The following is a 54,119-nucleotide window of genomic DNA, read 5'->3' as shown; positions in this document are numbered from 1 at the left end:
GGTTGAACACGTCAGGCGGGGTCTCGCGGAACACTTCCAGCGCCTGCTCCATCCGGCCGCGGAAGTCCGGGGTCAGGATCTCGATGCGGGTCTGCGGGCTGTGCTCGCGGATCTGCTTGATGCAGTCGGCGAAGTGCTGGGCACCGCCGTCGCGCAGATCGTCGCGGTCCACCGAGGTGATCACCACGTATTTCAGCCCCATCTCCTTGATGGTCAGCGCCAGCTTCTTCGGCTCGTCCGGATCGAGCGCCAGCGGGCGGCCGTGGGCCACGTCGCAGAAGGGGCAGCGACGGGTGCAGATGGCGCCCATGATCATGAAGGTGGCGGTGCCGTGGTTGAAGCACTCCGCCAGGTTGGGGCAGGAGGCTTCCTCACACACTGAGTGCAGCTTGTTCTTGCGCAGGGTGCTCTTGATGTGCTCGATCTTCTGGCTCGACGGCGGCAGCTTGATCCGCATCCAGTCCGGCTTGCGCAGCACTTCCTCGTTGGGATCCGGCATGAATTTCACCGGGATCAGGGCCATCTTGTCGCCATCGCGCAGTTTGACGCCCGGCTCCATACGAACGGGTTTGCTCATGATTCACTCTCGGTGTTTGTTATTGTCTGGTTGATAGCCACCAGGGTCATCTCGGTGCCCTCATGGCCAGGCAGCATGGGCTCGCTCATGCCGCCTCTTCGGTATTCGTGATTGTCTCATAGCCGATCAGGCTGGCCAGTTCGGCTACCAGAATAGCTTGCGCCTCGGCCACGCTCTGCGGGCCGCCCAGGGCGCTGGTCTGGGTCATGGCCATGCCCGCATAGCCGCACGGATTGATGCGCAGGAAGGGGGTCATGTCCATGTTGACGTTGAGGGCCAGGCCGTGGAACGAGCAGCCCTTGCGGATGCGCAGGCCGAGCGAGGCCAGTTTGGCTTCTGTCTGCAGCGCGGCGCCGAGCTCGTTTTTCACGTAGACGCCGGGGGCATCGGGTTTGGCATAAGCCTCAATCCCGCTCTTGGCCAGGGTGTTGATGATGGCGGTCTCGAGGCAGGTCACCAGCTCGCGCACCGTCAGCTTGCTGCGGCGCACATCCACCAGCACGTAGAGCACCAGCTGGCCGGGGCCGTGATAGGTCACCTGGCCACCGCGATCGCTCTGCACCACCGGGATGTCGCCGGGGGCAAGCAGATGTTCGGCCTTGCCGGCCTGCCCCTGGGTGTAGACGGGATCGTGCTCCACCACCCAGAACTCGTCCGGGGTATCGGGGGTACGGCTGTCGGTGAAGGCCTTCATGGCATCCCAGACCGGCTGGTAGGGACGGCGGCCCAGCTGTCTGACCAGCAGCCGGGGGGCTGACGATGGTGATTCGGCGGGGGTTTGGAGTGACATCTTTCCTCACTGACAGGCGCTGGGGTCGGCCAGCGCGGCCACGACAGCCGGCTGGCAAATAATCAGTCGCCCCGGTGGCGGGGCGAGAGAGGCGACTTACAGGACGTAGCGAACCAGCTCTATGTTACCGAGTGCGGTATACATGGCTTCGATATGTTCCTTGCTCTGGGCGGTCACAGTGACCCGGACCGAGTGGTAGTTGCCCTTGGAGCTGGGCTGCACGGTCGGGCTGTAGGTACCGGGGGCGTGCTGCTGCAGCACTTCTACCACCATGTCCGGCAGCGCCGGGTCGGCAACGCCGAGCACCTTGAACGGGAACTTGCAGGGGAACTCCAGCAGTTCATCAAACTTGGTATTCATTTACTCACCTTTTGGTGTCGTCACGGGACGACTTCATCGCTTGTGGCTAGTGGCCGATGGCCCATCAGGGCCGCCATCTACCCGTCTGTGGCGGGCACTGCTCAAGTGTATATGGGCATTGCCCAGGCCGGGATCAAGGTCCGGTCTGGCAGACGAGGCATGGAGGTGCTGCTTTTTACCACAAATCGTCAGTCGGCGGAACCTGCAGATTGCAGGGTTATTGACTGGCCCGACCGCAAAAGACAGCAGCGGCGCCTGTTGGCGCCGCTGTTTGGTCAGGTTTGTGCGCAGGTTACTTGAACCAGCTGGAGACCAGCATCACCAGGTAATCCCACAGACGGCTCATCAGGCCACCTTCCTGCACCTCTTCCAGGGCGACCAGCGGAACCTGCTTGATTTCCTTGTCCCCTTGCTTGAGGAACACGGTACCGACCCGTTGGCCCTTGGCCAGCGGTGCCTTCAGCTCGCTTTCAAGCTGGAAGTCGGCCTTGAGGTTGTTGCCCTGGCCACGGGTGACCAGCACGGAGACGTCCTTGTCGACGCCCAGTTTCACTTCAGACTTGTCGCCCATCCAGATCTTCTGGGTCACCAGCTCGGTGCCAGCCTTGTACGGGGTCAGGCTCTGGAAGAAACGGAAGCCGTAGGTGAGCAGTTTCTTGCTCTCGGCGGCGCGGGAGGCTTCGCTGCTGGCACCCAGCACCACGGCGATCAGGCGCATGCCTTCGTTGTTGGTGGCGGAGGAGACCAGGTTGTAGCCGACCTGGCTGACGTGGCCGGTCTTGATGCCGTCAACTTGCAGGGATTGATCCCACAGCAGACGGTTGCGGTTGTGCTGGGTGATGCCGTTGAACACGAAGGACTTCTGGGCGTAGATCTTGTACTCGTCCGGCAGGTCGCGGATCAGGGCCTGGCCCAAGCGCGCCATGTCGTGGGCGGTACTGTAGTGACCTTCCGCATCCAGCCCGTGCGGGTTCATGAAGTGGCTGTCGTTCATGCCGAGCTTGGCGGCCCAGCTGTTCATCAGGCTGGCGAAGGAGTCGGTGCTGCCGGCCAAGAATTCGGCCATGGCGACGCAGGCGTCGTTGCCGGACTGGATGATGATGCCCTTGTTGAGGTCATCGACCGAGACCTGCTTGCCCACCTCGATGAACATCTTGGAGGAGTCGGAGTAGTTCTTGGACCAGGCGTTCTGGCTGATGGTCACCATGTCGGTGCGCTTGATGTTCCCCTTCAGCAGCTCCTGGCCAATGATGTAGGAGGTCATCATCTTGGTCAGACTGGCGGGCGGCAGACGCTCTTCGGCATTCTGCTCGGCCAGCACCTGACCCGAGTAGTAGTCGATCAGAATATGGGCCTTGGCGGAGATCTCCGGCGCGGCGGGAACGACCACGGGGTTGGCGTTCGGGGTCGGTACAGGCGTATTGGCCTGAGCGGTGGCGCTTATCAGGGAGGCCAGAATAACTGAACGGGCAAATTTGGACATCTTGAAATTCCTGGAGCCTGGTTGGGGTAACCCAAGTTAAAAATGCGGGCTTCACTATACCAGAAGCGACCGTCGGTCAAAGCCCGACGTGCCATCTGGCCTGGTTTTTTATCCATCCGTTGCCGCCATCACGCCGGGAAACGACGTGATGGCGGCAACGGATGGCGGTGGTTCATGCTGGCTGAGCCACTCCGCGATCAGGGGACGATGAAGGCTTGCTCCAGCCCCCCCTGACGGATCTGTTCGAGCAGGGCGGTCTGCTGAGCGGCGGGGACCGGTCCCAGCAGGACCCGGAAGATGGCGCCGTGGGCCGCCACCCGGTAGGGCACCCCATGGCGCTGGGTCATCACCTTGCCCATCGCCTCGGCCCGTGCCTGCGAGCCGCTGGCCAGCACCTGGATCATCTTGCCCTCGCCGCTGCTGGCGGGCGCGGCCGCCTTGGCCGCTGCCGGTTTGGCGGGTTTGACGACCGGGGCCTTGACGGGAGCCGGTTCGGCGGCAGCCGGTGTAGCCATGGCCAGTTCGGTGGGCTGACCGACGAAGCCGTCCTGAGCTGCAGGGGCCGCGGCCGCCGGCGTGGTCGGCGTCATCTCGATGGGCTGCATGGGGGCCATGATCACCATCTGGTCCGGGGTGTCGTTGATGAGCTCGACCCGCACCCGTGCCTCGCCCCCTTCCACCATCTCCAGCTGCTTAGCGGCAGCATGGGAGAGATCGATCAGCCGGTCGCTGCCGAAGGGGCCGCGATCGTTGACGCGTACTATGGTCTCCAGCCCGTTGTCCAGGTTGGTGACCCGCACATAGCTTGGCAGCGGCAGGTTGCGGTGGGCGGCGCTGAACAGCTTGCTGTCCTGCACGTCGCCGTTGGCGGTCTTCTGGCCGTCCAGGTCCTGCGCCAGCCAGCTGGCGGTCCCCTCTTCGCTGTAGTGCTTGATGTCGCGCCACACCTCGTTCTTCTGCTTGCCTATCCAGTAATCCCGGTTGCCGCTGGCGCTCAGGGGCTCGGGGCGCGGGATGGCACCGGTGGCCTGCGGGATCTCGATGACCTGGGGTTTTTCCGGCTGGATCGGTTCGGGAGGCGGGGGAAGCTGCTCCGGCTGGCTGCTACAGGCGGCCAGCAACAAGGTCAGGCTGAGCGGGAGAAGTTTGTGGCTGTAATGCATACGCGTCCTGGATTGCTTGACTGAGTTGATGCACCGCCATCGCATAGAGCGGGCTGCGGTTATAGCGGGTGATCACATAAAAATTGTGGCGCGCGACCCAGTATTCCGGTCCATCGGCCTGTTCCAATGCCAGCAGTTTCACCGGCGTGTAGGGTGCCAGCGGGGTGGCGAGTTCAATGCCTGCGGTGGCCAGCTCGGCCCAGGTCTGGGTCAGCTCGGGGGCAGGCCCCAGCAGGGTACCCACTGGCGCCAGCCCGATCAAGGCGGGTTCGACCGGTGACTCCCCCCAGCGCCACTGGTGCTCGGCAAAATAGTGGGCAACGCTGCCGATGGCATCCACCGGATTGGCGAACAGATCGCGCTTGCCGTCGCCGTCGAAATCGACCGCATAGTGGCGATAGCTGGAGGGCATGAACTGGCCCATGCCCATGGCGCCGGCATAGGAGCCCTTCAGGCGGGTGAGTGGCCACTTCTCCTCCCGGGCTAGCAGCACCAGCTGGGCAAACTCCTTGGCGAAGAAATCCGCCCGCTCCGGGTAGTGGAAGCCCAGGGTATAGAGGCTGTCGAGCACCGGATGGCGGCCCATCTGGCGGCCGTAGAAGGTCTCGATGCCGATGATGGCGACGATGAGGGAGGCCGGCACCTGGTAGGTCTGCTCGGCCCGCGCCAGGGTGGCGGCGTGGCGTTGCCAGAAGTCGACGCCATCCCGGATCCGCTCCGGGGTGATGAACAGCGGCCGGTAGCGGTGCCAGGGTTTGGCCTCCCATGGCTTGCTGATGGTATCGAGCACCTCCTGGCGCAAGCTGGCCTGGGCCGCGGCGGCCTGCAGCTCGGCCAGCGGCACCTGTTGCTGCTCGGCGAGCCGGGCGAGCCCCGGGGGCTCGACGGCCGCCGTTGCGGTGAGGGCAACGAGAGAGAGCAGCAAACCGGCCAGTCGCATCAGGCGAGCAGCCTTCTGTGGGTCTGAATGGACATCAGGATGCCGAAGCCAGCCATCAGGGTCACCATGGAGGTGCCGCCATAGCTCACCAGCGGCAGGGGGCCCCTACCACCGGCAGAATATATCCACCTCATCATGCCAGCAGCCTTCTGTGGGTCTGAATGGACATCAGGATGCCGAAGCCGGCCATCAGGGTCACCATGGAGGTGCCGCCGTAGCTCACCAGCGGCAGGGGCACCCCCACCACCGGAAGGATGCCGCTCACCATGCCCATGTTGACGAACACGTAGACGAAGAAGGTGAGGGTCAGGGCACCGCCCAGCAGGCGCTCGAAGCTGTTCTGGGCCTGCATGGAGATAAACAGGCAGCGGCTGATGATGTAGAGGTAGATCACCAGCAGGAGGGCCACGCCCACCAAGCCGAACTCCTCGCTGAATACCGCGAAGATGAAGTCGGTGTGGCGCTCGGGCAGGAACTCGAGCTGGGACTGGGTGCCCTGCAGCCAGCCCTTGCCGAACACGCCGCCGGAGCCGATGGCTATCTTGGACTGGATGATGTGATAGCCGCGACCGAGCGGGTCCTTCTCCGGGTCCAGCAGCATCAGTACCCGTTGGCGCTGGTAGTCGTGCATCAGGAAGAACCAGAGCACCGGCATGAAGGCGCAGATCAGCAGCACCGCCAGCCCGATCAGCCACCAGCTGATCCCCGCCAGGAAGATCACGAAGAAGCCGGAGGCGGCCACCAGGATGGAGGTACCGAGGTCAGGCTGGGCCGCGATCAGCAGGGTGGGCAGCAGCACCATGATGAGACTCAGCACCAGGTGGCTGAATTTGGGCGGCAGCGAGTGGCGGCTGAGCCAGGCGGCCACCATGATGGGCATGGAGAGCTTCATCACCTCGGAGGGCTGAAACTTCATGAAGCCGAGGTCCAGCCAGCGCTGGGCCCCCTTGCCGATATGGCCGAACACGTCCACTGCGACCAGCAGCAGCACCACCACCACGAACAGCGGCACCGACCAGCGGGCATAGAGGGAGGGAGGCAGCTGGGCCATGCCGATCATCAGGGCGAACGCCAGCCCGCCGCGCACCAGCTGGCGCACGATAGAGTCGACGTCCTGGCCGGAGGCGGAGTAGAGCACCACCATGGAGAGGGACATCAGGGTCAGCAGGCCGAGCAGCAGCGGCAAGTCGATGTGCAGCTTGTACCAGATGCTCTGCTGGCGAGCGGAATTACTCATGAGGAGCGACCTCTTCAGATTGGGGCTTCTTGGCCGGCGCCGGCGGCAGTTGCGGCTCCGGTGGCAGCAGGTAGGCATCCAGCATCTGGCGGGCCACCGGAGCGGCCATGCTGCTGCCGCCACCGGCGTTTTCCAGTACCAGGGCGACCACCGCCTTGGGAGCTTCGAACGGAGCGAACGAGACGAACAGGGCGTTGTCGCGGTGCTCCACCTTGGTGGTGGCCGCGTTGTAGACCTGGTTCTCCTTCAGCCCCACCACCTGGGCGGTACCGGACTTGCCTGCCGCCTTGTAGGGGGTATTGGCAAAGGCGCGCCGACCCGTCCCCTCGTGACCGTTGATGACCCGCCACATGCCGTCCTTGGCCACCTGCCAGTAGCTGTCGCTCTTGGTCTGGATGGCCATGTTCGGGTTGATGGGGGCATTGACCACGCCATCGATGGAGGCGGTGCTCTTGAGCAGGTGCGGCGTCACGTCGTGGCCGTTCTGGGTCAGGATGCTGATGGCCTTGGCCAGCTGGATCGGGGTGGCGCTCCAGTAACCCTGGCCGATGCCGATGGAGATGGTGTCACCCTGATACCAGGGCTGGCGCCAGCGGGCCATCTTCCAGTCGCGTGACGGCATCACCCCCTTGGTCTCCTCGTACAGATCGACGCCGCTGTACTGACCGAAGCCGAACTTGGTCATGTAGCTGTTGATCTTGTCGATGCCGACCCGGTAGGCGAGATCGTAGAAGTAGGTATCCGCCGATACTTCGATGGCGCGGTAGACGTCGAGCCAGCCGTGACCCCAGCGGCGCCAGTCGCGAAACTTCTTGGTGGTGCCGGGGATGGAGAAGCTGGGGCCGCCGAAGTAGCGGTAGTTGGGGGTGATGGCCCCCTCGTTGAGCCCCATCACCGCCATCATGGGTTTGACGGTGGAGGCGGGGGCATAGATGCCCTGAGTGGTGCGGTTCACCAGCGGCCTTGCCGGATCGTTGAGCAGCGCCGAGTAGTTGGCGCTGGAGATGCCGGTCACGAACAGGTTGGGGTCGTAGCTCGGGCTCGACTCCATGGCCAGGATGGCGCCGGTATTGGGATCCATCATCACGATGGCGCCCCGGCGACCGGCCAGCAACTCCTGCGCCTTGAGCTGCAGGCGGATGTCGATGTTGAGGTAGATGTCCTTGCCGGGCTCGGGCGGCTGGAACTTGAGGGTACGCACCACCCGGCCGCGGTTGTTGACCTCGACCTCCTGGTAGCCCGCCACGCCGTGCAGCTGATCCTCGTAGTACTTCTCCACCCCCTGCTTGCCGATGTCCTTGGTGGCGGCATAGTTGGCGAGCTTGTCCTCCTTGTCGAGGCGCTCCACGTCGCGGGTGTTGATCTTGGCTACATAGCCCAGCGCATGGGTGAGGGTGTCACCAAACGGATAGTAGCGCTTGAGGTAGGCCTCGATGCTGACCCCGGGGTAGTTGTGCTGGTTGACCGAGAAGAGGGCGACCTGATACTCGGTCAGCTTCTCGAACAGGGCCACCGGCTTGAAGCGGCGCTGGCGCTTGACCTCGGCCAGGAACTTCTCCTTGGTGCCCTCCGGCAGCTTCAGCAGGGCGATCAGCTCGTCGGCGGTCTTCTCCAGATCCTTGGTCTCTTCCGGCACTATCTCCAGGCTGTAGACCGGGCGGTTCTCCGCCAATAGGACGCCGTTGGCGTCATAGATGAGGCCGCGCGGCGGCGCCACCGGCACCACCCGGATGCGGTTGTCGTTGGAGCGGGTCTGGTAGGTGTCGTAAGACTCGACCTGCAGGTAATAGAGGTTGCCCAGCAACACCAGCATCAGCACTATCATGCCGATGTAGGCGACCAGGGTACGTCGGAAGAAGAGGCGACCCTCGGCGCTGTGGTCGCGCATCTCGATGCGATTCTTCAGCATGCCGCTACCTTATGACTGTCGAGCTGGTGAGAAACGGGGTGCAGATGTGCATGCTCACGCTCTGTGATTCTGGTTTGAGAGGGGGATGCTGGAATAGTGCATGGCTCACTCTCTGTGATTCGGGTATGCGAGGGTGATGCTGGAATAACGCATGGCTCACTCTCTGTGATTCGGGTATGTGAGGGTGATGCTGGAATAGCGCATGGTTCACTCTCTGTGATACGGATGATTGGTGGTAATGCTCCAGGCGCGATAGAGGCTCTCGGCTACCAGCACCCGCACCAGCGGGTGGGGCAGGGTCAGCGGCGACAGCGACCAGCTCTGTTCGGCGGCAGCCTTGCACTCGGGCGACAGCCCTTCAGGGCCGCCCACCAGCAGGGCCACATCGCGGCCATCCAGCTTCCAGGCTTCCAGCTGCACGGCGAGCTGCTCGGTGGTCCAGGGTTTGCCGGGAATATCCAGGGTCACGATACGCGAACGACCGGCCGCCGCCAGCATGGCTTCCCCCTCTTTTTGCAGAATGCGGGGGATGTCGGCATTTTTGCCACGTTTGCCGGCGCCGATCTCGACCAGCTCGAACGGCATGTCTTTGGGGAAACGACGACGATACTCTTCGAAGCCATGCTCTACCCAGGCGGGCATCTTGGTGCCCACCGCAATCAACTGGATCTTCATCGTTTATTACACTTGTACTCGGTTATTGCGCGTTCACTTGAGCGGTGCCGCTCCAGAGTTTTTCCAGCTGATAGAAGTCGCGATGCTCATCCTGCATCACGTGCACGATGACCGACCCCAGATCCACCAGTACCCATTCGCCGGTGAGCTGGCCTTCCACGCTCAGCAGATCGAGCCCGGCATGACGGGCTTCGCTGGCCAGATGGTGGGCGATGGCGCTGACGTGACGGCTGGAGTTGCCGGAACAGACGATCATGGTGTCGGTGATGCTGGATTTGCCGCGTACATCGAGGGTGATGATGTCGCGGCCTTTCATGTCATCGATCTTGTCGACGATAAAGGCATGCAATTCTTGACCTTGCAATGAGTCTCTCCTGTATTCCGGCGCGCTTTCACGGCGTGAGGGCGGCGGATTATATCATGGTCACTCCCGTTTCCCAGTGCGGCGAAGGGGAGTGGAACAGGGGCCGTGCCCGCTTGGCAAACTCGCCCCCTGTTGATCACTATAGTGCGCGATCCGTGCCGGACAACCGCCGGCAGCGATCGGGTTCATGCCGGCCGGTACAGCCCCTGCTGGCGGATGTATTGTGCCACCGACGGCGGCAGCAGATAGCGGGGATCCGCGCCCGTCGCCAGCAGCGCCCGCAGGCGGGTGGCCGACAGCTCGACCGGCAGATTGTCCGCCAGCCAGATGCGGCCGTGACGCAGCCGATGCAGATCTGCCACCTGCCGGCTCTGGTGGCGGGCCAGCAGCTCGGCCACCTCGGCCGGGTAGTCCGGCTGCCAGCCGGGGCGGGTACTCACCACCAGGTGGGCGTAATCGAGCAGCTCCTGCCAGCGGTGCCAGCTCGGCAGGCCGAGCAGGGAGTCCATCCCCATCAAAAAGCAGAGTGGAGTATCCGGCAGTTCATGACGCAGCTCGATGAGGGTGTCGATGGTCCAGGAGGGGGTGTCCCGTTTCAGCTCCCGCTCATCCACCACGAAGCCCGGGTTTTCCGCCGCTGCCAGGGCGACCATGGCCAGGCGCTGCTCGCTCGAGCAGAAGGGGCTGGCCCGGTGGGGCGGAATATGGTTCGGCAGCAGGCGCACTTCGGCCAGGCCCAGGGCGTCGCGGGCCTCGATGGCCGGGCGCAGGTGACCGATGTGGATGGGATCGAACGTTCCCCCCAGAATGCCGATGGGCGGCTGCAACATTGGTCCCCCTCCGGTGACGGCCGGGATGTCGACGGGCTGGATCATGCGTCAGATCCCGCCAGCGGCAAGGGGGTGCCATCGCGAAAACCGAGGGCGAGGGTCTGCAGCATCAGCCAGGCCTGCTCGGTATCGAAGCGACGCTGGGCGTCGTCGAACCGGGCCATCAGCTGCCACAACTGCTGCAGCTTGGCGAAGGGCAGCCGGGTCAGTGCCTGTTGAATGAGCTGCTGGCGGCTCTGCCAGATGCGCAGGCGGGAGAAGTGCTCCACCAGCGGCTGACCGGCCCTGGCCGCCAGCGCCAGCTCGGTGAGCTGCTCCAGCTCGCGGCACAAGGCCCAGGCCAGCATGCCGGGTTCGGTGCCCTCGGCGCGCAGGGCCAGCAGGATGCGCTGGGCCCGGTTCACCTTCCCTTCCAGCAGGGTGTCGATGAGCTGGAACGGGGTGAAGTGGGCGTGGCGGATGATGGTCTCCTGCAGATAGGCGACGCTGATGGGCTGGGGCGGCGAGAGCAGGGTCAGCTTCTCGATCTCCTGGCTGGCAGCCAGCAGGTTGCCCTCGTAGGAGTGGCACATGAAGTTGACCGCATCCGGCAGCGCCTTCAGCCCGAAGCGCTGGAAGCGGGCGCTCATCCAGCGCGGGAAGAAACGGGGCTCGGGGTGGTTGACCGGCACATAGGTGCCGCTCTGGCTCAGTTTGTCGAACCAGGCTGCCTTCATCTGGGTCTGGTTGAGGCGATTACCACTCAGCACCAGCAGCAGGTCGGGGTGCAGCTGTTTGCCGATCTCGCTGATGCGGGCCGCCAGATCCTTGTCGACCTTGGCCGGCAGCTCCAACTCGATGATCTGGCGGGCCGAGAACAGGCTCATGGCCTGGCAGGCATCGTAGACCTGATTCCAGTCCAGTCCCTGTTCCACCACGAAGCTGTGACGCTCATCGAAGCCCTGTTTGCGCGCCACCTGGCGCACGGCATCGATGGCTTCCAGCTTGAGCAGGGGCTCGTCCCCAAAAATGAGATAGCAGGGCTTGAGCCCTGCTTTGAGATGGTCCGCGAGTTGTTCAGGGTAAATCCGCATCAGAACCTGGCCTGGTTGAGGGGGAAGGATGCACGGTCGATGGCTTGCTCATTCTTGAACAGGGGAGCGTCCCCAAAAATGAGATAGCAGGGCTTGAGCCCTGCTTTGAGGTGATCCGCAAACTGCTCGGGATAGACTCTCATCAACGTACTCTCATCAAGATACTTGCATCAGAACTTGACCTGGCTGAGCTGGCGGATCACCAGGTTGGCGGCCTGCTCCTGCATCTCCTTGCCAAGCTGCTCCTGCTCGCGGGAGGAGGCGAGCGCCGCGTCCGGTTTGTTGAGGAAGCTGCGGTTGAAGGCGATGGGGAAGACCTGGGTCGGCTTGCCCGGCATGGAGACGGTGAACTGGGTGTTGTAGCCCAGCACGTATTCACGGGCCTGGCCGATGGAGTCGACGGAGGCGACCTGGCTGGTGCTGCCGACGCCGGACAGGGTCAGCACCGGAATGCCCTCCTTGTCGGCGAGCTGCACGCCGGCCGCCTTGAGGCGGGTGGTGACCAGTCGATAGAAATCGCTCTTGTTGTCACCGACCACCTTCATGGTCATCAACTCGGGCGGGATGGCGGTGCCGCGCATCTGAAAACCGCAGGCCTGCAGCAGCAGACCGGTCAGCAGTATGGTCAGCCAGCGAGTGAGGGTGGTGCCCATAGAAAATCCTCTTTGCATGAAGTGAAGAGCGGCGGGCGCAGGGCCCGCCGTTATCATCCGTTTGCTGTTATCGCCTGGCAACCAGACGGTCAGTCTGCATGGCCAGGCGGTATGGCATCAGTTGGCCACGATGTTGAGCAGTTTGCCCGGCACGTAGATCACCTTGCGTACGGTCAGACCGTCGGTGAACTTCTGGACCGAGGCATCGGCCATGGCCAGCTTCTCGACGTCGGCCTGGCTGATCTCGGCCGGCACGGTCAGCTTGCCGCGCATCTTGCCGTTGATCTGTACCACCACCAGCTTCTCGGTCTCGACCATGGCCGCTTCGTCGGCCACCGGCCAGGTGGCGTGATCCACGTCGTCGCCCTTGCCCAGCATCTTCCACAGCTCGAAGCCGATGTGCGGGGTGATGGGGTAGAGCATGACCACCACCGCTTCCAGCGCTTCCTGCATCAGGGCGCGATCCTGCTCGTCGCTGCCCAGCTTGGCCAGGTTGTTCATCAGCTCCATGATGGCGGCGATGGCGGTGTTGAAGGTCTGACGGCGACCCACGTCGTCGCTCACCTTGGCGATGGTCTTGTGCAGCTCGCGGCGCACGGCCTTCTGGTCGCCGCTGAGTGCCGCCACATTCAGTGCGGGAGCTACGCCGGCACTGACATGCTCGAAGGTGATGCGCCACAGACGGCGCAGGAAGCGCTGGGCACCCTCGACACCGGAGTCGGACCACTCCAGGGTCATCTCGGCGGGCGAGGCGAACATCATGAACAGACGCACGGTATCGGCGCCGTAACGCTCCACCATCAGCTGTGGGTCGATGCCGTTGTTCTTGGACTTGGACATCTTGGTCATGCCGGAGTGGATGACTTCACGGCCTTCGTTGTCGACGGCCTTGGTGATGCGACCCTTCTCGTCACGCTCCACCTTGACGTCGGTCGGGCTGACCCAGACGTTGCCGCCCTTCTCGTCTTTGTAGTAGAAGGCGTCGGCCAGCACCATGCCCTGGCAGAGCAGGCGCTTGAACGGCTCGTCGCTGTTCACGAGGCCTGCGTCACGCAGCAGCTTGTGGAAGAAGCGGGCGTAGAGCAGGTGCATACAGGCGTGCTCGATGCCGCCGATGTACTGATCCACCGGCAGCCAGTGGTTGGCAGCCGCCGGATCCAGCATGCCCTTGTCGTAGTCCGGGGAGCAGTAGCGGGCGTAGTACCAGGAGGACTCCATAAAGGTGTCGAAGGTATCGGTCTCGCGGAACGCTTCCTGACCGTTGTAGGTGGTCTTGGCCCACTCTGCGTCGGCCTTGATCGGGCTCTGGATGCCGTCCATCACCACGTCTTCCGGCAGCAGTACCGGCAGTTGATCTTCCGGAGTCGGCACCACGGTGCCGTCGGCCAGGGTCAGCATGGGGATGGGGGCACCCCAGTAGCGCTGACGGGAGACACCCCAGTCACGCAGGCGGAAGTTGACGGTGCGCTTGCCGCAGCCAAGGCTCTCCAGCTTGCTGGCGATGGCATCGAATGCCGGCTGGAACTCGAGGCCGTCGAACTCGCCGGAGTTGAACAGCACGCCCTTGTCGGTGTAGGCGGCGTCGATCACGTTCGGCAGCTCGCCATCGACCGGCTTGATGACCGGCTTGATCTCGAGACCGTACTTGGTGGCGAACTCATGGTCACGCAGGTCGTGGCCAGGTACCGCCATCACGGCGCCGGTGCCATAGTTCATCAGCACGAAGTTGGCGACCCAGACCGGCACCTTGCGGCCATCCAGCGGGTGAATGGCGTAGAGGCCGGTGGCCATGCCCTTCTTCTCCATGGTGGCGAGCTCGGCTTCGGCCACCTTGGTGTTCTTGCACTCTTCGATAAAGGCGGCGAGCTCGGGGTTACTCTCGGCAGCCTGCAGCGCCAGCGGGTGGCCGGCGGCGATACCGACATAGGTCACGCCCATGAAGGTGTCCGGACGGGTGGTGTAGACCTCCAGATGCTCAGCCTGACCCTCGATATTGAAGCTGATGTTGACCCCTTCGGAGCGGCCAATCCAGTTGCGCTGCATGGTCTTGACCATCTCCGGCCAGCCTTCGAGGTTGTCGATATCGTTCAACAGCTCTTCGGCGTAGTCGGTGATCTTGATGAACCACTGGGGGATCTCTTTCTGCTCCACCGGGGTGTCACAGCGCCAGCAGCAGTTGTCGACAACCTGCTCGTTGGCCAGTACGGTCATGTCGTTCGGGCACCAGTTGACGGAGGAGGTCTTCTTGTAGACCAGACCCTTCTCGTAGAGCTTGGTGAAGAACCACTGCTCCCAGCGGTAGTAGTCCGGCTTGCAGGTGGCCAGCTCGCGATCCCAGTCATAACCCAGACCCAGCATCTTCAGCTGGTTCTTCATGTATTCGATGTTTTCGTAGGTCCAGGGCGCCGGTGCCGTGTTGTTCTTGATGGCGGCGTTTTCCGCCGGCAGGCCGAATGCGTCCCAACCGATGGGTTGCAGCACGTTCTTGCCATTGAGGCGTTGATAACGGGAGATCACATCACCTATGGTGTAGTTGCGAACGTGCCCCATGTGTAGACGACCAGACGGATAGGGGAACATGGAGAGGCAGTAGAACTTTTCCTTGTCTACTTTCTCCACCGCCTTGAAGGTTTTCTTGGCATCCCAGTGCTTTTGCACTGCTGGTTCTATGGATTGGGGAACGTATTGCTCTTGCATTGGTGACATCCGGATCTGTGAAATGGATAGATAAATCAGCTGGGAAATCGCAATAGAATACCCATATCCTGCGGCGGCAACAACCGCCAGCGTCCCTCGGGCCTTAAGCCGGGCCTGATCAGGGTTCAGTAGAGGAGTAACGGCCATGGACAAACGTCAAAAAGGGTACGAAGCCTTCATTGCCGAGCTGCAAAAGCAGTGGCAAGAGACAGAACAGTTCCAGGGGGAGCGCCTCAACCGGATGATCGCCAAGGTGCAGGCTTATCTGGAGGCGGCCGGGGATCTGACCCAGGACGAGTTGGCGCTGATCGCCGAGTATGTGAAGCGGGATCTGGGCAACTATGACGAGGGGCGCAAGGATGAGCAGGTGGAGGAGTCCGCCTTCATGCTGGCGCTCAAAGACACCGCCTGGTCCTGGCTGGCGGACGTGACCGACCGCACCCAGGTGGAGTGGCAGGAGCTGGCGGACGAGCTGGAGCACAAGGGCGTCTACCGGGCTGGCGACTGGGTGGGGCTCGGAGTATTGGTGTGCGATCACTGCGAGTGGCGCCATACCGTGCTGCACCCCGAACAGCTCGGCACTTGTCCCGAGTGCGGGGCCGATGAGTATCACCGTGAGCCGCTCTCTCCCTAAGCAGCCATACAGTACCAAGCCATAAAAAGAGGCGCCCAAGGGCGCCTCTCTCATTTATCGGGTTGTACGACTGGGTCAGCCCTTGCGCGCCCAGGGGTGGGCGCGGGGGCGCAGCCCCAGCCCCAGCGCCAGCAGCAGGGCGGCGATGCCATACATGGGCCAGCTGCCAAAGCGCAGGTAGGGGGTCTCGCCGTGGGCGGGACGCACCTCGGTGCGCAGCACGCCAGCCTCGAACTGCGGGATCTGGGCGATGATGCTGCCGTCGATCTCGGTGACGATGGTGATGCCGGTGTTGGTGTCGCGCAGCAGCGGGCGAGCCAGCTCGAGGGCACGCATGCGGGCGATCTCCATGTGCTGCCAGGGACCGATGCTGGTGCCGAACCAGGCGTCGTTGGAGACGGTCAGCAGGAAGTCGGTATCCGGCTGCACGTTGCGGCGCACCTCGTCCGGGAAGATGATCTCGTAGCAGATGGCGGCGGCAAACTTGAGCCCCTTGGCGATCAGGTTCGGCTGCACCTCGTCGCCACGGCTGAAGGAGGACATGGGCAGATTGAAGAAGGGAGCGATGGGACGCAGCAGATCTTCAAGGGGCACGAACTCGCCGATGGGCAGCAGGTGGTATTTGTAGTAACGGTTCTTGTGCTGGTAGTAGTAGGACTCCTTGCCTTCCGCATCCTGCACCCCCATGCCGAGCACGGTATTGAAGAAGCGCTGCTGCTCGAGATCGTAGTGGATGATCCCCGCCAGCAGGCCGGTATCGTTCACCTTCATCGCCTTGTCCAGGCTCTCCAGGTAGTTGCCCATCTCCTTCTCGATGGCCGGGATCGCCGATTCCGGCCAGACGATGATGTCGGCGTCCTGGTTCTCGCGGCTGAGATCCTGATACTTGCGCACGGTCGGCACCAGCGCCTCCGGATCCCACTTGAGGGACTGCTCGATGTTGCCCTGCACCAGCGCCACCTTGACCGGTTCACCGCGGGTCACCCAGTTGAGCTGCATCAGCCCCTGGGCGGCCCCCACCAGGGCCACCGGCACCAACAGCCAGGCCGGCTTGCGGCTCTGCCAGAGCAGCCAGAGGGCGGAGGCGGTCAACAGCAGCGCGAGGGTGATGCCCTGCACGCCGAGGATGGGGGCAAAGCCCTTGAGTGGCCCGTCAATCTGGCTGTAGCCGAACCAGAGCCAGGGGAAGCCGGTCATCACCCAGCCGCGCAGCCAGTCGGCCATCAGCCAGAGCGCCGGGAAGGCGAGCAGCCAGCGGCTCCAGTGGCGACCGCTGAAGAAGCGGGCGAAGGCCCAGCAGGCCAGGGTCGGGTAGAGCGCCAGATAGGCCGACAGCCCGGCCAGCAGCACAAAGGCCACCGGCAGCGGAATGCCGCCGAACATGGTCATGCTGACGTGGATCCACCACAGCCCCGGCAAAAACAGCCCCATGGCGTAGCCAAAGCCGCGCCAGGCCGCCTGCTTGGGGTTGGCCTTGTCCAGCAGGGCGTAGAGACCGAGCAGGGAGGGGATCACCAGCGGCCAGTAGTTGAAGGGCGAGAAGGCGAGCACGGCGATGGCGCCAGAGGCCATGGCAAACAGGCTGGTCAGGAGTTTTGATTTCACGGGCTGTAATTTCACGGGCGATAAGGCTCGGATTGAACTGCAATGGGTTGAGTGGCCGGTATCTTAACCCGTAAAGGCGGTCAACGGCGAGCCTCCCGGCCGACGGCCCGAAGCGAGGGAATAAAAGGGCGATGATGGGCCCAGTTACCGGGGAGAAGCGGATGTTGTGTGCGCTCAAACGAACAGCGCCCCGACGGGCGGGGCGCTGTTGGCAAGGACCTAGGCTTATTGGGCCTCGGACTGGGCCGCGACATGGTTGTCGGGGATCTTCACCTGCAACTGCTGCAGGCGGCGCTTGTCGGCGTGCATCACCTTGAACAGGTAGCCTTCCAGCTCGATCTCCTCGCCCTTCTTGGGCAGGTGGCTGAAGGCGTGCATCACCAGACCGCCCACCGTATCCACCTCTTCATCGCTGAACTGGGTGCCGAAGAAGTCGTTGAAATCTTCGATCTCGGTGAGGGCGCTGACGGCAAACACCCGCTTGCTGATACGGCGGATCTCGTCCGGCTCATCCTCGATGTCGTCGAATTCGTCGTCGATCTCGCCGACGATGAGCTCGAGGATGTCCTCGATGGTGACGAGGCCCGAGACGCCGCCGAACTCGTCCACCACGATGGCCATGTGGTAGCGCTCTTCACGAAACTCTTTGAGCAGACGGTCAACCCGCTTGCTCTCGGGGACGATCACCGTGGGACGCAGGATCTTCTCCAGCTGCAGCGGTTCGCTGGCGTGGTGGCCGCCAAACCCGAACGGCAGCAGATCCTTGGCGAGCAAGATGCCCTCCACGTGATCCTTGTCTTCGTTGATCACCGGAAAGCGGGAGTGACCCGACTCGATGATCACCGGCAGGATCTCGTCCACTGGCTGGGATTTCTCGATGGTCACCATCTGGGAGCGGGGGATCATGATGTCGCGTACGCGCAGCTCGGCAATTTCGAGCACGCCCTCGATCATGTCCTTGGTGTCCTGATCGATGAGATCGCGTTCTTCGGCGTCGGCTATCACTTCCACCAAATCGTTGCGGTCTTTTGGCTCGCCCTGGAAGAGTTGGCTGAGTTTGTCGAGCCAGGTTTTCTTCGGCGAGCCGGTACTAGGGTGATCGTCGGTCATTTTCTCTCTTGGTTACTCGTATGAACACACTTGAAATCGTTGTGGCTATATGAGGATGGGCATCGGCTGTTTCAAGACGATGACCATCCGGTTCTTTACTCTTCGTCGTTCAGATAAGGATCGGCGAAACCGAGCTCCTGCATGATGTCGCGCTCGAGCGCTTCCATCTCTTCGGCCTCGTCATCCTCGATATGGTCATAACCTAGCAGATGCAGACTGCCGTGCACAACCATGTGGGCCCAGTGGGCCATCAGCGGCTTGCCCTGTTCGGCGGCTTCGTGCTCCACCACCTGGCGGCAGATCACCAGATCGCCGAGCAGCGGCAGCTCCAGGCCGGGCGGGGCCTCGAACGGGAAGGAGAGCACGTTGGTGGGCTTGTCCTTGCCGCGATAGGTGAGGTTGAGCTCGTTGCTCTCCGCCTCGTCGACGATGCGCACCGTCACTTCGGCCTCCTGCTGGAAGCCGAGAATGGTGCCGTCGAGCCAGCCCTGCAGCTGGGCCTCGCTCGGCAGGCCGTCGGTGCTGGCACTGGCCAGCTGCAGATCCAGGGTCACGCTCATTGGGCACTCTCTTTGCTGGTGTGGGGGGCGGCTTTGTCGGCCGCCTGTTTGGCATCGAACGCCTCGTAGGCTTGCACGATGCGGGCCACCACCGGGTGGCGCACCACGTCCTTGGATTCGAAGAAGTTGAACGACAGGCCGTCGACATCCTGCAGCACTTCCAGCGCGTGGCGCAGACCCGACTTCTGGTTGCGGGGCAGGTCTACCTGGGTGATGTCGCCGGTCACCACCGCCTTGGAGTTGAAGCCGATGCGGGTCAGGAACATCTTCATCTGCTCGGTGGTGGTGTTCTGGGCCTCGTCCAGGATGATAAAGGCGTCATTCAAGGTTCTGCCTCGCATGTAGGCGAGTGGCGCCACCTCGATGATGTTGCGCTCCATCAGCTTCTCCACCCGCTCAAAGCCCAGCATCTCGAACAGGGCGTCGTAGAGCGGGCGCAGGTAGGGATCCACCTTCTGGGAGAGATCGCCTGGCAGGAAGCCGAGCTTCTCGCCCGCTTCCACCGCCGGGCGGGTCAGCAGAATGCGGCGAATTTCCTGACGCTCCAGCGCGTCCACCGCCGCCGCCACCGCCAGATAGGTCTTGCCGGTCCCGGCCGGGCCAATGCCGAAGCAGATGTCGTGGCGCACGATATTGGCGATGTACTGGGCCTGGTTGGGGCTGCGCGGCTTGATGAGGCCGCGCTTGGTCTTGACCGTCACCTCCTTGCCATAGGGGATGCTCGGCGCCGGCTCGTCATCCTGCTCCAGCACCCGCGACTCCTGAATGGCCAGATGGACCATGTCGGGGGTGATGTCGGTCACCTTGCCGCCCTTGAGCGGCTGGGTTTCCACATAGAGGTGCTTGAGGATGACGGCGGCCGCCTCCACCTGGGCCTGCTTGCCCAGCAGCTGGAAGTGGTTGTCGCGGTAGCTGATCTCGACGCCGAGGCGGCGCTCCAGCTGTTTGACGTTGTCATCGAACGGACCGCACAGACTGGCGAGACGCTGGTTGTCGGCGGGTTCCAGATGCAGATTCAGGGTCGAGATGTGTCGGCTCAAAGTGTCCTCGTCTTGACGCGATCCCATCCGACCGGGGCCGGATGGGGTGAACAGATTAGTGGGGAGTGAAGGCGGCCACGCCCAGCGGGTCCGGTACGTTGTCCGGGCGGCGGGCCAGGATCTCGCTCGGGGCGGTGGCGATGCGCAGGTTCATCTCGTTCTCGCCGCGCAGGAATTTTCCGCGCAGGGAGTTGGGACGCACCTCGGTGATCTCCACGTCGGCAAAGCCGCCGATCAGGGTATGCGGGCCTTCGAAGTTGACCACCCGGTTGTTCTCGGTGCGGCCGCACAGCTGCATGGGATCGAGCTTGGAAGGCCCTTCCACCAGGATGCGCTGGGTAGAGCCCAGCATGGCGCGGCCAATCTGCATCGACTGGTTGTTGATGACGTGCTGCAGGCGGGTCAGGCGGGCTTTCTTCACCTCCATGTCGACGTCATCGGGCAGATCGGCGGCCGGGGTACCGGGGCGCGGGCTGTAGATGAAGCTGAAGCTCATGTCGAAGTTGATCTCTTCGATGAGTTTCATGGTGGCCTCGAAATCCTCGTCCGTCTCGTTCGGGAAGCCGACGATGAAGTCGGAACTGATGGTGATGTCGGGACGGGCGGCGCGCAGGCGACGGATCTTGGACTTGTATTCCAGCACGGTGTGCGGGCGCTTCATCATGGTCAGGATGCGGTCGGAGCCGCTCTGCACCGGCAGGTGCAGGAAGCTGACCACTTCCGGGGTGTCCTTGTAGACCTCGATGATGTCGTCGGTGAACTCGATGGGGTGGCTGGTGGTGTAGCGAATGCGATCGATGCCGTCGATGGCGGCCACCAGCCGCAGCAGCTCGGCGAAGGTGCAGATGCCGTCGTCGAAAGTCGGGCCCCGGTAGGCGTTGACGTTCTGGCCGAGCAGGTTCACTTCGCGCACGCCCTGCTGGGCGAGCTGGGCGATTTCATAGAGCACGTCGTCGAGCGGTCGACTCACCTCCTCGCCGCGGGTGTAGGGCACCACGCAGAAGGAGCAGTATTTGGAGCAGCCTTCCATGATGGACACGAAGGCGGTCGCCCCTTCGGCGCGCGGCTCGGGCAGGCTGTCGAACTTCTCGATCTCCGGGAAGGCGACGTCCACCTGGGCACCGCGCCCTTCCTGCACCTGCTTGATCATGGTGGGCAGGCGATGCAGGGTCTGCGGGCCGAAGACGATGTCCACATAGGGGGCGCGAGTGCGGATGTTGTCCCCCTCCTGGGAGGCGACGCAGCCGCCCACGCCGATCACCAGACCGGGTTTGTTTGCCTTGAGCTTCTTCCAGCGTCCCAGCTGGTGAAACACCTTCTCCTGCGCTTTTTCGCGGATGGAGCAGGTGTTGAGCAGCAAAACGTCTGCCTCTTCGGGCTCTTCGGTAAGCGTGTAGCCATTGCTGGCATCCAATAGGTCGGCCATCTTGGACGAGTCGTACTCGTTCATCTGGCAACCCCAGGTTTTGATGTGAAGTTTTTTGCTCATTGCTTCTCTTGACTTGTTTTGAATGCGGCATGGTCAAAGGACCGGGCATTTTACTCCGCAATCGGGAGACTGCCTAGCGAATATCCAGCCGGCCACGGCCGGAGCGCCGCCGACGGGCTTCCTGTCGGCATCGGCTTTCTCCTTGATTTGGCGCACTAATTCTCCACACCCTTCACTGTTTCCCGGCGCCCCTTGCGGTATCATGTGGTCATTCGGTCCGGCTGCGTTTTCCCCTTGCCCGGGCTCACCCCTTGCAGGAATCAAGTTATGGAACAGTGTGATATCGCCATCGTCGGGGCCGGCATGGTCGGCGCCGCCACCGCCTGTCTGCTGGCGGCGCAGGGTCTCTCGGTGCGGGTCATCGAGACCCGGCTGCCGGAGCAATACGCCCCCGAGCAGCCGCTGGATCTGCGGGTCTCCGCCATCAGTCAGGCTTCGGTGGCGCTGTTGGAGCAGGCCGGCGCCTGGCAGCACCTGCAACAGATGCGGCTGTGCCCCTATCGCCGGCTGGAAACCTGGGAGCTGGACGGTTTTGCCACCCGCTTCAATGCCGCCGACCTCGGCCTGCCCCAGCTCGGTTACATCATCGAGAACCGGCTGGTGCAGCTGGCGTTGCTCAGACGCATGGAAGACTTCCCCAACATCCAGACCCACACCCCGGCGGCGGTGACGAGCCTGCGCCAGAGTGCGGACGAGGCGGTGCTGACCCTGGATGATGGCAGCGAGCTGGCCGCCCGCTGGGTGCTGGCGTGCGATGGCGCCGAATCCCACACCCGCAAGCTGGCCGGCATCGGGGTGTCGCGCTTTGAATACCGTCAGCACTGCATGCTGATCAACATCGACACCGACTTCGAGCAGGAAGACATCACCTGGCAGCAGTTTACCCCGCACGGCCCGCGTGCCTTCCTGCCGCTGCCGGGCCGACACGGCTCCCTGGTCTGGTATGACAGCCCGGCCCGCATCCGGGCGCTGGCCGCCATGAGCAACGAGGGGCTGGCCGCCGAGGTGCGCCGCCACTTCCCGAGTCGGCTCGGCGGGTTTGCCGTGACGGCCAAGGGGAGCTTCCCGCTGGTGCGCCGCCACGCCAACGACTACCACGCCGGCCGGGTGGTGCTGCTGGGCGATGCCGCCCACACCATCAACCCGCTGGCGGGGCAGGGGGTCAACCTCGGCTTCAAGGACGTGGCCTGCTGGGTCGATCTGCTGCAAGGGGCTGGCGCCGACTGGCATCAGCTGGGGCTGGCCGGGCGGTATGAGTGGCGGCGGCGCCCCGACAACCTGTTGATGCAGTCGGGGATGGATCTCTTCTACGGGGTGTTCAGCAACGAAATAGGCCCGCTCAAGCTGGCGCGCAACCTGGCCCTCAATCTGGCGGACAAGGCAGGCCCGCTCAAGGAGATGGCGCTACGCTATGCGCTGGGGCTGGTTTAAGGCGCGCGGCGCCATCATGAGGGAGCAGGCAGCATGAACAAGGCATTGCTGGTGATCGATTTCATCAACGACATCGCCCACCCGGACGGGCACATCGCCGCCTCGGCGGCCCATGTGCTGGAACAGGACGCCATCGCGCACGCCAATCAGGCGCTGGCCCATGCCCGCGCCCATGGCTGGCTGGTGGTGCTGATCAAGGTGGGTTTTGACCCGCACTATCTGCTGCAGCCCAAGGGCTCGCCCATGTTTGGCCGGGCTCACCAGTTCGGGGCGCTCTCGCTTGGCGATGGCGGCACCGATTTTCACGCCGACCTCGACGTGCAGCCAGGCGACTTGGTGCTGACCAAGCCCAGGGTCAGTCCCTTCTACGGCACCGCACTGGAGCCGGCGCTGCGGGCCAATCACATCGAGCACCTCTATCTGTGCGGGGTGAGCACCAGCTGGGCCATTCAGGCGGCGGCGCGGGAGGGGCATGATCGGGATTACGCCATCACCATTCTGGAGGATGCCTGCGCGGCGGCGGATGCCAATGAGCACCATGCCTCGCTACGGATGCTTGGCCGCATCGCCGAGATCTGCAAGGTGGCCCAGCTGGCCTGATCCCGCCCGCAGGCGGAGCTTGCTCACTGTTTTGACATTTTGTCTGCGGCCCCCTGTCGGGCCGCAGCCATTTTGGGCAACATGAAGCGAGCATCGATGGCCACAAGGATGAGGGCATGCGTTATCAGGGACGGATCGTGCGCTGGAACGAGGCGCGCGGCTTTGGTTTTATCGCCCCCGAGCAGGGGGATGGCGAGCCGAAAGGAGCCGAGCTGTTCGTGCATATCTCGGCGCTGCAGTCAGATGGCTCGCTGCCCAAGGCCGGCGAGCGGGTCTCCTATCAGCTTGGCAGTGGCCAGGACGGCAAACCCAGGGCCGAGCAGGTGTTCTTTTTGGATCGGCCGCTGTCGCTGGCAGGCGCCCAACCAGCGCCCTCTGCGGGTAGACAGGCTGTGACCGGGGAGCGCCCTACGCCAGCCAGGGCACGCCCGCGCCCCGTCTATCGGCGCCGCAGCAACTGGCGCGGCAAGCTGATCCCGCTGCTGGTGCTGGCCGGGATCTTCTCCATTTACTCCCGCTTCTCGGCCGAGTCGGTCTCGCCTTCGCCAAGCTCTTCTTTCAGTCAGCAGGCAGCGGACAGCACAGACAGCCCGCAGGCGGCACCCACCTTCGTCCGTCAGTGCGACGGTCGGCAGTATTGCTCCCAGATGACCTCCTGCGAGGAGGCGACCTGGTTTTTGCAAAACTGCCCCAATACCAAGATGGACGGCAGAGGAAGAGGGAACGGGATTCCTTGTGAAAGCCAGTGGTGCGGCCACTAGCGGGGATGGTGCAAGTGGTTGATCATCTATCTTTATCTTGCAGGCCGGGGGCGGGTCATGGCCGCCGATGCCCCTTCGTCATGGACGGAACACCGGCATTACGCTGGTGGTTGCGGCAGGTGCGGTACGTCGTTGTTGGGTGAGGAGCAGGGTCATGGCGGACTATTTTCAGGGATCACTGTTTCACTTCTCCGATCGGGCGCAATACCTGTCTGCATTGCTCAATTCGCTGGAGGAGCAGATCTCGGTGATCGATCGGGATGGCGTCATCCACTACACCAACCTCGCCTGGAATAGTTTCGCCGAACAGAACGGCATGCCGGAGGGGTACGACTGGCTGGGCGTCAACTATCTGAGGGTGTGCGACAACTCGGTGGAGCCGCTGGCCCAGATGGCGGCCGAGGGGATCCGGCGGGTACTGCGCCACGAGCAGCAGCACTTTCATCTGGAGTACCCCTGTCACAGCCCGGATACCCAGCGCTGGTTCATGATGCGGGTCTCCGCCATCCCCGGTATCGAGGTCGAGTTCTACACCATCAGCCACATCAACGTCACCGAGCGCAAGCTGCAGGAGCTGGACATGGCCTACCTCTCCCTGCACGACCCGCTGACCGGTCTGGCGAACCGGCGGCTGTTCAACAGCTTTCTGCACAACGAGTGGCGGCGCAGCATGCGCGAACAGACCCCCATCTCCTTCATCATGCTGGATCTGGACAACTTCAAGCTGTGCAACGACCACTTCGGCCATCAGGTCGGGGACGGTTTCTTGCAGCAGGTGGGTCAGCTGCTAAGCACCTTCTGCCAGCGGGCCACCGATCTGCCGTGCCGCTTCGGCGGCGACGAATTTGCACTGATCCTCGGCAACACCGGGGACGAGGCCGCCTCCCGTATGGGAGAGGCCATTCGCGTCGGCATCGGCGAGCTGCTGATCCCGGGGGCGGATGGGCTTCGACTCAGCGCCAGCGTCGGCATCGCCACCCTGTTGCCGCAGCAGGCCCGCGTCTCGGAAGAGGAGCTGCTGACCGCCGCCGACATGGCGCTCTATCTGGCCAAGCAGGGGGGCAAGAATCGCTGCCACTGCGTCAGCTGCAGCGCGCTGCCTGCCGCCTGATACTCGATTGCCACACCCCCCGTGGCGACACCTCGCCTGCCCCCTGATATCGACTCTCTGAACCGGCCGCATCAGCGATCCGGCAGGGCTGGCTGCGGCGCCGGGTGGGCATCGATGACCAGCTGCACGAAGCGATCGCGGATGGGATCGGCAAATTCCGGGTTCCACACCAGGCTTATCTCCCACTCGGAGCAGGGGCCGGACAAGGGGTAGAGGGTGACGTCCGGGCCGGCGATGAAGCTGACGCTGCGCGGCAGGATGGCGTTGCCGATGCCGGCGGCCACCAGTGCCACCAGGGTCTGGATATCCTCCGCCTCCTGGATCATGCCGGTCAGCCGGTTGGCGCCGAGGAAGCCGGCGATCTGCTGGCTGAGGCCGGGACAGCGGTGGCCGACCATCTGCAGCAAGGGCTGGCTGGCCAGCGCCTGCTCCACATCGAAGGCGGCCGGATCCGGCCGGGTCATCAGGGTCGGCACCGCCAGCACCAGCCGATCGGTCAGCAGTCTGTGCTCCTGCAACTGCGGCGCCTGGGGCCGGCGCATGAAGCCGAGCTGCAGCTGGCCCGACAACAGCCGCTCCTGCTGGATGGCGGAGGTCATGTCCTGCAGATGCACCATCACCTCGGGCACCTGCTGCTTGAAGCTGGCCACCAGTGCCGGTGCCAGCGCGAAGCTCGACAGGCCGAAACCAATCTTGAGGCGCCCGGCGATGCCGCTGGCCAACGCCATGGCATGGCGCTCAAAGCCCTTGCCGTGTTCGACCAGGGCGCTCGCCTGGGTGAGCAGCTGGGCGCCGATGGCGGTCAGCTCGGCGCCGTGGCGACCCCGGTTGAACAGGGTGCTGCCGAGGGTCTGCTCCAGCCCCTGGATCTGCTTGGTGAGGGCCGGCTGGGTGATGAACAGCCGGTTGGCGGCCTCCCGGTAGTTGGCGGTGTCGGCCAGGGTGACGAATGCCTGCAGTTGCTTCAGATCGAATTTCATTCCATATGGTTATCTAAAGTGGCCATTTTGTGATTATAAATTATCTAATCGCCTTGTTCTAATGGTCTGGTAGCGGGCCCCATTGGCCCCATCCGATCCGTCACAAGGAGTCACCTCATGCCTGCCGAACGCTATCTGTTTTTGATCAAGGGAACCCTGGTGCTGGCCCAGCCGCTGGCTGCGCCGGAGACGGGAGAGCTGCTTACCAGCCTGCTGCAGCAGGGCTTTGCGGTCGGCCCCTTGCAAGTCTGGGCGAGCAATGCCGAACAGGCGCTGGCCTGTTATGAACAGGCGGCCCAACGGCGGGCCTTCGGCGACATTCTGGCGGGGAGTGAACCCGGTCTGGCCGGGGTCGGCGCATGAGCCGGCTTGTGCTGCGGGCCAGCGCTCTGCTGCTGGACATGGATGGCACCCTGGTGCACTCCACCGGCGAAGTGGAGACGGTATGGCGGCTCTGGTGCCGCCGCCATCAGCTGGCGCCCGAGCCGGTGCTGGCCATGTGCCACGGGGTGCGCTCGCGAGAGGTGCTCCGAGCACTGGCCCCGCAACTGGATATGGCGCAGGAGGTGGCCCTGCTCGACGAGCTGGAGATCAACCACACCGGTCAGGCGGAGGCCATCACCGGGGCCCGGTCTCTGTTGGCAGGTTTGCCGAGCGATCGCTGGGCGCTGGTGACCTCCGCCAGTCAGCGGGTGGCCCGTCATCGATTGCGCAGCGCCGCTCTGCCGTTGCCCGCCCTGCTGGTGGGGGCCGAGGATGTGATGCATGGCAAGCCGGATCCCGAGCCCTATCTGCTGGCGGCCGAGCGTCTGGGGCTGGCGGCGGCCGATTGCCTGGTGTTCGAGGATGCGCCGGCCGGCATCACCAGTGCGCTGCGGGCGGGTTGCCGTGTGGTGCAGGTGGGAGGCAGGCAGCGGCTAGATCCGGACATCAGTGCCCTGATCCAGGACTGGCGCCAGGTGAGCGTGGTGGAGGAGGCGGCGGGTCTGCAGCTGACGCTGCTGGCCTGACAACAAAAAGCCCCCGTCGAGCGGGGGCTTGGGTGATGGGCGGCGCGCTTATTTGAACACGCGAAAACGCGCGGCGTCGTCCATGAAGGTCTTGTCACCGGCCGGTTGCTTGATGCTGCCAAAGGGCATCTGGGCGCGCAGCAGCCAGCTGGCGGGCAGGTTCCACTCCTTGTGTACCGCCTGGTCGATGAGCGGGTTGTAGTGCTGCAGGGAGGCGCCGATCTTCTCCTGGGCCAGGGTGGTCCAGACCGCGAACTGGGCGATGCCGGTGGCATGTTCCGACCAGATGGGGAAGTTGTCGGCATAGAGGGCGAATTTTTGCTGCAGATCCTGGATGACGTCGGTGTCTTCAAAGAAGAGCACGGTGCCGAAACCTGCGCGGAAGCTACCATCCACCTTGGCTTCACTTTGGGCGTAGGCTTCCGGCGGCACGATCTTTTTCAGCTCGGCTTTGACGATATCCCACAGCTTGTGGTGCTGGGCGCCAAACAGGATGACGGCGCGGGAGCTCTGGGAGTTGAACGAGGAGGGGCTGTGCTTGATGGCATCCTGGATGAGAGTGGTCAGCTGCTCCGGCGTATGGGAAACCTGGTCACCCAGGGCATAGATGGTACGACGTACTTTGATCTGTTCGATAAACGGACTGCTCATAACATCTCCTTTGTTTGACAGGGAATCGTCTTCGGTGGTCCTTGGCAAGGCCATCCGGCTCCGATTGTTCAAGCTATAGACTATAACACCCCCTTCCTGGTTAGCCGTCAACGCACAGTGGTCACTGTTTTTACTTTTTGTTGATATACATATCCACGGCATGGATGAGCGGTATCACGTTTATATGTTTTTTATCAATTGGCCAGCGTGAGGGCTGATTTCAATCAATGAATAATTCTTGCCGACAACCATAAGATCTCCGCATTCCAGTATTTCTATCGGGGTGTTGATGTTTCAGTGGCTGATTAGTCGGCGTTACTACCTGTTGACCTCATTTAGTCTGTTGCTGGGCACCCTGGTGCTGGTGGTGACCCTGGCCCTGGCGACGGCCAGCTATCTGCGCAGCATCGACAAGACGGTGGCCGGCTACGGCCACATGCTCTCCTCCCTCGATGCGGCCCTGATCCACGAGCTGGTGCTGGCCAACCAGCGTCAGCTGGCGGTGCTGGAGGCGTCGCTGGACAAGGCCGCCATCGCCCGCGGCGAGCCGGCCGACAACCCGCTCTGGGCCATTGCCCACCAGATCAAGCGCGACAGCCACTACATCTACTTCTACCACCCGCAAACGGACCGCATCAGCAGCTACCCGTCCTGGCAGCAGCCTGTCGAGTATCGTGCCGCCAGCCGGCCCTGGTATCGGGCGCTGTCGATGCCGGGCGATGACCTCATCTGGTTGGGTCCCTACCAGGAGTTCGGCTCGGACAAGCAGATCCTGACCCTGATCAAGCGGGTAAAGGGGCTGGATGGTCAGCTGCTCGGCCTGCTGATGGTCGACATGTCGTTCAACGCCATCCAGCGGGCACTGCAGCGGGCCATGGGTCGCAACCAGGCGGCCATCTACATCAGCTCGCGGGGGGAGATGCACTGGTGGTGGGCTGCAACATGGCGCTCTATCAGCCGCCGGCGACCACGGCGGGCGTGGTGGGCAGCGCTCTGGAGGTGATCTGGCATGGCCGCCATCTGCGCCGGGAGCTGGAGGGGATCGACTGGGATCTCAACATCTATCTGCCGCCAGAGCTGTTTCACGACGGCCTCGAGGAGGCCCTGCTGATGGTGGTGCTGCCGCTGCTCTCGCTGTTTGCCATCTGGTTTTGCAGCATCAACTTTCTGGTGCGGGTGTTCAATCAGGAGCAGGCGCTGGTGGCCGGCTCGCTGACCGGCATAGTGCGGGATCCGACCCAGACTCCCTGCCAGCTGAAGACCTGGTTCGTACACAGCAGCCTGAGCGAGATAGATCAGGTGCGGGCCAGCTTTCTGCAGGGGCAGGATGCCCTGCTGCACGACCCCCTCACCGGCATCATGAACCGGCGGGCCTTCACCCAGCGCCGCAGCGAACTGGAGGAGAGCGCCACTCCCCACTGGCTGCTGCTGTTCGATGTCGACAACTTCAAGCGCATCAATGACAACTGGGGGCATACGGTGGGGGACGGCGTGCTCTGCCGGGTCGCCGAGCTGCTGGTGGTGGAGCTGGGCAGCGGCTGCGTCTACCGGATCGGGGGAGACGAGTTCGCCGCTCTGCTGGCCTGGCCGCGCAGCGAGCTGGAGGCCGGGCTGACCCGGCTGCTGGCGCGGGTGCGCAATCAGCAATGGCGTGAGTTTCGCGAGGCGGTGACCCTGAGCGTCGGCGGTGCCCACAGCCCGGATGACGGTGTGCTGCTGTTCGAGCGGGCCGACGAGTGTCTCTATCGGAGCAAGCGGCTGGGGCGCGATGGCTGGTCTTTGACGGAGCGGACCCGGCAGGAGCAGAGTGCTGACAGATCCTGTCATATGGATAACGGCTAAGCGACCGCTGCCGCTCGATGGGCCTCGGCACCGCTTGCTGCCCAATTTCCATGCGATGTTATTTACGTATTCAAATTCAATATCTTATGTGTGAATTGAACGACATTGAAGGCGGTGCGGGAGGCGGTGTCGCTCTCCTGCGACAGTGGCGCCCTTTGGCGGGCATCGTATAGTTCGGGGAAATTAATCAGGTTTGACAGGAGTACCCCATGGAGATGAACAAGCGTGGCATGAGCGCCCTGGCCCTGCTGGGCTCACTGCTGTTGGTCAGCGGCGCAGCACAGGCCTCGGAGACACTCAATACCATCCTCGGTGGCGGTGCGGGTGGCGTGGCCGGCACCATGATCGGCAAGGAGCTGGGCGGTGATACCGGCGCCCTGGTGGGGGCGGCGCTGGGCGGTGCGGCCGGTGGTGCCGCCACGGCCAACAAGGGCAACAAGAATGAAGCGGCCCTCGGTGGCGCCGTCGGGGCCCTCGGTGGCGCGGCCATCGGCAAGAGCGTGGGTGGCAACACGGGTCAGCTGATCGGGGCCGGCGTTGGCGGGGCCAGCGGCTCCGCCATCGGCGCCAAGACTGGCGATGGCCACAAGAGCAACAACGACCGTTACTACGACGATGAGCACAGGCACCACAAGAAACACAAAAAGCACAAGAAACACAGATGGCACGACGATGATTGATCGCAGCCAGCAATGAGAGAGGGGCCGACAGGCCCCTCTCTTGTTTGGCTCGACCGCCGCTCACACCAGCCGGTGTTGGCGGCGCCCCTCGGCGAAGGCGTTGATGTTGTCGATCAGCTGATCGGCAAGGCGCTGCATCGACTCCTCGCTGGCCCAGGCCACATGGGGGGTGAGAATGAAGTGAGGGTACTGCAGCGCCTGCATCAGCGGGTGGTCGGGCGGCGGCGGCTCGACGCTCGCCACGTCGAAACCGGCGCCGCCGAGGCGGCCGTTGGCCAGTGCCCGCAGCAGGGCCTCTTCGTCCACCAGACCGCCGCGGCCGACGTTGATCAGCAGGGCGCCCGGCTTCATCAGCTCGAGCTCCCGCTCGCCAATCAGGTTGCGGGTGTAGGGGGTGAGCGGGCAGTGCAGGCTGATGACGTCGGCGCTTTGCAGCAGTTCGTCCAGCGGCAGCCGATCCTCGTCATGGCTGGCGCCGACTTGGCTCTGGGCGTAGCGCACCTCCATACCGATCCCCCTGGCCCGCTCGCCGAGGGCCTGACCGAGCGTCCCCTTGCCGATGATGCCGAGCCGCTTGCCGTGCAGATCCGTGATGTGGTGATCGAAGAAGCAGAACTGGCCGCTCTGCTGCCAGCGCCCCTCCAGCAGCGACTGGCGCCAGCAGAAGAGGTTGCGCGCCAGGGCCAGCATCAGCGCCATGGCGTGTTCCGGCACCGAGGGGCCCGAGTAGTTGCGGATGTTGCAGACGCCGACGTTGGCGGTGCGGCACGCCTCCAGATCTACGTTGTCGCTGCCGGTGGCGGCCAGCGCGATGAGTTTCAGGTCCGGCAGCCGGGCCAGCTCGGCGGCGCCGATGCGTACCTTGTTGATGATGGCGATGCTGGCGTCTTTGAGCCGCTCCACCACCTGCTCGGGGGCCGTGCTCGGGTAGCTCTGCCAGTGATGGGGAAAGTCGGGGTGGCGCAGGGTGATGCCGGTATCCAGGGTATCGCTGTCGAGAAATACAATTTGCTGCATGGAGCCTCCTGCCGTTGAGGCGTTCATGATGCCAAACATCGGCGAGCGAGGGCCAGTTTGCTGCGCATCAATGGCTTGGCAATCGCGCCGGATGTGAGGCAGGCGGCATTTTTCGGGTCAGAGCCAGCCGAGGTGGGTGAGCCAGCCCTGGATCCGGGTCGGTGTTTCATCCAGCTCCAGCAGGGCGTAGGGGCGGTAGTTGAGCTTGTGGCTGCGGCGGCTCTCGCTTCTGCGCGCCTCGGCAGCCAGCAGCGGCCAGCGTCCGCCATCCTCCTGATAGAGGTCGAGGGTCGGCATGGTGGCCTGGGCGATCTCCTTGGCGAAGATCTGGTTGCTCTGCTGGTCGGGGAAGAAGCCGTCGAGCAGCACCAGCGCATCGGGGGCTGGCAGCTGTTCGCTGGCGATGAGGTTGGTGGCCCAGGCGGCGCCGGTGCCCTGCGCCAGTATCAGCTTGAAGCCCCCCTCCTGCAGCTTGGCATCCCCCAGCTTGCTGATGCGGGTGGCAAACTGCTTGCGAAAGTCGTCGATGGCCTGCTGCTTTTTCTCGGCGGCAGGGTCAAGCTCGGTCTGCTGGGGCGAGGGGAGCAGCAGCAGGGTGTCGAAGCCGAGCCGGCCGAGGGCCCGGGTCAGCTGCCACAGCTGGCCGCTGCGCTGCCAGTCGGGCAAGAGGATGGCCAGCCCCACATAGCTGTCGCTGTCGTGCTTGGCGAACAGCACTGTCTGCTTGTCGATCTGGGTGCTGTTGGGCAGCCCCTGCCAGTCGTTGTTCTGCCAGTAGTCGAGCGGCGTCAGCGGTGTGCCCTCGCTGGCCTGCAAGGGGTTGCTTGCCAGCAGGGTCAGTAACAGCAGTGATAAGAAGAATCTGGCCATAGTGCGCTCCCCCGGTTATTCGGGTTAGCGGCACCATGCCGGTTTTCTGAAGGGGGAAGTGGCAGCGCTAGGGTGACGGCCGCTCGGGGCTGGCGAGCCTGGCCAGCTGGCGGTCGTGCAGGGGCGAGAGCAGCAGCAGGGCAGTGACGGCGCCAATCAGGGCGAAGAACATGTCGGACTGGGTATCCCAGGGGTCGCCCTGGGTGCCGAGAAACTCATCCGCCCCCTGGCCGAGCGCAAGGGCCGCCCCCCACTCGATGAACTCGTAGGTAGCGCTGATGGCGAGCACCACGCAGACCACCAGAAACGCCAGCATGCGCCGGCCCTGGACATAACCTCCGCGCAGCAGGATCTCCCGGCACACCAGGGCTGGCACGAAGCCCTGAAAGAAGTGGCCAATCTTGTCATAGGGGTTGCGACTGAGCTCGAGCCACTGCTGCAGCTCGAATCCCAACGGGACGCGGGCATAGGTATAGGCGCCGCCCAACATCAGTACCATGGCATGCAGGGCGATGCACAGATAGAGCAGGCTGGTGAGCGGAAAACGGCGGTGCGTCAGGGCAAGCAGCGGCATGGCGATGAGCACGGGGGCGACCTCCATCAGCCAGGTCGCCCTGTCATAGGGTTGCCAGCCGGAGAGGACCAGCAGTACCAGGGTCAACAGCAGCAACAGACCTTTATGCAGAGATGTCATGGGGCGCTCCGGAGGATGGCACAAACCAGCTTGCCCATTTAGCCATGTTTGCGCTTCGAATACAGCCGAGGGGCGCCGTGCACCCATAAAAAAAGCGAGCCAAAGGCTCGCTTTTTTACCATGGATTCAAGGGGTCAACTTAGTTGACGCGACGCTTGAACTCACCGGTGCGGGTATCGATTTCGATCTTGTCGCCGATCTCTACGAAGGCGGCAACGGCCAGCTCGTAGGTGGTGCCCTTCAGACGGGCCGGCTTGGTCACTTTACCGGAGGTGTCGCCACGGGCGGCCGGCTCGGTGTACTCGACTTCGCGAACGATGGTGGTCGGCAGTTCTACGGAGATGGCTTTCTCGTTGTAGAAAGTCACTTCGCAGATGTCTTCCATGCCGTCAACCATGTAGTTCAGGGCATCACCCAGGTTGTCTTTCTCGACGTCGTACTGGTTGTACTCGGTGTCCATGAAGACATACAGGGGGTCGGAGAAGTAGGAGTAGGTGCACTCTTTACGTTCCAGCTGAACAACTTCCAGCTTGTCGTCGGCCTTGAATACGGTCTCGGTGGCGCTGCCGTTCAGCAGGCCTTTCAGCTTCATCTTGACCACGGCGGAGTTACGGCCGGATTTGTTGAATTCGGCTTTCTGGACCACCATCGGCTCGGTACCGATCATGACGACGTTACCAGCGCGGATTTCCTGTGCGGTTTTCATGTAAAAATTCCTGTTCGTATACGGGCAGATAAAAACTGCCAGATTATATACGGCTTTCTAAAAATTTCACCAGCCGAGTGACGAGATCCCCATCCCTGAGCTGCTTCTGTGACCAAGGTCGCCCATGTTGCCGCCATATCGCGGCGTGTTCCGGCCATTGCGCCCACCAATCGCGACAGTTTTCCCCCTGATTGAGAGCGTGGCTGAAACCGCGCAGCCACTGGCCGGTGGCGGTGGGCAGCTCTGCCAGATAGTGGTCGAGAAAGCCGTCCAGCTTGACCATGTGGGCCTGATCTTCCTGCGGATAGATGTGCCACAGGAAGGGGCGAGCGGCCCACTGGGCCCGCACGAAGGAGTCCTCCCCGCGCACCAGATTGAGATCGCAGCTCCACAGCAGCCGATCGTAACCGGCCTGATCGGTCATCGGCAGCAGCTTGATGGTGAGGTTGCCCGCCTGCAGCAGCGCCCCTGCTTTGGCCGTCGGAATGGCCGCTGCCAGCCCGGCGCCGGTGAGCACGTCGTTGAGGGAGCGCCCGAGCGGCAGCAGCAGGGTGACGGGCGTGGCGCTCTGGCACCAGCTCTCGACCAGGCTGGTCAGGGCGGGGCTTTCGTAGGTGAAGAGGCTGACCCGCAGCTCGTGCTGTTGCTTGGGCGGCAGGCCGAGGCTGGCCCAGTAGGCGGCAAGCCCGGCTTCATCTTGTTGCCAGCGCTCGCGCTCGACGATGAGGCCGCGCTCGCACAGGAGGCCGCCGGTTTTAGCGGTAAAGCCCGGGAAGAAGAAGTATTTGTTGAGGCTCTGGTTGCCGACCCGCTGGGGCGAGGCGAGGGCGTGGCAATCCTCGACCCAGGATTCGGCAGAGAGGTATTCGAGGTTGATCCAGCAGGGGGGCCTGGGCTGGCTCGCCATCTGCTCGGCCATTCGTTCAATGAAGGGGGCGGGCAGCTGACAGGCAAAGGCCTCGATCACCACTTTGGCCGGGAGGGTGTCCGCCGGCAGGGTCTCGTGCCAGTGCTGGATATGGATGCCGTCGACCCACTGGCTCTCCTGCGCCGGGTCGAGCCCAGGGCAGATGCGGGCGAAGCTCGCCAGATCGTCCACCCAGAGCCGCACCTGAACCTCACTCTCCTGCGCCGGGAGCGCTCCTTCCTGTTTCAACTGGCGGGCCAGCCGCCAGGTGACACCGATGTCACCGAAGTTGTCCACTACGCAGCAGAAGATGTCCCAGTCAAACGGGGGAAGCGGGCTTGTCATGTCGCGGGGTTCCAGATGCAAAAAACCGGTGCGCAGGGTAGCACACCGGTTGGCTGGCTTCTAACCGTCAGCGCATGACGGTGGCTGCGGCGAGTTACTCCTTGCCGTAGACGTTGTTCTCTTGCTCGCGCACCCGGATAAAGGTGGTACGCTTGGTGAGTTCTTTCAGCTGGCTGGCACCCACATACGTGCAGGTGGAACGCACCCCGCCCAGAATGTCGCGCACCGTGTTCTCCACCGGGCCGCGGTAGGGCAGCAGCACCGTCTTGCCCTCGGAGGCGCGGTACTCGGCGACGCCGCCGGCGTGCTTGTCCATGGCGCTCGATGAGCTCATGCCGTAGAACTTCATGAAGGGTTCGCCATCTACATCGACGATCTCGCCACCGCACTCCTCGTGGGCTGCCAGCATGCCGCCCAGCATCACGAAGTCGGCGCCGCCGCCAAACGCCTTGGCCACATCCCCCGGGCAGGTGCAGCCGCCGTCACCGACGATCTGGCCGCCGAGACCATGAGCCGCATCGGCACACTCGATGATGGCGGAGAGCTGCGGGTAGCCGACGCCGGTCTTGACCCGGGTGGTGCAGACCGAACCCGGGCCTATGCCCACCTTGACGATGTCGGCGCCGGAGAGGATCAGCTCTTCGACCATCTCGCCGGTGACCACGTTGCCCGCCAGGATGACGTGGTTCGGACAGGCCTCGCGGATCTTGCGCAGAAACTCGACGAAGTGCTGGGAGTAGCCGTTGGCCACATCGACGCAGATGAAGCGCAGGGCGCTGGACATGGCCAGGATCTGGCGGGTCTTGGTGAAGTCATCCTCGGAGGTGCCGGTAGAGACCATCACGTGACCCTGCAGCGCCGGGTCGGTCTCATTGACGAAGGTTTGCCACTGCGCAAGGCTGTAGTGCTTGTGGACTGCGGTCATCATCTCGAAGCTGGCCAGGGTACGTGCCATGGCGAAGCTGCCGACGGTATCCATGTTGGCGGCGATGACGGGCACCCCTTGCCATTGGGTCTGGGTGTGCTTGAAGGTGAACTGGCGGGTCAGGCTGACTTGGGAACGGCTCTTGAGAGTAGAGCGCTTGGGGCGGAACAGGACATCCTTGAAACCGAGCTTCAAGTCTTCTTCGATACGCATTACGAATTCCTTATTGAGCCTTGTTTGATAGGTCACTTTGCAGTGGCAACTTTTCGGCAGGCGCAAAAAAACCGGTGGTTTTCAGGCCCTCCGGTTTACAACAGTGTAGGCAAAAATCCCGTCGGAACAAGACTGATAATTCACTCAGCGTTGTGGTAGCCTTTGGCGTCACAACCTGAGCGCAGCCTTGGGTTTCATCCAGCCCCGTTTATCTCGTCTCGTCCGTCTACTTGAAATATCCTGATTGAATCCTGATTGAATCCTGTTTGGCAGGCTGCTGCGTGATCCTGACGTTACGCACCATGGCCGCGCTGGCGGCGGCGAGGCGGCCACGTTCACCAGTTGACAGCTGCCTTTTCCATCCCCACTCTGGGCTGCTCGGGCCAGCGTCGGCCCTGTCCTGACAAGGAGTGAAGATGTTCGGATTGCGAATGATGCCGCTGCTGTTGCTGGTCGGTCTCGCCCTGCCGGGAGCGGCTCGGGCTGCCTCCGATCCCGCCGTCTATGGCTGGATTGAGAAGGGACTCATCATGCCGAGTGGGGTGGCGGTGAAGATGAAGCTGGATACCGGGGCGCTTACCTCCTCGCTCGATGCACGGGATCTGCGCCACTTCAAGCGTGACGGCAAGTCCTGGGTGCGCTTTACCCTGCAGGTGACCGATGCCAATACCGACCGGCAGGTGAGTCAGACCCTGGAGCGACCGGTGGAGCACATGGTGACGGTGCGCGGTGCCGGCGGCATGGAGCAGCGCCCCACGGTCACCATGTCCATCTGCCTGGGTGACAAGGTGTATGAGGAGTGGTTTACCCTGCGCGATCGCAGCAAGATGATCTATCCGGTGCTGCTGGGGCGCCGCCTGCTGGCGGATCTCGGCGCAGTGGATTCGAGCCGCACCTTCACGGTGCAGCCGAGCTGTCGCTGAGGGAAGCGAACAATATAAAAAACGGGGGCCAGGCCCCCGTTTTTGATGGTGCTGATCAGGCTGGGCGAGAGGGGGCGGGCAGCAGCACGCTCACTTCCAGCCCCCCTTCCGGCCGGTTGTGGATGTCGAGATCGGCGCCGTGCAGCTGGGCGATGCGCGAGACGATGGCCATGCCGAGGCCGACCCCGTCCCCCTGCTGGGGATTGACCCGAAAGAAACGCTCGCACAGGCGCGACAGGGCGGCGGTGGGGATGCCGGGGCCGTTGTCGCGAATGTCGACCCTGACCCTGTGCCCCTCCTGGCGCGCCTCGACCGCGATCTCGCCCTGCGCCTGGGTGTAGCGCAGGGCGTTGTCGATGAGGTTGCTGAACATCAGCTCCAGCAGGGTGGCCTGCCCCATCACCGTCAGCTGCTCGGTGCCTTCCAGCGACAGCTGCTGATCCTTTTTCAGGGCGATGGGGGCCAGGGTGGCCAGGGTGCCCTGCAGCAGCTGGTTCAGGTTGAGCTCGGTCAGATCCAGCCCCTGCTGGTTGTCGATGCGGGCCTGGGTCAGCAGCTGGCGCAGCAGCCGATCGCTGCGATCGAGCGCCAGCAGCATCTTCTGCAGGGAGTGCTGACGAGTCTCGGCATCTTCGGCTGCCAGCGCGTTCTCGCTGTGGATACGCAGCACCGCCAGCGGGGTGCGCAGCTCGTGGGCGGCCTCGTTGGTGAACTGCTTCTCCCGCTCTATGGTGTCGGCCAGCGCGTGCATCAACCGGTTGATCTCGTTGGTGAGCGGGGTCAGCTCCTGGGCGCGGATCTTCAGGGTGAGCGGGCTCAGGTTGGCCGGATGGCGCTCACCGATGGCCTGGGCCAGCTGCCGCAGCGGCGCCAGCCCGCGGGAGATGAGCCACCACAGCAGGCCGAGCAGGAAGGGCAGGGTGATGAGCAGCGGCAGCATGGCCAGGGTGGCCATTTTGCTGGCCAGCTCGCTGCGCTCGTCATCCCGCTCCGCCACGATGAGCCAGGTGTGCTCGTCCTGGTTGTAAAGGGTGAAGGTGCGCCACTCGTGGTTGTCCTTGGTGACGTTGTTGAAGCCGGGAGCCAGGGCGCCGAGGGGCTGGCTCGGGGCGCTGGGGGAGCGCAGCAGTATGTGGCCCTGCTCGCTCAGCAGCTGGAAGTAGAGGTTGCGCTCGAATTCGTGGCCGAAGGGGGTGAGTTCCCTGTCCTCCCCCCGCAGGTTGAAGCTGGTGTCCTTCTGCCACTGATCCGGGTTGTGCTGCTCCCAGTCCTGATAGACGGTGCCGTTGGCGGGCAGTTCGCCATTTTGCTCCAGATAGCGGCTGAGCAGCTGGTTGGTGATGCGGGAGGACTGGGCGAGACGGGCATCGAACAGCTCCTCCATCTCGTGGTTGGCCTCCAGATAACCGATGAGGGCGCTGATGGCCAGGCTGGCGCTGACCAGCGCCAGGATGCCGGAGAGCAGGAAGCGGCGGATGGAGCGGGGACGCGTCATGCCCGGTGGTCCCGGCGCTGGGCCTGTTCAAGCTGGGGGACTATATAGCCGACCCCGCGGATATTGCGGATGAGATCGCTGTAGAACTTCTTGCGCAGGTGGTGAATATGCACCTCCACCGCGTTGCTCTCGGCCCCCTCGTCCCAGCCGTAGAGGCTCTGCTGCAGCTGATCTTTGCTCAGCACCCGGCCGCTCTGGGTGATGAGCTCCTGCAGCAGCTTGTATTCGTGGGGGGTGAGTTTGACCGGCTCGCCGCGATAGGTGACCTGCTGGGACTCGGGATAGAGCTGCAGCTCGCCGTATTCGAGTACCGCCTGGGCCTGCCCCTTGCTGCGCCGCACCAGGGCGCGCAGGCGGGCGTTGAGCTCCTGCAGGGCGAACGGCTTGACCATGTAGTCGTCGGAGCCTGCATCCAGCCCCAGCACCCGGTCGTCCAGGGCGTCGCGGGCGGTGAGGATCAACACCGGCAACGTCTGGCCTTCCCGGCGCAGCTTGCGCAGCAGGCTGATGCCGTCGATGTCCGGCAGGTTGAGATCCAGAATGAGCGCGGCAAACTCCTCGCTCTTGAGCACCGACAGAGCGGGCAGCCCCTGCTGCAGCCAGTCCACCGTGTAGCCGCTGCTGCGCAGGGCATCCACCATGCCGTCGCCCAGCATCACATCATCTTCCACCAACAGGATCCGCATTGTTATTCCCCTCAAAAGACGCTGCCCACCAGTATGCAAGCTGGTGGGCAGAGTTTAAATAGCGCTCTGATCCGACTTGGGTTTACAGCTTGTCGAGGCGATCGCGGATCTCGATGCGTCGACCCTGGTCCGCCAGCTCGCGACCTGGCCGGGGCGGGGCGCTCAGCGCCTTCTCCAGATAGCCCTTGGCCTCGGTCTTGCGACCCTGATCCAGCAGGAAGTCGCCGTAGAAGAAGTTGGGGTCGATGCCGGTCGGGTTGATGGCCAGCGCCTGCTTGAGCAGCTGCTCGGCCTTCTCGTCATCGCCAAAGCCCACCGGCCAGCCCGGTACCTGATAGTAGAGCGAGCCCAGACTGGTGTAGGCGGAGCCATCCAGTGCCTTGGGGTCCTGCTTGAGGGCGATCTCCAGCTTGGCCTTGGCCTCCTTGACCAGACCGAGCGCCCCCAGCCCGCCCTTGGCGCCGGCCCAGGTGCTCTTGACGATGGCCGACCAGATCAGCAGGTCGGTGCGAAAGGCCTCCTTGGCGCTGGCCTGATCGGCCTGGCTGCTCAGCTGTTCGAGACAGCTCTCCTTGGCCTTGCCGGTCTGCTGATACTGACAGACGGCCCACTGCTGCTGGATGACGGGCAGGGCGTCGGCGGCCTGGGCCATCCCCGAGCCCAGCATGAGCAGCAGGAGGGCGCCGTGGCTGAAACGGGGGCGAAAAGTGGCGTGCTTCATCTTAACGTTCCTTCTCTGTCATGACGGAAGTGGTGTGCCCCGCATTGCCGGCAGCGGGCGCCGCGTGGCGGGCATAGCGCTCTATGATGGGTTTTTGCTTGGCCAGCGCCCGGTCGACCAGGCCGGGCAGCAGGCCGTTGAGCCGCACGAACAGCTTTTCCGGCCAGCCTAGCCAGCTGCGGCGGGTTTCGTTGCACAGGGCGATGACGGCCTCCTCGGCCACGTCCTGCGGGCTGTCGGTGTGGGTGCCGAGCTCGGCATTCATCTCGTAGGCCGCCTCCGAATTGAGGCGGGTACGGGTGGCGCGGGGGGCAAAGTGCAGCACCTGGATGCCGGTGCCCTCCAGCTCGCGGCCGAGCGCCTCGCTGAAGCCGCGCAGGGCGAACTTGCTGGCGCAATAGACGCTGTAGCCGGCGTAGCCGATGGCGCCGAAGCTGGAGCCGACGTTCATGATCACCGCCGGTTTGCGCAGGCGGGGCAGCAACATGCGGGTGAGCTGGATCGGCGCCTCGACGTTGAGCAGCAGCTGGCGCTCGACCTGCTCGCTGCTCTGATCCTCCAGCCAGGCAAACTGGTTGCAGCCGGCGTTGTTGATCAGCACGTCCAGCCCCTCGTCCAGTGCCGGGTGCTGCAACAGTTTGGCCCTCTCCTGAGGCGAGCCCAGATCGGCGATCACCGTCTGGTGGCGCTCCGGGTGCGGCAGCTCCTTGCGAAGCCGCTCCAGTGCACTGGCCCTGCGTCCGTGCAGCAACAGGTGTGCCCCCTGGGCCGCCAGCTCCTGGGCCAGCGCTTCGCCGATCCCGCCGCTGGCGCCCGTGAGCAGCACGAGTTTTCCTTCAAGCTTCATGATGTCTGGTTTTCCGTCAGTTGATAGAGCATGTCGGCGTAGAGGCGGTAGACCACCTTGGCCGAGTGAATGATGGCCGCCTGATCGGCCGGGGCTTCCACCCGGTTCATCAGGGATTCGAAGAACTTGAGGTGCTCCTGATCCAGCGCGCCGTGGGAGCTCAGGTAGCTCATGGCCTGGGGGGGCAAGCCGAGACCTGCCTTGAGCTGATCGGCCACGGTCAGGGCGATGGCGACGCTGGTGCCTTCCAGCACCTGGACCATGCCAAAGAAGCCCATGGGGTTGCCGCGTTGTACCTGGTCATAGAGAAAGGCCACCATCAGTTCGATAGGCAGATCGGGCTGACCGTGGCGCACCGCCTCGGCATCGCCGCCGCAGGCGCGGATGTCGCTCAGGATCCACTCCTGATGGCCGTACTCCTCGTCGATGTACTCGGCGATGGCGCCGCGCACCCACTCATATTCCTGGCCCAGCTTGCCGCCGGTGGCCATCAAGAGCGGCACCGTGTGGCGCACGTGATAGAAGGCCTGGGAGAGGAAGCGCAGGTAGATGTCGCGGGAGATCTCCCCCTTGCGGCACGCCTCTATGATGGGGGCGTTGAACAGATGCTCCCGGGCCGGGGCGGTGGCTTGTTGCAGCACTTGATAGAAGCTCATGAAGTCTCTCCTGTAAGGCATTGGCTGATCTGCCGGGAAAAGTGGTGATAAATCCGCTCGCGACGGGGGCGACCGTTGGCGGTCAGCAGCTCCGGATGCTGATCCAGCGCCACCGGCAGCCAGTGATGGATGCGGGCATAGTCGGGCAGGCGGTGATTGAGCTGCTCGATCTGCTGGGCCAGCTGGGCATCGGCGCCGGGCAGTGGCTGGATCAGAGCGACGTTGGCCGGCTGGCCGTCGCCGAAGATCACGATGCGGGCGATGGCCGGACAGAGCTGGGCCTCCGCCTCGATCCACTCGGGGGAGAAGTTGCGGCCAAAGGCGGTGATCTGGACGTTTTTCTTGCGCCCGGTGATGTGCAGATAGCCCTCATCATCCAGGTGGCCCAGATCGCCGGTGGCGACCTGTGCTGGCATCGGTTCGTCGCTGCCCAGATAGCCGAGCATGGCGGCTCCCTCCACCAGGATCTCGCCGTCGGCGGCGATCGATACCCGGCAGTGGGGCAGTGGCTGGCCGACGCTGCCCAGGCTGTGGCCGTCGGGGCCGTTGAGGGCCACGACGGAGCCGCACTCCGACAGGCCGTACCCCTCGTAGACCGGCAGCCCCAGCTTGCGGGCCCGGCTGATGAGCTCGGGCGAGACCTTGCCACCGCCCACCGCGACGAAGCGCAGGCCGGCCAGCTGCTCGGCCAGCGCCGGGTTGGCGCTGCACAGGGCCAGCAGCAGGCGCAGCAGCTCGGGCACCAGCACCAGACTGTGGGTGGGCCAGCGCAGCAGGGCCTGGGCCAGGGTGGCCGGGTCCAGCTTGCTGGAGCCGGCAAAGCCGAGCTCCGCCAGCGAAGGGATGCGGCTGCAGGCGCCGGTGAGCAGCGGCACGTAGAGGCCGGTCAGATTTTCCAGCAGGGTGGTGAGCGGCAGCAGGGTCAGGTGCTTCTCGACGTTGGCCGGGGCAACCCGCTCGGCCAGCGAGGCGCAGACCGCCATCATCTGGGCCAGCGACAGGCAGACGCCTTTGGGCTGCCCTGTGGTGCCGGAGGTATAGGTGATCTTGGCGGTGCCGGCCGGCAGAGGCGGCAACCGGGCAGGGGGTCGGCGCCACAGCGGCAGCTCGCCGACCGCCAGTTGCAGCGGATCGCTGGCCTGCCAGCCGGGATGGTGGGGGCCGATCAGGGCGTCGGCGCCGCTGCTCTCCAGCAGCCACTCCTGCTGCTCCAGGCAGAAGAAGTGGGGGATCGGGATCACTACGATGCCGGCCATGGTGCAGGCAAGATCGATGAGCGCCCAGGGCAGGCCGTTGTCCAGCTGCAGCGCCAGCCGGCTGATCCCGGCCATCTGCAGGCGGTCGGCCAGCGGCGGCAACTGCTGCCACAGCGCCTCGTAGCTGAGGCTGTGCTGGCTGCTGGCGAGGGCCGGGCTATGGGGCGTCTGGCGGGCGAAGTAGGCGATTTGGTCAAACAGCATCATAAGGCGCTCCGGTGCGGGCAGTTGAACAGGGACGGCATGGGTGCCAGCAGGGAGAGCAGCAGGCTGCCCTGGGCCAGTGCCTGCCGTCCGAGGCCGAGATCGCCGACCATCACCTTGGGCTGGCAGTGGTAATAGGCGCCCCAGGCGCTGGCGTCGTCCCCCACCTTGTCGGCCTGGGCGGGGGCCAGCTCGACCGGGGTGAGGTGCAGGCGGTGAAAGCTGTTGCGCAGCTTGGCGGTGCCGGTGAATACAACATAATCGAGGTCGTTGTCGCACAGCAGGCGGCAGAGCGCCGCAAACATCAGGCGGGCGTTGCCGGGCTCGCTGCAGGCGAGGTTGCCCACCTCGACGATGCGATCACGCCGGGCGGGGGCGCCGAGCCGGGTTTCGATGGCGGCCTCGATGGGCTGCTCCAGATACTGCTCCAGATAGAGGCGCTCGCTGCTGGCCAGCTTGAGACCGCAGGCGCCGACCAGCAGGCCGTCGGCCCGGTAGAGGCCGAGCAGGCAGGGCAGAAAATGGGGAATGCGGGCATTGAACTCCTGGCTGTAGGCCGCCTGGATGTAGCCCTGCAGTGCCATGACCTGTTGCGGGGTATCGGCCAGCGTCAGCCGATAGGGGGCTTGAATGTCGGTGGTCATGGATGGCTCCTTCTTGTCGATTGTCATCAGACTAAAGGGGCAAACTTAAGAAACCCTTAAGAGGTAAAAAATCTGTTTCACACCGAGGCAACTGGTTGAAAAGAGAGGTAAAGCTGCGACCCGATCGTGGGGCAGCCGGACAAAAACCTTGTCAGCCGCCAGGCGGGCAGGCAAGCTGCGGCCACTTTTGACCGCCCCGCTTTCGAGAGGAGATGCCATGCCCCCCTTATCCTGCCCGCTCTGCTGTGCCGCCGATGCCTATGAGCTGCCGGTGGCCGGCAAGCTGTATCATCGCTGCCGGGCCTGCGAGCTGGTCTGGCTGGATGCGGCCGAGCACCTGGAGCCCGCGCGCGAGAAGGCGGTCTATGACGGCCACGACAACCAGGTGGATGATCCCCGCTATCGCCAGTTTCTGCAGCGGGCCTTCGGCGAGGTGCTGAGCCGCCTGCCTCCGCCGGCCTGCGGCCTCGATTTTGGCTGCGGCCCGGGCCCGGCGCTCATCGCCATGGGGCGCGAGGCGGGCTACCAGATGGCGGGCTACGACAAGTTCTATGCCGATGAGCCCGAGCTGCTGGCGCAGCAGTATGACTTCATCACCAGCACCGAGGTGATCGAGCACATCGCCACCCCGCGCGCCGTGCTGGACGGGCTGTGGGGCTGCCTCAAGCCCGGCGGCCTGCTGGTGCTGCAGACCCAGCGGGTGCTGGGGGACGAGCGCTTCCGGCAGTGGCGCTACCGCCACGATCCGACCCACATCGTCTTCTTCGCCGAAGCCTCGTTTCGTGCCCTGGCGGCCCGTTGGCAGGCGCAGGTCGAGTTTCCCCACGCGGATGTGGCGGTCATCACCAAACCCTGAACGGGGCATTTTCATTTGATGGCGGCTTGGGCATGCTGATGGCCTGATTGGCGGGGTCCGCTTGCCTGTTTCCCTGCATTGAGCCCCAGGCGCCGCCAGCCGCCCGTTCCCCGACACCAAGGAGTGGTTCGTCATGTCGATTCCCCATCTTTCACTGCAGGATGCCCGCCATTTGCAACTGGCGGCCCAGGGCCTGCTGACGCCGCGCCGTGGCAAGGCGCGAGCGGCCGACCTGCTGGCCACCATTCGCCGCATGGCGCTGCTGCAGATAGACACCATCTCGGTGGTGGCCCGCAGCCCCTATCTGGTGCTGTTCAGCCGGCTGGGACAGTACGAGCCGCGCTGGCTGGAGCAGTTGCTGGCCGATGGCGAGATCTTCGAATACTGGGCGCACGAGGCCTGCTTCGTGCCACGCGAGGATTACCGCCTGCTGCGCCATCGCATGCTGGATCCCGCCGCCATGGGCTGGAAGTTTTCGGCCAACTGGCTCTCCACCCATCAGCAGGAGATTGGCGAGATCATCGAGCGCATTCGCCAGCACGGCCCGGTGCGGGCGGCGGATTTTGAACGCAAGGAGGGGAAGGGCAACGGCTGGTGGGACTGGAAGCCGGAGAAGCGCCACCTGGAGGTGCTGTTTACCGCAGGCCAGCTGATGGTGCGCGAGCGGCGCAACTTCCAGCGGGTTTACGATCTGGCCGAGCGGGTGATGCCCAAGTGGCGCGATGAGCGGGATCTGCCGAGCCTGGAACAGGCGCAGAGGGACATGGTGCGAGCCAGTTGCCGGGCGCTGGGGCTGGTCAAGACCGGCTGGGTGGCTGACTACTATCGGCTGCGGCGCGGCAAATACGATGCCCTGCTCCACCAGCTGGCGGACGAGGGAGAGTTGCTGCCGGTGCGGGTGGAGGGGTGGCAGCACGGCGCCTTCGTGCACGCCTCGCTGGCAGATGAGCTGGCCCAGGCTCAGGCCGGCACTCTCAAGGCCAGCCACACCACGGCGCTGTCGCCGTTTGATCCGCTGGTCTGGGATCGCAAACGGGCCAGCGAGCTGTTCCAGTTCGACTATCGCATCGAGTGCTACACCCCGGCGCCCAAGCGCCAGTACGGCTACTTCGTGCTGCCGCTGCTGCATCACGGCAAGCTGGTGGGCAGGATGGACGCCAAGGCCCATCGCCAGCAGGGGATCTTCGAGATCAAGAGCCTCTATCTGGAGGCGGGGGTCAGGGTGACCCGGACCCTGGCGCAGGATCTGGCTAAAGCGCTGCAGCGGCTGGCCGACTGGCACCAGACCCCGACCTTGCGCTACGGCGCCATCCCCGCGCCCCTGCTGGCCCTGTGGCAGGAGGGGGCACCCTGACGGGGAGTGTCACGCCCACCTGAACTAAGCTGCAAGGGAAGCGAAGGAGGGAGACGATGACGCGATCCATGTTGTTGCTGCTGGGATGGGGCTTGGCCGGGCTGGTGGAGGCGGCCCAGCCCGAGGTGCAGATCTGCCTGGGGGAGGGCAACGAGTGGGCCCCCTTCACCTACTGGGAGCGCAAGGATGGCGTGCCCGACACCCGCCGTCTCACCGGCTCCGCCACGACCCAGGTGCTCGAGGCCCTGAAAAAGCTCGGGTTGCCCTACAAGATCCGTTATCTGCCCTGGGCGCGGGTGCAGCAGGAGCTGGCCGATTATCGCCAGAACCGCTTGTGTGAGCTGACTTGGGATGCAAGCTACAAGCCGGAGCGGGCGGAATATGCCTTCTACAGCGTGCCGCTCTACTACACCCATCTCGGATTTTTCTACCTCAAGCGGCGCTTCCCCGAGGCGCCCGATCTGCAGACGGTCAATCGCTCCCGGGTGTGCGGGGTGATCGGCTACAACTATGCCCCTTACGGACTGGCGCTGGAGCCGCGCCGGGTCAAGCAGCTGCAGCAGGCGCTGGACATGCTGGGGCGAGATCGCTGCGACTTTTTGCCCAGCGAGATTGAACCGCTGATGAGCGGCATCGGCCTTGGCATCTACCAGAGCGAGAGCGGCCTGCTCAACCTCGCCCTGCCCAGCCGCAAGGACTTCTATCTGCTGGTGAGCAAGGGATCGCCACGGGCCTATGAGCTGGTGACCCGTCTCAATCAGGTGTTCATCGAGTTTCAGGACAGCGGTTACAGCGACGAGGTGATGCGCCGCTTTTTGCCGCCGACAGAGTGACGACCATCAACAACCGGGCCTGGCGCCCGGTTTTTTATGGCGGTGATGGGGGGCTGGCGGCTTTTGGGCAGGTTCCGCGTTCAGATGTCATCTCGCCCGTTGCCGTGGTGCAGGCTCCTTGCCGAGGAGGCTTTACCCCCGCACCAGGCCGGGCAGGACCAGGGCAACGGCGGCGGCGATACGCGCGCGGATGTCGCTGCCCGGTGCCAGCAAGCCGAGCGCCATCTGGCGCAGCGGCTCCGCCATGGTCATCGCCAGCAGCAGATCGCTGGTCTGGGCGGTGTCCAGCTCGCGCAGCCAGCCCAGTTGTTGCTGGCGCTGCAACCACGCCGCCAGCGTCGCCCTGCCGCGGGCAATGCCGTTCTCCTGATAGGCCGCCAGCAGGGCATCGCGCCCCGCGAACTCATGCTGCAGCAGCCGGAACATGCCCACAGCCTGCGCGCTCAACACCTGGCTGGCAATGGCTTGCAAGCCCTGCTGCAGCATCTCCCCCAGCGCGCCTGGGTGAGCTGCATCCTGCTCGAAGGCCGGTTGAAAGGCATCGGTCCAGCTGCGCACCGCCTGCGCCACCAGTTCGTCGCGGTTGGCGGCGAAGCGGTAGAGGGTCTTCTTGGCAACCCCCGCCTGTTTGGCTACCGCATCCACGGTTGCGGCGCCGTAGCCTCCCTTGAGCAACAAGGTCAGTGTCGCCTCGGCCAGGGCGGCGCGCAGATCGACTTCCGGGGTGAGCGGGCGGCCTCGTGAGCGTGTTTCTTCATCGGTTTGCTGTGACATGGTTGCCTCCTGGAAAGCATTGACAGACCCAGCATACAGGCATAGCGTAAATTAGGAAACGAACTTCGTTTCCTAATTTTTTGGAGTCTCATCATGGATACTTCCCCGTTGTTTGCCCCCTGGGGCGTCAATGACATCAATGAGTTGCTCAGGCCGCAGCCGCTGCGCCTGGAAATGGGCCTGACCCGCAGCACCGACGGCCTGCTGACGGTCGCCATCCGCACCGATCTGCACGGTTGCAAGGGGCGCATGCTGGATTGGTGGTTCACCTTCTTCGAAACGACCCAGCACATCAGATGGTGGCACCCGCACGACCACGTCGAGCACCGGGGCTGGGACCATCACTGGAAAAGAGGAGAGCGCTATGTGGGGGCCAGCATAGATGCGGTGGAGTGGCTTGCCGAGCTGCCACCGGTGGCGGCCCGCCTCAAGTTCCACTGTGCCGAAGAGGTGTTCGCCCCGCAACCGCTGCAGGAGGCGCGGGAGACGCAGGCACTCTCTGCCGCCATCTGCGCCCGTATCGGCTTTGGCGACGAGGTAGCCCTGGATGAACAGGGGGCGCCGCTGGATGGCGAGATGCTGCACCTGGCGCGCGATACTTCCTATGGCTGTGTGCTGCGCAGCCGCTTCCTGCTGGGCAAGGCCTGCGCCAATCCGTTTGACGAGGTGCCGGACGAGGTAGGCTTCAACCTGATGCGCCACTGCTACAGCGAGTTCAGCTATCTGGCGCAGTTTCTGCCGTCGCTCTACTACGCGGAAAATGGCCGTGAATCGGCGCCGACGCTCTGGTGACGGGGGCTGATAGTTGGCATTGAACGTGGCTGAGTGCCTTGGCACAGCCAGGGAGCATGCCCGCTATCGGGCTGCGGTCTGAGCCGCCGAGGGGCCATAAAAAAACCGGGCACTTGGCCCGGTTTGTGATTGCGTCAGGATGTGCTTACTGGAATACCAGTACCATCAGCAGACCCAGAGTGATGGCGGACACCAGGAAGGCGAAGCCATAGAACACATAGTGGTGCAGCTTGGTGGTGTGGATCCCCAGATCATGCAGGCCGTGGTAGATGCGGTGCATGCCGTGCCAGATGGGCAGGGCGATGATCACCAGCAGGATGCAGGCACCCCACCAAGAGCTGGCGAACTCGAGTGCGCGTTCGTAGCTCATGGTCTCCACGTCCATGATGCCCATGGGCACCAGCAGACCGGTGATGAGGACAATGACCGGCAGCAGCATGGCAACCACCATGCCGCCGGCACCAAACAGTCCCCAATATATAGGCTCGTCAGAACGTCTCATATTTTTTCCTCAAATCATGATTGAGAGATCGTGGCCAACGTTTCTGAGTGACAGCCCGGCACCAAACAGGCACCAATAACTGGGTTCGTCAGAACGTCTCATGGTTTTCTCCTCAGGCCACGATGATCAGGACAAGCAGGGATACCACCGCCAGCGCCACATACTGGGCGATGACGATCGGCTTCTCCGGCACCAGGTCTTCGCCACGGAAGATGCGCATGGCTTTCGGGGCCAGTGCGAACCAGGTCTTGGCGTGGAACAGGCAGGCTGCCAGGGCGATGACATGGAACAGGATGGCGATCGGGCTTTGCAGGGATTCCAGCCAGCCGTTGAACGCCTCCTGACCCTGTACCAGCCGCAACAGACCCCACATCAGCACGACGGCGTAGATGGAGACGAAGATGCTGGTGCCTTCGCGGATCATGTAACCGGTGTAGAAGGCATTCTTCAGCCACCAGTCTTTCTTCATTTCGCGGACGTAAGGCTTACGTTTGCTATTGGTGTTGTTCATGGTCTCATTCCTGATCTCAATCTGGCTTGAACATGGCGATCATGTAGTCCTTGGCGCTCTCGACCTTGCCAAGCTGGATGGCCGCCGCCGGATCCACGCCTTTCGGGCACACTTCGGAGCAGTAGCCCACGAAGGTACAACCCCAGACGCCCTCGTCCTGGCTGATGATCTTCATCCGCTCTCTGGACGCGCTGTCGCGGTTGTCGGCGTTGTAGCGATAGGCCAGCGCCAGTGCTGCCGGACCGGTGAACTTCTTGTTGATGCCATATTGCGGGCAGGCCGCATAGCACAGACCGCAGTTGATGCACATGGAGAACTGATGATATTTCGCCATGTCAGCCGGGGTCTGGGTGTACTCGCCGTCGCACAGGCTGCGCGGCTCGGCCGGGATGATGTACGGCTTGATGCTCTCCAGCTTCTCGATGAAGTCGGACATGTCGACCACCAGATCGCGCTCGATCGGGAAGTTGTTGAGCGGCTCTATGGTCATCTTGCCCGGCAGGTAGTCGCGCAGGAAGGTCTTGCAACCCAGCTTGGGAATGCCGTTGACCATCATGCCGCAGGAGCCGCAGATCGCCATCCGGCAGGACCAGCGGAAGCTCAGGGTAGAGTCCAGATGATCCTTGATGTATTGCAGCGCATCCAGCAGGGACATCTCTTTGAGGTAGGGCACCTGGAAGGTCTGCATCCAGGGCTCGTTATCCTGCTCGGGACGGTAGCGCAGGATTTCAATTTCGATCATCTCAGCCATTCTTCTTAGCCTCGTCTTGTTTCTCACCCTCGGAACCGTATACGCGTTTCGCCGGTTGGGATTTAGTGATCTTCACATCGGAGTAATCGATGGTCGGGGCCCCTTCACCGTTGTAGAAGGAGAGAGTGTGCTTGAGGAAGTTCACGTCATCACGCTCTTCGTAACCGTCCAGACGCTGGTGGGAACCGCGGGACTCTTTCCGGTTGAGGGCGGAGTGCGCCATGGCTTCGGCCACGTCCAGCATGTAGCCCAGTTCGATGGCGTACAGCAGGTCGGTGTTGAAGACCGAGGACTTGTCGTTGATCTTGATCTTCTTGTAACGGGCCTTCAGCTCGTTGATCTTGTCGATGGTGCCCTGCATCAACTCTTCGGTACGGTAGATACCGACCCCGGCTTCCATGGACATGCCCAACTCGTTGCGGATATCGGCCGGGTTTTCGGTACCGTCGATATCGAGCAGGGAGAGGTGCTGCTTGATCAGCGCCTCGGCCTTGGCGGCCAGTGCCTGGGTGTTGCCGTGTTGCTGGGTCTTGGCAAACTCACCGGCGTGCTCGCCGGCGACCTTGCCGAATACCACGATCTCGGACAGGGAGTTGGAACCCAGACGGTTGGCGCCGTGCAGACCGACGGAGGCACACTCGCCCAGGGCGTACAGACCCGGCATGCGGGTGGCGCACTGACCGTTGGTCTCGATGCCGCCCATGGTGTAGTGGGCAGTCGGACGTACCGGGATCGGCTCTTTGACCGGATCCACACCCACGTAGGCCTTGGCCAGTTCGCAGATGAAGGGCAGACGCTCTTTGAGGTACTTCTCGCCGAGGTGGCGCAGGTCGAGGTGAACCACATCGCCCATCGGTCCCTGGATCACGCGGCCTTTTTGCTGCTCCTGCCAGAAGGCCTGGGAGAGGCGGTCACGCGGGCCCAGCTCCATGTGCTTGTTCTTCGGCTGGCCGACCGGGGTTTCCGGGCCCAGACCGTAGTCTTGCAGGTAGCGGTAGCCATCCTTGTTGAGCAGGATGCCGCCTTCACCACGACAACCTTCGGTCATCAGGATGCCGGTACCCGGCAGACCGGTCGGGTGGTACTGCACGAACTCCATGTCGCGCAGCGGCACGCCGTGGCGGTAGGCCAGCGCCATGCCGTCACCGGTGACGATGCCGCCGTTGGTGTTGTAGCGATAGACACGGCCGGCGCCACCGGTGGCCAGAATGACGGATTTGGCCTGGATGAAGCGGGTGATGCCGTTCTGGATGTCGAAGGTCAATACGCCCTGGACGCGGCCATCTTCCACGATGAGATCCATGCAGAAGTGCTCGTCAAAGCGCTTGATGGTCGGGTACTTGATGGAGGTCTGGAACAGGGTGTGCAGAATGTGGAAACCGGATTTGTCTGCCGCGAACCAGGTGCGGGGGATCTTCATCCCGCCGAAACGACGCACGTTGGCCTTGCCGTCTGGCTTGCGGCTCCAGGGGCAACCCCAGTGCTCCAGCTGGATCATCTCGTTGGTGGCATTGTTGACGAAGTAGTCGACCACGTCCTGCTCACACAACCAGTCGCCACCGGATACGGTGTCGTTGAAGTGGTTTTCGAGGGAGTCATCATCACGGACGACACCGGCGGCACCGCCTTCTGCGGCCACGGTGTGGCTGCGCATTGGGTAGACCTTGGAGATCAGGGCGATCTCCAGCTCCGGGTGGGCTTCTGCTATGGCGATTGCGGCACGCAGGCCACCGCCACCAGCACCGATGATGGCGACATCGGTCTTGATAATATCCACATCTGCCTCCTTAGGGATAGATTTGCTGGGCACGATTTTGCTCTATGAAAAAAATTCAGGCTTGATGCAAGTCAAACTGGTTTGTTTTAGTGCTTGGCAATGGTGACTTTTATCAAAATCACCCCATTCCTTGGATGAAAACGCCGTAATTATCGCCATCCTTCAGTTATCGGTATCAGCCGCTGTCATTACTATGGTTATTTTAAGCTCAGGATTATACGTAGTTTTCTTTCAAAAAAATGAGAAACACCTCTCTTTTTAGGTATTACCCATAAAGTTTTTAAGTTTTTTATCAAAAATATTTAATAAGAATTATTCACGGATAGAACAACACTGCACTTGAGTTCAAAAAACTAATCCGAATGTCGGCCTTGATGCGTTGCTTTATGACGAGATAGCGCTTCGTATGGGGATTTTCATCCCCATAGTCCCGATGGTTGATGTGGTAATAACTATTGAAACAAAAGCATTTTTTCATAAAAAAAGGGGCCTGAGTGGCCCCTTTGATTTCAGTTGATCAGATCCGGAACATGCCGACCTGATTGCTCAGTTCACCTGAAATATTTTTAAGTTGTTCAGACAGATGGCGAGAACTGTCGGCATCGACCGCCAGCTCGTCCGAGACATCCTTGACCGCCTGGATGTTGCGGCTGACCTCGTCGGTCACCGCCCGCTGTTCCTCGGCGGCGCTGGAGATCTGGGTGGCCATGTCGGAGATCTGGTTGATGGAGGCGGTGATCTGCTCCAGTGCCTGGGTGGCATCATTGGCATCTTCCACGCTGTTCTGGGCCAGCAATTGACCTTCGTGCATGGTGCTGACGGCGCCCTGAGTGTTGCGCTGCAGGGTTTCGATCATGCTGCGGATCTCGACGGTGGAGCTGTGGGTACGCTGGGACAGCACCCGCACCTCGTCGGCCACCACCGCAAAGCCGCGACCCTGTTCACCGGCCCGGGCCGCTTCGATAGCGGCGTTCAGCGCCAGCAGGTTGGTCTGCTCGGCGATGCCCTGAATGGTGGAGAGGATGGTGTTGATCTCCTGGGCATTCTTTTCCAATTCCTGAATGATGCCGGAAGCCTGCTTGACCTGGGTGGCCAGATCCGTGATGGAGCGCTGGTTGCGGGCGATCACCTGCTTGCCGTGCTCACAACTGCTGGAAGAGCTGCGGGCCGCATCGGCGGTCTGTTCGGCGTTGCTGGCCACCTCCACTGCAGTGGCGGACATCTCGTGCACCGCAGTGGCGATCTGGGAGATCTCGTTTTGCTGGCGAGCCAGACCCTGGCTCGATTTTTCCGCCATGTTGTGGGACGACTTGGCTTGCTGGTTCAGTTGGCCGGAGGAGTTGGAGATGTCCTGCACCATCACGTGGATCCGGTCGATGAAGGTGTTGACGTGCTTGGCGACGATACCCACTTCGTCTTCACGCTCGATCTTGACGCGGCGGGTCAGATCGCCGTTGCCGCGGGAGAGATCGGCAATCGCTTCACCCAGGGTTTTCAGCGGAGCCAGCGAGCCGTTGATGGCGACATAGGAGAAGCCGGCGACGATGAGGATGGTGAGCAGGCCTTGCAGCAGGGCGGAGGTCACCATGCGGGAGACGGACTGATAGGCGACTGCTTCATCCACCACTATGCCGAAATACCAGTTGGTGTTGGGGATCTCGGTCAGGTCGAACACGCTGGGTTTGCCGCTGATATCCATCTCGGAGATGGTGTTGTCATGGGCCAGCTCGTTGACCTTGGCGGCGGTCAGCTCGGGGGAGATGGCGGTCGCCTGTTTGAGGGTCAGATCCTTGTCCGGGTGGGCAATGATGGTGCCATTACTGTCCACAAGGATGGCGTAGGTCCCTTCCGAGTTGATGGCCAGCACATCGCGTACCAGGGCGTCGATGGAGACGTCACCGGCAATGACCCCCTGGGTATTGCCCCGGGTGAAGGGCTCGGCGATGGTGATGATCAGCTGGCCGGTGGTGATGTCGGCGTAGGGGGCCGTGATAGCCAGCTTGCCGGCGGCCATGGCGTCCTTGTACCAGGGGCGCTGACGAGGATCATAGCCGGCCGGCAGGTCGGTCGGCTTGCTCTGGATCATCTTGCCATCCTTGGTGCCCACATAGACCAGGTCAAAGTTGCCGGCATTCATGGATTGGGCCAGATGGCTGATGGGTTCGTCCTCCTTGGCGAAGGCCTCCTTGGTGGAGGTGACCATGCTGATGCGGGCGTCCAGCCAGCGGGAGATGCCTTTCACATTGGATGCCGAGCTGTCGTCGATGAAGCTCCAGATCAGGCGCTGGGTTTCGCTTCTCAGCTGAGTGGTGTTGTACCAGACCTGCAGGCCGGTGATGACCAGGATAATGACCCCGATGGCGAGGACAAGCTTGTTCTTGATGGATAAGTTCATGTTTACATCCTTGTGAGCGTCAGTCTGCGATGTGTGGTTTTATTGTTATGGGCCAACACTGTATCGGCCAAAGTAGAACTTTTTGTATCCCGGTGCGCCTTTAAATTTATAGCTTAAATCAGCGGTTATCGAACTCCCCCTGGCACAATGAGTCCGTTTTTGGCCGGCGGCAGGAAGCGGTCCGGCCGGTTGGTAAAGATGCCATCGACG

Annotated in this window: 55 protein-coding genes and 2 pseudogenes (2 of these 57 cut by a window edge); 14 read left to right on the top strand and 43 right to left on the bottom strand. The window is 63.2% G+C overall.

Translation table 11 applies throughout. The features are described 5' to 3' along the window. The 16 genes and pseudogenes from lipA to leuS form a co-directional block, all read right to left on the bottom strand. On the bottom strand, positions 1 to 577 hold the 5' portion of the coding sequence (lipA, locus tag E5E97_RS22045) for a lipoyl synthase (RefSeq protein ID WP_011707035.1). 389 nt of this gene lie to the left of the window's left edge; 577 of the gene's 966 nt are visible here — the first part of the coding sequence; the start codon lies at positions 575 to 577; its stop codon lies off the left edge, out of view. Between the two features lie 85 nt (positions 578 to 662). After that, positions 663 to 1,367 carry a lipoyl(octanoyl) transferase LipB gene (lipB, locus tag E5E97_RS22040; RefSeq protein ID WP_043121070.1) on the bottom strand — a complete coding sequence of 235 codons (705 nt, stop codon included), beginning with the start codon at positions 1,365 to 1,367 and terminating at the stop codon, positions 663 to 665. Between the two features lie 96 nt (positions 1,368 to 1,463). Beyond that, on the bottom strand, positions 1,464 to 1,727 hold the full coding sequence (gene ybeD, locus E5E97_RS22035) for a DUF493 family protein YbeD (RefSeq protein ID WP_005298227.1): 264 nt from the start codon (positions 1,725 to 1,727) through the stop codon (positions 1,464 to 1,466). A gap of 292 nt (positions 1,728 to 2,019) precedes the next feature. Then, a complete protein-coding gene (locus E5E97_RS22030) occupies positions 2,020 to 3,210 on the bottom strand; it encodes a D-alanyl-D-alanine carboxypeptidase family protein (RefSeq protein WP_011707032.1) in 1,191 nt (396 codons plus the stop codon). 197 nt (positions 3,211 to 3,407) lie between these two features. Next, complete coding sequence (locus E5E97_RS22025; protein ID WP_171281099.1) at positions 3,408 to 4,373, bottom strand: septal ring lytic transglycosylase RlpA family protein; 966 nt, start codon at positions 4,371 to 4,373, stop codon at positions 3,408 to 3,410. Then, positions 4,315 to 5,313, bottom strand: a complete 999-nt coding sequence (gene mltB / locus E5E97_RS22020) for a lytic murein transglycosylase B (RefSeq protein WP_171281098.1) — start codon at positions 5,311 to 5,313, stop codon at positions 4,315 to 4,317. The genes E5E97_RS22025 and mltB overlap by 59 nt, the downstream gene beginning before the upstream one ends. Next, positions 5,313 to 5,450 (bottom strand): FtsW/RodA/SpoVE family cell cycle protein, encoded by a 138-nt coding sequence (locus tag E5E97_RS22015; RefSeq protein WP_011707029.1) that lies wholly within the window; start codon positions 5,448 to 5,450, stop codon positions 5,313 to 5,315. The genes mltB and E5E97_RS22015 overlap by 1 nt, the downstream gene beginning before the upstream one ends. Further along, complete coding sequence (rodA, locus tag E5E97_RS22010) at positions 5,447 to 6,550, bottom strand: rod shape-determining protein RodA (RefSeq protein WP_016351680.1); 1,104 nt, start codon at positions 6,548 to 6,550, stop codon at positions 5,447 to 5,449. The genes E5E97_RS22015 and rodA overlap by 4 nt, the downstream gene beginning before the upstream one ends. Beyond that, the gene (gene mrdA / locus E5E97_RS22005; protein ID WP_016351679.1) at positions 6,543 to 8,459 is read right to left on the bottom strand and encodes a penicillin-binding protein 2; all 1,917 of its coding nucleotides are present in this window, start codon (positions 8,457 to 8,459) and stop codon (positions 6,543 to 6,545) included. The genes rodA and mrdA overlap by 8 nt, the downstream gene beginning before the upstream one ends. 207 nt (positions 8,460 to 8,666) lie before the next feature. Further along, on the bottom strand, positions 8,667 to 9,134 hold the full coding sequence (gene rlmH / locus E5E97_RS22000; protein ID WP_005298242.1) for a 23S rRNA (pseudouridine(1915)-N(3))-methyltransferase RlmH: 468 nt from the start codon (positions 9,132 to 9,134) through the stop codon (positions 8,667 to 8,669). Between the two features lie 22 nt (positions 9,135 to 9,156). Further along, entirely contained in the window at positions 9,157 to 9,498 is a 342-nt protein-coding gene (rsfS, locus tag E5E97_RS21995) for a ribosome silencing factor (RefSeq protein WP_011707026.1), read from the bottom strand. Between the two features lie 185 nt (positions 9,499 to 9,683). After that, the gene (gene nadD / locus E5E97_RS21990; protein WP_077096551.1) at positions 9,684 to 10,328 is read right to left on the bottom strand and encodes a nicotinate-nucleotide adenylyltransferase; all 645 of its coding nucleotides are present in this window, start codon (positions 10,326 to 10,328) and stop codon (positions 9,684 to 9,686) included. A gap of 41 nt (positions 10,329 to 10,369) precedes the next feature. Continuing rightward, on the bottom strand, positions 10,370 to 11,401 hold the full coding sequence (gene holA / locus E5E97_RS21985; RefSeq protein WP_171281097.1) for a DNA polymerase III subunit delta: 1,032 nt from the start codon (positions 11,399 to 11,401) through the stop codon (positions 10,370 to 10,372). Between the two features lie 35 nt (positions 11,402 to 11,436). Beyond that, positions 11,437 to 11,544 (bottom strand): annotated as a pseudogene (locus E5E97_RS21980) (DNA polymerase III subunit delta); the annotation flags it as partial. Positions 11,545 to 11,571: 27 nt separating this feature from the next. Next, on the bottom strand, positions 11,572 to 12,054 hold the full coding sequence (lptE, locus tag E5E97_RS21975) for an LPS assembly lipoprotein LptE (protein WP_016351676.1): 483 nt from the start codon (positions 12,052 to 12,054) through the stop codon (positions 11,572 to 11,574). A 117-nt stretch (positions 12,055 to 12,171) separates the two neighbouring features. Continuing rightward, positions 12,172 to 14,751 (bottom strand): leucine--tRNA ligase, encoded by a 2,580-nt coding sequence (gene leuS, locus E5E97_RS21970; protein ID WP_171281096.1) that lies wholly within the window; start codon positions 14,749 to 14,751, stop codon positions 12,172 to 12,174. Between the two features lie 145 nt (positions 14,752 to 14,896). Between leuS and E5E97_RS21965 the strand changes: the two genes are divergently transcribed. Next, entirely contained in the window at positions 14,897 to 15,385 is a 489-nt protein-coding gene (locus E5E97_RS21965) for a zinc ribbon-containing protein (RefSeq protein WP_005298255.1), read from the top strand. A gap of 75 nt (positions 15,386 to 15,460) precedes the next feature. On the opposite strand, the gene lnt is transcribed toward E5E97_RS21965, so the two are convergent. The 5 genes from lnt to miaB all read right to left on the bottom strand — a co-directional run bounded on the left by lnt (position 15,461) and on the right by miaB (position 21,189). After that, positions 15,461 to 17,005 carry an apolipoprotein N-acyltransferase gene (gene lnt / locus E5E97_RS21960; protein ID WP_011707020.1) on the bottom strand — a complete coding sequence of 515 codons (1,545 nt, stop codon included), beginning with the start codon at positions 17,003 to 17,005 and terminating at the stop codon, positions 15,461 to 15,463. A gap of 210 nt (positions 17,006 to 17,215) precedes the next feature. Beyond that, positions 17,216 to 18,100 (bottom strand): CNNM family magnesium/cobalt transport protein CorC, encoded by an 885-nt coding sequence (gene corC, locus E5E97_RS21955; protein ID WP_011707019.1) that lies wholly within the window; start codon positions 18,098 to 18,100, stop codon positions 17,216 to 17,218. Positions 18,101 to 18,195: 95 nt separating this feature from the next. After that, positions 18,196 to 18,660: an rRNA maturation RNase YbeY gene (ybeY, locus tag E5E97_RS21950; RefSeq protein ID WP_017409246.1), complete on the bottom strand. Its 465-nt coding sequence runs from the start codon at positions 18,658 to 18,660 to the stop codon at positions 18,196 to 18,198. Next, positions 18,657 to 19,700 (bottom strand): PhoH family protein, encoded by a 1,044-nt coding sequence (locus tag E5E97_RS21945; protein ID WP_077096535.1) that lies wholly within the window; start codon positions 19,698 to 19,700, stop codon positions 18,657 to 18,659. The genes ybeY and E5E97_RS21945 overlap by 4 nt, the downstream gene beginning before the upstream one ends. Positions 19,701 to 19,755: 55 nt before the next feature. Beyond that, positions 19,756 to 21,189 (bottom strand): tRNA (N6-isopentenyl adenosine(37)-C2)-methylthiotransferase MiaB, encoded by a 1,434-nt coding sequence (gene miaB / locus E5E97_RS21940; RefSeq protein WP_118880656.1) that lies wholly within the window; start codon positions 21,187 to 21,189, stop codon positions 19,756 to 19,758. 267 nt (positions 21,190 to 21,456) lie between these two features. Here miaB and E5E97_RS21935 point away from each other — a divergent pair, with 267 nt between their 5' ends. The 4 genes from E5E97_RS21935 to E5E97_RS21920 all read left to right on the top strand — a co-directional run bounded on the left by E5E97_RS21935 (position 21,457) and on the right by E5E97_RS21920 (position 25,092). Beyond that, entirely contained in the window at positions 21,457 to 22,620 is a 1,164-nt protein-coding gene (locus E5E97_RS21935; RefSeq protein WP_171281095.1) for an FAD-dependent oxidoreductase, read from the top strand. Between the two features lie 33 nt (positions 22,621 to 22,653). Beyond that, the gene (locus E5E97_RS21930; RefSeq protein ID WP_171281094.1) at positions 22,654 to 23,220 is read left to right on the top strand and encodes an isochorismatase family cysteine hydrolase; all 567 of its coding nucleotides are present in this window, start codon (positions 22,654 to 22,656) and stop codon (positions 23,218 to 23,220) included. A gap of 116 nt (positions 23,221 to 23,336) precedes the next feature. Continuing rightward, positions 23,337 to 23,981 carry a cold-shock protein gene (locus E5E97_RS21925; protein ID WP_171281093.1) on the top strand — a complete coding sequence of 215 codons (645 nt, stop codon included), beginning with the start codon at positions 23,337 to 23,339 and terminating at the stop codon, positions 23,979 to 23,981. A 154-nt stretch (positions 23,982 to 24,135) separates the two neighbouring features. Continuing rightward, positions 24,136 to 25,092 carry a diguanylate cyclase gene (locus tag E5E97_RS21920; RefSeq protein ID WP_011707012.1) on the top strand — a complete coding sequence of 319 codons (957 nt, stop codon included), beginning with the start codon at positions 24,136 to 24,138 and terminating at the stop codon, positions 25,090 to 25,092. Between the two features lie 71 nt (positions 25,093 to 25,163). Here E5E97_RS21920 and E5E97_RS21915 read toward each other — a convergent pair whose 3' ends face one another. Continuing rightward, on the bottom strand, positions 25,164 to 26,072 hold the full coding sequence (locus E5E97_RS21915) for a LysR family transcriptional regulator (RefSeq protein ID WP_171281092.1): 909 nt from the start codon (positions 26,070 to 26,072) through the stop codon (positions 25,164 to 25,166). A gap of 117 nt (positions 26,073 to 26,189) precedes the next feature. Here E5E97_RS21915 and E5E97_RS21910 point away from each other — a divergent pair, with 117 nt between their 5' ends. After that, positions 26,190 to 26,435, top strand: coding sequence for a hypothetical protein (locus E5E97_RS21910; protein WP_011707010.1), 246 nt, complete (start codon positions 26,190 to 26,192; stop codon positions 26,433 to 26,435). Continuing rightward, the gene (locus tag E5E97_RS21905; protein ID WP_171281091.1) at positions 26,432 to 27,082 is read left to right on the top strand and encodes an HAD-IA family hydrolase; all 651 of its coding nucleotides are present in this window, start codon (positions 26,432 to 26,434) and stop codon (positions 27,080 to 27,082) included. Before E5E97_RS21910 ends, E5E97_RS21905 begins: the two co-directional genes overlap by 4 nt. A gap of 48 nt (positions 27,083 to 27,130) precedes the next feature. Here the strand turns inward: E5E97_RS21905 and E5E97_RS21900 are convergent, their stop codons facing one another. Beyond that, complete coding sequence (locus E5E97_RS21900; RefSeq protein WP_171281090.1) at positions 27,131 to 27,733, bottom strand: nitroreductase family protein; 603 nt, start codon at positions 27,731 to 27,733, stop codon at positions 27,131 to 27,133. A gap of 289 nt (positions 27,734 to 28,022) precedes the next feature. Here E5E97_RS21900 and E5E97_RS21895 point away from each other — a divergent pair. Together E5E97_RS21895 and E5E97_RS21890 are read left to right on the top strand one after the other, a co-directional pair. Then, positions 28,023 to 29,575, top strand: a pseudogene (locus E5E97_RS21895) (GGDEF domain-containing protein). Positions 29,576 to 29,784: 209 nt separating this feature from the next. Beyond that, positions 29,785 to 30,255: a YMGG-like glycine zipper-containing protein gene (locus E5E97_RS21890; protein WP_171281089.1), complete on the top strand. Its 471-nt coding sequence runs from the start codon at positions 29,785 to 29,787 to the stop codon at positions 30,253 to 30,255. 60 nt (positions 30,256 to 30,315) lie between these two features. On the opposite strand, the gene E5E97_RS21885 is transcribed toward E5E97_RS21890, so the two are convergent. The 6 genes from E5E97_RS21885 to E5E97_RS21860 all read right to left on the bottom strand — a co-directional run bounded on the left by E5E97_RS21885 (position 30,316) and on the right by E5E97_RS21860 (position 35,932). Next, positions 30,316 to 31,272 (bottom strand): D-2-hydroxyacid dehydrogenase, encoded by a 957-nt coding sequence (locus E5E97_RS21885; RefSeq protein WP_171281088.1) that lies wholly within the window; start codon positions 31,270 to 31,272, stop codon positions 30,316 to 30,318. A 117-nt stretch (positions 31,273 to 31,389) separates the two neighbouring features. Further along, positions 31,390 to 32,142: a DUF3530 family protein gene (locus E5E97_RS21880; protein WP_101150676.1), complete on the bottom strand. Its 753-nt coding sequence runs from the start codon at positions 32,140 to 32,142 to the stop codon at positions 31,390 to 31,392. A 67-nt stretch (positions 32,143 to 32,209) separates the two neighbouring features. After that, positions 32,210 to 32,836 carry a DUF2238 domain-containing protein gene (locus E5E97_RS21875; protein ID WP_171281087.1) on the bottom strand — a complete coding sequence of 209 codons (627 nt, stop codon included), beginning with the start codon at positions 32,834 to 32,836 and terminating at the stop codon, positions 32,210 to 32,212. Positions 32,837 to 32,975: 139 nt separating this feature from the next. Next, positions 32,976 to 33,542 carry an elongation factor P gene (efp, locus tag E5E97_RS21870; protein WP_011707002.1) on the bottom strand — a complete coding sequence of 189 codons (567 nt, stop codon included), beginning with the start codon at positions 33,540 to 33,542 and terminating at the stop codon, positions 32,976 to 32,978. Positions 33,543 to 33,585: 43 nt separating this feature from the next. Continuing rightward, positions 33,586 to 34,794: an elongation factor P maturation arginine rhamnosyltransferase EarP gene (gene earP / locus E5E97_RS21865; protein ID WP_171281086.1), complete on the bottom strand. Its 1,209-nt coding sequence runs from the start codon at positions 34,792 to 34,794 to the stop codon at positions 33,586 to 33,588. A 94-nt stretch (positions 34,795 to 34,888) separates the two neighbouring features. Beyond that, a complete protein-coding gene (locus E5E97_RS21860; RefSeq protein ID WP_171281085.1) occupies positions 34,889 to 35,932 on the bottom strand; it encodes a GMP reductase in 1,044 nt (347 codons plus the stop codon). A 416-nt stretch (positions 35,933 to 36,348) separates the two neighbouring features. On the opposite strand from E5E97_RS21860, the gene E5E97_RS21855 reads away from it, so the two are divergent. Then, a complete protein-coding gene (locus E5E97_RS21855) occupies positions 36,349 to 36,855 on the top strand; it encodes an ATP-dependent zinc protease (protein WP_043119333.1) in 507 nt (168 codons plus the stop codon). Positions 36,856 to 36,910: 55 nt separating this feature from the next. Here E5E97_RS21855 and E5E97_RS21850 read toward each other — a convergent pair whose 3' ends face one another. The 7 genes from E5E97_RS21850 to E5E97_RS21820 all read right to left on the bottom strand — a co-directional run bounded on the left by E5E97_RS21850 (position 36,911) and on the right by E5E97_RS21820 (position 43,364). Next, a complete protein-coding gene (locus E5E97_RS21850) occupies positions 36,911 to 38,350 on the bottom strand; it encodes an ATP-binding protein (RefSeq protein WP_171281084.1) in 1,440 nt (479 codons plus the stop codon). Then, positions 38,347 to 39,036: a response regulator gene (locus tag E5E97_RS21845; RefSeq protein ID WP_011706997.1), complete on the bottom strand. Its 690-nt coding sequence runs from the start codon at positions 39,034 to 39,036 to the stop codon at positions 38,347 to 38,349. The genes E5E97_RS21850 and E5E97_RS21845 overlap by 4 nt, the downstream gene beginning before the upstream one ends. Positions 39,037 to 39,118: 82 nt before the next feature. Next, a complete protein-coding gene (locus E5E97_RS21840) occupies positions 39,119 to 39,757 on the bottom strand; it encodes a tetratricopeptide repeat protein (RefSeq protein WP_171281083.1) in 639 nt (212 codons plus the stop codon). Between the two features lies 1 nt (position 39,758). Further along, entirely contained in the window at positions 39,759 to 40,604 is an 846-nt protein-coding gene (locus E5E97_RS21835) for an SDR family oxidoreductase (protein WP_039215594.1), read from the bottom strand. Then, a complete protein-coding gene (locus E5E97_RS21830) occupies positions 40,601 to 41,260 on the bottom strand; it encodes a TenA family transcriptional regulator (protein WP_171281082.1) in 660 nt (219 codons plus the stop codon). The genes E5E97_RS21835 and E5E97_RS21830 overlap by 4 nt, the downstream gene beginning before the upstream one ends. Beyond that, complete coding sequence (locus tag E5E97_RS21825; RefSeq protein WP_171281081.1) at positions 41,257 to 42,723, bottom strand: AMP-dependent synthetase/ligase; 1,467 nt, start codon at positions 42,721 to 42,723, stop codon at positions 41,257 to 41,259. The genes E5E97_RS21830 and E5E97_RS21825 overlap by 4 nt, the downstream gene beginning before the upstream one ends. Then, positions 42,720 to 43,364 carry a thermostable hemolysin gene (locus tag E5E97_RS21820; protein ID WP_049048255.1) on the bottom strand — a complete coding sequence of 215 codons (645 nt, stop codon included), beginning with the start codon at positions 43,362 to 43,364 and terminating at the stop codon, positions 42,720 to 42,722. The genes E5E97_RS21825 and E5E97_RS21820 overlap by 4 nt, the downstream gene beginning before the upstream one ends. A gap of 217 nt (positions 43,365 to 43,581) precedes the next feature. Between E5E97_RS21820 and E5E97_RS21815 the strand changes: the two genes are divergently transcribed. From E5E97_RS21815 to E5E97_RS21805, 3 genes are all read left to right on the top strand, one after another. Further along, positions 43,582 to 44,220, top strand: a complete 639-nt coding sequence (locus E5E97_RS21815; protein ID WP_171281080.1) for a class I SAM-dependent methyltransferase — start codon at positions 43,582 to 43,584, stop codon at positions 44,218 to 44,220. A 133-nt stretch (positions 44,221 to 44,353) separates the two neighbouring features. Next, entirely contained in the window at positions 44,354 to 45,574 is a 1,221-nt protein-coding gene (locus tag E5E97_RS21810; protein ID WP_171281079.1) for a winged helix-turn-helix domain-containing protein, read from the top strand. A 56-nt stretch (positions 45,575 to 45,630) separates the two neighbouring features. Continuing rightward, positions 45,631 to 46,407: an ABC transporter substrate-binding protein gene (locus E5E97_RS21805; RefSeq protein WP_171281078.1), complete on the top strand. Its 777-nt coding sequence runs from the start codon at positions 45,631 to 45,633 to the stop codon at positions 46,405 to 46,407. A gap of 132 nt (positions 46,408 to 46,539) precedes the next feature. On the opposite strand, the gene E5E97_RS21800 is transcribed toward E5E97_RS21805, so the two are convergent. Then, positions 46,540 to 47,181: a TetR/AcrR family transcriptional regulator gene (locus E5E97_RS21800; protein ID WP_171281077.1), complete on the bottom strand. Its 642-nt coding sequence runs from the start codon at positions 47,179 to 47,181 to the stop codon at positions 46,540 to 46,542. A 93-nt stretch (positions 47,182 to 47,274) separates the two neighbouring features. On the opposite strand from E5E97_RS21800, the gene E5E97_RS21795 reads away from it, so the two are divergent. Beyond that, positions 47,275 to 47,973: a hydrolase gene (locus E5E97_RS21795; RefSeq protein ID WP_171281076.1), complete on the top strand. Its 699-nt coding sequence runs from the start codon at positions 47,275 to 47,277 to the stop codon at positions 47,971 to 47,973. 145 nt (positions 47,974 to 48,118) lie between these two features. Here the strand turns inward: E5E97_RS21795 and frdD are convergent, their stop codons facing one another. The 6 genes from frdD to E5E97_RS21765 all read right to left on the bottom strand — a co-directional run. Further along, the gene (gene frdD, locus E5E97_RS21790; RefSeq protein ID WP_011706986.1) at positions 48,119 to 48,475 is read right to left on the bottom strand and encodes a fumarate reductase subunit FrdD; all 357 of its coding nucleotides are present in this window, start codon (positions 48,473 to 48,475) and stop codon (positions 48,119 to 48,121) included. A gap of 112 nt (positions 48,476 to 48,587) precedes the next feature. Next, on the bottom strand, positions 48,588 to 48,986 hold the full coding sequence (locus E5E97_RS21785) for a fumarate reductase subunit C (RefSeq protein ID WP_005298336.1): 399 nt from the start codon (positions 48,984 to 48,986) through the stop codon (positions 48,588 to 48,590). 16 nt (positions 48,987 to 49,002) lie between these two features. Beyond that, entirely contained in the window at positions 49,003 to 49,737 is a 735-nt protein-coding gene (locus tag E5E97_RS21780) for a succinate dehydrogenase/fumarate reductase iron-sulfur subunit (protein ID WP_011706985.1), read from the bottom strand. Beyond that, positions 49,730 to 51,514, bottom strand: coding sequence for a fumarate reductase (quinol) flavoprotein subunit (frdA, locus tag E5E97_RS21775; protein WP_011706984.1), 1,785 nt, complete (start codon positions 51,512 to 51,514; stop codon positions 49,730 to 49,732). The genes E5E97_RS21780 and frdA overlap by 8 nt, the downstream gene beginning before the upstream one ends. A 517-nt stretch (positions 51,515 to 52,031) precedes the next feature. Continuing rightward, the gene (locus E5E97_RS21770; protein ID WP_045789212.1) at positions 52,032 to 53,909 is read right to left on the bottom strand and encodes a methyl-accepting chemotaxis protein; all 1,878 of its coding nucleotides are present in this window, start codon (positions 53,907 to 53,909) and stop codon (positions 52,032 to 52,034) included. A gap of 125 nt (positions 53,910 to 54,034) precedes the next feature. Then, positions 54,035 to 54,119, bottom strand: partial view of a glycerophosphodiester phosphodiesterase gene (locus E5E97_RS21765; protein WP_171281075.1) — the end only. It continues 635 nt past the right edge of the window; 85 of the gene's 720 nt are visible here — the last part of the coding sequence; its start codon lies off the right edge, out of view; it ends in the stop codon at positions 54,035 to 54,037.

The sequence above is a fragment of the Aeromonas sp. 2692-1 genome, from assembly GCF_013085505.1.
Taxonomy (GTDB): Bacteria; Pseudomonadota; Gammaproteobacteria; order Enterobacterales; family Aeromonadaceae; genus Aeromonas; species Aeromonas hydrophila.
The sequence above is the reverse complement of the archived record's forward strand: the minus strand, read 5'-3'. Positions and strand labels throughout refer to the sequence as shown.

What these genes read in the sequence shown, in the direction of transcription:
- rodA (WP_016351680.1), bottom strand. Translation starts at nt 6,550, where the DNA reads ATGAGTAATTCCGCTCGCCAGCAGAGCATCTGGTACAAGCTGCACATC.
- E5E97_RS21920 (WP_011707012.1), top strand. Translation starts at nt 24,136, where the DNA reads ATGGCGGACTATTTTCAGGGATCACTGTTTCACTTCTCCGATCGGGCG.
- E5E97_RS21850 (WP_171281084.1), bottom strand. Translation starts at nt 38,350, where the DNA reads ATGACGCGTCCCCGCTCCATCCGCCGCTTCCTGCTCTCCGGCATCCTG.
- leuS (WP_171281096.1), bottom strand. Translation starts at nt 14,751, where the DNA reads ATGCAAGAGCAATACGTTCCCCAATCCATAGAACCAGCAGTGCAAAAG.
- E5E97_RS21880 (WP_101150676.1), bottom strand. Translation starts at nt 32,142, where the DNA reads ATGGCCAGATTCTTCTTATCACTGCTGTTACTGACCCTGCTGGCAAGC.
- E5E97_RS22030 (WP_011707032.1), bottom strand. Translation starts at nt 3,210, where the DNA reads ATGTCCAAATTTGCCCGTTCAGTTATTCTGGCCTCCCTGATAAGCGCC.
- E5E97_RS21800 (WP_171281077.1), bottom strand. Translation starts at nt 47,181, where the DNA reads ATGTCACAGCAAACCGATGAAGAAACACGCTCACGAGGCCGCCCGCTC.
- E5E97_RS21860 (WP_171281085.1), bottom strand. Translation starts at nt 35,932, where the DNA reads ATGCGTATCGAAGAAGACTTGAAGCTCGGTTTCAAGGATGTCCTGTTC.
- E5E97_RS21885 (WP_171281088.1), bottom strand. Translation starts at nt 31,272, where the DNA reads ATGCAGCAAATTGTATTTCTCGACAGCGATACCCTGGATACCGGCATC.
- holA (WP_171281097.1), bottom strand. Translation starts at nt 11,401, where the DNA reads ATGCGGATTTACCCTGAACAACTCGCGGACCATCTCAAAGCAGGGCTC.
- miaB (WP_118880656.1), bottom strand. Translation starts at nt 21,189, where the DNA reads ATGAGCAAAAAACTTCACATCAAAACCTGGGGTTGCCAGATGAACGAG.
- E5E97_RS21915 (WP_171281092.1), bottom strand. Translation starts at nt 26,072, where the DNA reads ATGAAATTCGATCTGAAGCAACTGCAGGCATTCGTCACCCTGGCCGAC.
- nadD (WP_077096551.1), bottom strand. Translation starts at nt 10,328, where the DNA reads ATGTTGCAGCCGCCCATCGGCATTCTGGGGGGAACGTTCGATCCCATC.
- E5E97_RS21910 (WP_011707010.1), top strand. Translation starts at nt 26,190, where the DNA reads ATGCCTGCCGAACGCTATCTGTTTTTGATCAAGGGAACCCTGGTGCTG.
- rlmH (WP_005298242.1), bottom strand. Translation starts at nt 9,134, where the DNA reads ATGAAGATCCAGTTGATTGCGGTGGGCACCAAGATGCCCGCCTGGGTA.
- corC (WP_011707019.1), bottom strand. Translation starts at nt 18,100, where the DNA reads ATGACCGACGATCACCCTAGTACCGGCTCGCCGAAGAAAACCTGGCTC.
- E5E97_RS21815 (WP_171281080.1), top strand. Translation starts at nt 43,582, where the DNA reads ATGCCCCCCTTATCCTGCCCGCTCTGCTGTGCCGCCGATGCCTATGAG.
- E5E97_RS21900 (WP_171281090.1), bottom strand. Translation starts at nt 27,733, where the DNA reads ATGAGCAGTCCGTTTATCGAACAGATCAAAGTACGTCGTACCATCTAT.
- E5E97_RS21780 (WP_011706985.1), bottom strand. Translation starts at nt 49,737, where the DNA reads ATGGCTGAGATGATCGAAATTGAAATCCTGCGCTACCGTCCCGAGCAG.
- earP (WP_171281086.1), bottom strand. Translation starts at nt 34,794, where the DNA reads ATGACAAGCCCGCTTCCCCCGTTTGACTGGGACATCTTCTGCTGCGTA.
- E5E97_RS21795 (WP_171281076.1), top strand. Translation starts at nt 47,275, where the DNA reads ATGGATACTTCCCCGTTGTTTGCCCCCTGGGGCGTCAATGACATCAAT.
- E5E97_RS22015 (WP_011707029.1), bottom strand. Translation starts at nt 5,450, where the DNA reads ATGATGAGGTGGATATATTCTGCCGGTGGTAGGGGCCCCCTGCCGCTG.
- E5E97_RS21925 (WP_171281093.1), top strand. Translation starts at nt 23,337, where the DNA reads ATGCGTTATCAGGGACGGATCGTGCGCTGGAACGAGGCGCGCGGCTTT.
- E5E97_RS21890 (WP_171281089.1), top strand. Translation starts at nt 29,785, where the DNA reads ATGGAGATGAACAAGCGTGGCATGAGCGCCCTGGCCCTGCTGGGCTCA.
- E5E97_RS21820 (WP_049048255.1), bottom strand. Translation starts at nt 43,364, where the DNA reads ATGACCACCGACATTCAAGCCCCCTATCGGCTGACGCTGGCCGATACC.
- E5E97_RS21840 (WP_171281083.1), bottom strand. Translation starts at nt 39,757, where the DNA reads ATGAAGCACGCCACTTTTCGCCCCCGTTTCAGCCACGGCGCCCTCCTG.
- E5E97_RS21845 (WP_011706997.1), bottom strand. Translation starts at nt 39,036, where the DNA reads ATGCGGATCCTGTTGGTGGAAGATGATGTGATGCTGGGCGACGGCATG.
- E5E97_RS21785 (WP_005298336.1), bottom strand. Translation starts at nt 48,986, where the DNA reads ATGAACAACACCAATAGCAAACGTAAGCCTTACGTCCGCGAAATGAAG.
- E5E97_RS21855 (WP_043119333.1), top strand. Translation starts at nt 36,349, where the DNA reads ATGTTCGGATTGCGAATGATGCCGCTGCTGTTGCTGGTCGGTCTCGCC.
- E5E97_RS21810 (WP_171281079.1), top strand. Translation starts at nt 44,354, where the DNA reads ATGTCGATTCCCCATCTTTCACTGCAGGATGCCCGCCATTTGCAACTG.
- E5E97_RS21805 (WP_171281078.1), top strand. Translation starts at nt 45,631, where the DNA reads ATGACGCGATCCATGTTGTTGCTGCTGGGATGGGGCTTGGCCGGGCTG.
- E5E97_RS22025 (WP_171281099.1), bottom strand. Translation starts at nt 4,373, where the DNA reads ATGCATTACAGCCACAAACTTCTCCCGCTCAGCCTGACCTTGTTGCTG.
- E5E97_RS21825 (WP_171281081.1), bottom strand. Translation starts at nt 42,723, where the DNA reads ATGATGCTGTTTGACCAAATCGCCTACTTCGCCCGCCAGACGCCCCAT.
- E5E97_RS21835 (WP_039215594.1), bottom strand. Translation starts at nt 40,604, where the DNA reads ATGAAGCTTGAAGGAAAACTCGTGCTGCTCACGGGCGCCAGCGGCGGG.
- ybeD (WP_005298227.1), bottom strand. Translation starts at nt 1,727, where the DNA reads ATGAATACCAAGTTTGATGAACTGCTGGAGTTCCCCTGCAAGTTCCCG.
- ybeY (WP_017409246.1), bottom strand. Translation starts at nt 18,660, where the DNA reads ATGAGCGTGACCCTGGATCTGCAGCTGGCCAGTGCCAGCACCGACGGC.
- mltB (WP_171281098.1), bottom strand. Translation starts at nt 5,313, where the DNA reads ATGCGACTGGCCGGTTTGCTGCTCTCTCTCGTTGCCCTCACCGCAACG.
- lipB (WP_043121070.1), bottom strand. Translation starts at nt 1,367, where the DNA reads ATGTCACTCCAAACCCCCGCCGAATCACCATCGTCAGCCCCCCGGCTG.
- E5E97_RS21905 (WP_171281091.1), top strand. Translation starts at nt 26,432, where the DNA reads ATGAGCCGGCTTGTGCTGCGGGCCAGCGCTCTGCTGCTGGACATGGAT.
- E5E97_RS21830 (WP_171281082.1), bottom strand. Translation starts at nt 41,260, where the DNA reads ATGAGCTTCTATCAAGTGCTGCAACAAGCCACCGCCCCGGCCCGGGAG.
- frdD (WP_011706986.1), bottom strand. Translation starts at nt 48,475, where the DNA reads ATGAGACGTTCTGACGAGCCTATATATTGGGGACTGTTTGGTGCCGGC.
- E5E97_RS21965 (WP_005298255.1), top strand. Translation starts at nt 14,897, where the DNA reads ATGGACAAACGTCAAAAAGGGTACGAAGCCTTCATTGCCGAGCTGCAA.
- E5E97_RS21770 (WP_045789212.1), bottom strand. Translation starts at nt 53,909, where the DNA reads ATGAACTTATCCATCAAGAACAAGCTTGTCCTCGCCATCGGGGTCATT.
- E5E97_RS21875 (WP_171281087.1), bottom strand. Translation starts at nt 32,836, where the DNA reads ATGACATCTCTGCATAAAGGTCTGTTGCTGCTGTTGACCCTGGTACTG.
- efp (WP_011707002.1), bottom strand. Translation starts at nt 33,542, where the DNA reads ATGAAAACCGCACAGGAAATCCGCGCTGGTAACGTCGTCATGATCGGT.
- mrdA (WP_016351679.1), bottom strand. Translation starts at nt 8,459, where the DNA reads ATGCTGAAGAATCGCATCGAGATGCGCGACCACAGCGCCGAGGGTCGC.
- E5E97_RS21930 (WP_171281094.1), top strand. Translation starts at nt 22,654, where the DNA reads ATGAACAAGGCATTGCTGGTGATCGATTTCATCAACGACATCGCCCAC.
- lptE (WP_016351676.1), bottom strand. Translation starts at nt 12,054, where the DNA reads ATGGGCACCACCCTCACTCGCTGGCTGACCATACTGCTGACCGGTCTG.
- E5E97_RS21935 (WP_171281095.1), top strand. Translation starts at nt 21,457, where the DNA reads ATGGAACAGTGTGATATCGCCATCGTCGGGGCCGGCATGGTCGGCGCC.